This window comes from Salmonella sp. SA14318 (assembly GCF_029866905.1).
Taxonomy (GTDB): domain Bacteria; phylum Pseudomonadota; class Gammaproteobacteria; order Enterobacterales; family Enterobacteriaceae; genus Salmonella; species Salmonella enterica.
Genome location: NZ_CP123282.1, coordinates 2,127,390 through 2,184,683, shown reverse-complemented (window position 1 = coordinate 2,184,683; position 57,294 = coordinate 2,127,390). Strand labels below are relative to the sequence as shown.

Genomic DNA, 57,294 nt, shown 5'->3' with positions numbered 1-57,294 from the left:
GGCAGGTCAACACCTTTAATCCGCAAAAAGCGAGTAGCGGCCTCATCGTCGATACCCTGGCCGCCCAGTTATATGACCGTCTGTTGGATGTCGATCCCTATACTTATCGTTTAGTCCCAGAGCTGGCAGAAAGCTGGGAAGTGCTGGATAACGGGGCAACGTACCGTTTTCACCTGCGCCGCGACGTTTCCTTTCAAAAAACCGCCTGGTTTACGCCGACCCGAAAACTCAATGCTGATGATGTCGTCTTTACCTTTCAGCGGATTTTTGATCGTCGGCATCCGTGGCATAACATCAACGGCAGTAGCTTCCCCTACTTTGATAGCCTACAGTTCGCCGACAATGTAAAAAGCGTGCGTAAGCTGGACAATAACACCGTTGAGTTTCGCCTGACGCAGCCAGACGCCTCCTTTTTATGGCATCTGGCTACACACTACGCTTCCGTCATGTCCGCTGAGTACGCCGCGCAGCTTAGCCGAAAAGATCGTCAGGAACTGCTAGACCGCCAACCGGTCGGCACCGGGCCTTTCCAGCTTTCGGAGTACCGTGCCGGGCAGTTTATTCGTCTCCAGCGCCACGATGGGTTTTGGCGCGGCAAACCGCTGATGCCGCAAGTGGTGGTAGATTTAGGCTCCGGCGGTACCGGGCGTTTATCGAAATTACTGACCGGTGAATGCGATGTTCTGGCCTGGCCCGCCGCCAGCCAGCTAACTATTTTACGCGACGATCCGCGTTTACGTCTGACGTTGCGCCCGGGGATGAATATCGCCTATCTGGCCTTTAACACCGATAAGCCGCCGTTGAATAATCCCGCAGTGCGCCATGCGCTGGCCTTATCGATCAACAACCAGCGTCTGATGCAGTCGATTTATTACGGCACGGCGGAAACCGCAGCCTCCATTTTACCGAGAGCCTCATGGGCTTACGATAACGATGCCAAAATTACGGAGTACAATCCGGAAAAATCGCGCGAACAGCTAAAAGCGCTGGGCATTGAGAATCTTACGCTGCATCTCTGGGTGCCGACCAGTTCTCAGGCCTGGAACCCAAGTCCGCTAAAAACGGCGGAGCTTATTCAGGCGGATATGGCGCAGGTTGGCGTAAAAGTGGTCATTGTGCCGGTTGAAGGTCGTTTTCAGGAGGCGCGCCTGATGGATATGAATCACGATCTGACCTTATCCGGCTGGGCCACGGACAGCAACGATCCGGATAGCTTTTTCAGACCACTGTTAAGCTGTGCGGCCATCAATTCGCAAACCAATTTCGCCCACTGGTGTAACCCTGAATTTGACAGCGTGCTGCGTAAAGCACTGTCGTCGCAGCAGTTGGCTTCGCGCATAGAAGCATATGAGGAAGCGCAGAATATCCTGGAGAAAGAGCTGCCGATACTGCCGCTGGCATCATCACTACGCCTGCAGGCTTACCGCTACGATATTAAAGGGCTGGTGTTAAGCCCGTTCGGCAATGCGTCTTTTGCCGGCGTCTCCCGCGAAAAACACGAAGAGGTGAAAAAACCATGATTATCTTCACCCTGCGTCGGTTATTGCTGTTGCTGGTGACGCTATTCTTCCTGACCTTTATCGGCTTTAGCCTGAGCTATTTTACGCCGCACGCGCCGCTACAAGGCGCATCATTATGGAATGCCTGGGTTTTCTGGTTCAACGGTCTGCTGCACTGGGACTTTGGCGTGTCCAGCATTAACGGCCAGCTGATCTCCGAACAGCTTAAAGAGGTGTTTCCCGCCACGATGGAGCTGTGCATTCTCGCCTTTGGTTTTGCGCTGATGGTCGGCATCCCGGTCGGGATGCTGGCTGGCGTGACGCGTAGCAAATGGCCGGATCGTTTTATCAGCGCGCTGGCGCTATTAGGTTTCTCAATTCCGGTTTTCTGGCTGGCCCTTCTGCTCACACTGTTCTTTTCGCTCACGCTGGGGTGGCTGCCGGTATCCGGGCGATTTGACCTGCTTTATGAAGTTAAACCGGTTACCGGTTTCGCCATCATTGACGCCTGGATTTCAGATTCGCCGTGGCGCGATGAAATGGTGATGAGCGCCATACGGCATATGGTTTTACCGGTGCTCACGCTCTCCGTCGCGCCGACCACAGAAGTGATCCGCCTGATGCGAATCAGCACTATTGAGGTCTACGATCAGAACTACGTTAAAGCGGCGGCCACGCGCGGCTTGTCGCGCTTTACGATTTTACGCCGTCACGTGTTGCATAATGCGCTGCCGCCGGTCATTCCCCGTCTTGGCCTGCAGTTTTCAACCATGTTAACGCTGGCGATGATTACCGAAATGGTTTTCAGCTGGCCAGGACTGGGACGATGGTTAATTCACGCCATTCGTCAGCAGGACTATGCCGCTATTTCCGCTGGCGTGATGGTCATTGGGTCGCTGGTTATTGTGGTCAATGTGATTTCCGATATTTTGGGTGCTATGGCTAACCCTCTGAAACATAAGGAATGGTATGCCTTACGATAGCGTATACAGCGAAAAGCGCCCGCCAGGCACCCTGCGCACTGCCTGGCGTAAATTTTATAGCGACGCGCCTGCGATGGTGGGTCTGTATGGATGCGCCGGTCTGGCGTTGTTGTGTATTTTTGGCGGCTGGATCGCGCCCTATGGTATCGATCAGCAATTTTTGGGCTATCAGCTACTGCCGCCCTCCTGGTCACGCTATGGCGAAGTCTCCTTTTTTCTGGGGACTGACGATCTGGGGCGCGATGTGCTGAGCCGCCTGTTAAGCGGCGCGGCGCCCACGGTCGGCGGCGCGTTTATCGTAACGCTGGCGGCTACGCTATGTGGATTAGTCCTCGGCGTAGTGGCAGGCGCGACGCACGGTTTACGCTCTGCCGTACTGAACCATATTCTGGACACGCTGCTTTCCATCCCTTCGCTCTTGCTGGCGATTATCGTCGTGGCATTTGCCGGCCCACATCTGTCACACGCGATGTTTGCCGTCTGGCTGGCCCTGTTGCCGCGAATGGTACGTTCCGTCTATAGCATGGTGCATGATGAACTGGAAAAAGAGTACGTCATTGCCGCCCGTCTGGATGGCGCGACAACGCTGAATATTCTGTGGTTCGCCATTTTACCGAATATTACCGCCGGTCTGGTCACCGAAATTACCCGGGCGCTGTCGATGGCGATTCTGGACATCGCCGCGCTGGGATTTTTAGATCTCGGCGCGCAGCTTCCCTCTCCTGAATGGGGGGCCATGTTGGGGGATGCGCTGGAGCTAATCTATGTCGCGCCGTGGACCGTTATGCTACCCGGCGCGGCGATAACGCTCAGTGTTTTACTGGTAAACCTGCTCGGAGATGGGATTCGTCGTGCGATTATTGCGGGGGTGGAATAATGCCGTTACTGGATATCCGCAATCTCACCATTGAATTTAAAACCAGCGAAGGTTGGGTAAAAGCGGTCGATCGCGTCAGTATGACATTAAGCGAAGGCGAAATTCGCGGCCTGGTAGGTGAATCGGGTTCCGGAAAGAGCTTGATTGCTAAAGCTATTTGCGGCGTCGCGAAAGACAACTGGCGAGTCACTGCCGACCGTATGCGTTTTGATGATATCGATCTGCTGCGCCTCTCCTCTCGTGAACGGCGTAAGCTGGTCGGGCATAATGTGTCGATGATCTTCCAGGAGCCGCAGTCGTGCCTTGATCCTTCCGAACGCGTCGGCCGCCAGCTAATGCAAAATATTCCCGCCTGGACCTATAAAGGCCGCTGGTGGCAGCGTTTAGGCTGGCGTAAACGGCGTGCAATTGAATTACTGCACCGGGTGGGAATTAAAGATCATAAAGACGCGATGCGCAGTTTTCCCTATGAACTGACCGATGGCGAGTGTCAGAAAGTCATGATCGCTATCGCGCTGGCGAATCAACCGCGACTCCTGATCGCTGATGAACCCACCAACTCAATGGAACCGACGACGCAGGCGCAAATTTTTCGCCTGTTGACCCGACTGAATCAAAACAGTAATACCACCATTCTGTTGATTAGCCACGACCTGCAAATGCTGAGTCAGTGGGCTGACAAAATCAACGTCTTATACTGCGGCCAGACGGTAGAAACCGCGCCAAGTAAAGATCTGGTGACGACGCCACATCATCCTTATACGCAGGCGCTTATCCGCGCGATTCCGGATTTTGGCAGCGCGATGCCGCATAAAAGCCGTCTGAATACGCTGCCGGGCGCGATCCCGCTACTGGAGCAGTTACCGATAGGTTGTCGTCTGGGGCCGCGCTGCCCTTACGCGCAACGAGAATGTATTATCACGCCACGCTTAACCGGCGCGAAAAATCATCTCTATGCCTGTCATTTTCCGCTGAATATGGAGAGAGAGTGATATGGTGGAAACTCTGCTTGAAGTGCGCAACCTGAGTAAAACCTTTCGCTACCGGACAGGATGGTTTCGCCGCCAGACCGTCGACGCCGTGAAACCATTAAGCTTTACGCTTCGTGAGCGTCAGACTCTGGCCATTATCGGCGAAAACGGTTCCGGCAAATCCACGCTGGCAAAGATGCTGGCCGGCATGATTGAACCCACCAGCGGCGAGCTTCTTATTGACGATCATCCCCTGCATTACGGCGACTATTCGTTTCGAAGCCAACGTATTCGAATGATTTTTCAGGACCCCTCAACGTCACTGAATCCACGTCAACGTATTTCGCAGATCCTTGACTTCCCCCTGCGCCTTAATACCGATCTGGAGCCGGAACAGCGGCGCAAACAGATTGTCGAGACGATGCGTATGGTGGGGCTATTGCCCGATCACGTGAGCTACTACCCGCATATGCTGGCGCCGGGGCAGAAACAGCGTCTGGGCCTGGCCCGCGCGCTGATTTTACGCCCTAAAGTCATTATCGCGGACGAAGCGCTGGCTTCGCTTGATATGTCCATGCGCTCGCAGCTCATCAATCTGATGCTTGAATTGCAGGAAAAGCAAGGCATCTCCTATATCTATGTCACGCAGCATATCGGCATGATGAAACATATTAGCGATCAGGTATTAGTGATGCATCAGGGGGAAGTGGTTGAACGCGGCAGCACCGCCGATGTGCTCGCCTCTCCGCTACATGAGCTTACCCGCCGTTTAATCGCAGGCCATTTTGGCGAGGCGCTGACCGCTGACGCATGGCGAAAGGATCGCTAAGCGACACAAATACCCTCAGTTCGATTCTCTGAGGGTGTTCATGCGACTGCCCAACAGCAATGTTTCAACCTCTTCTAACGCAACGGAAGGAAATAACGTGCCCTGGGTTGCCCAAATGCCTGCCGTTTTTAACGCCGGCAAATAGCGTGTGTTTTCCTGACCACCCACCACGATCTTGTCACAATAACGCCGGATATGTTTGACAAGCAGCGGAAACGTCATTTTTTCAATTTGTGAGACAAAAAAGCTGCGATCAAGTTTTACACCGCTAAAACACCCGCAAACTAATGGCGCAGCGGTTGCGTTCCCTACGCCCAGGTCGCCCAGCCATAATGGATTAGGTTGCTTATGAAGCGCGTGTATTAAAGGATCGACTAAGGCGTTATCTTGACATGAAAAATGTTCAGCGACCTGCAGCTCCACAAATAGCATGGCGTGTAGTAACGCGCGAATATCTTTGTCCTGAAGGACAAGCTGCGCCATACCCCGATCGATATTTACGATACAGAACAGGCCGTGGCGTAGAAACCAGCCATGTTTAGCCGCGATTGTCCGCAACAGATCAAGCAGAAAACGGCGCTTCTGCGAATTGTCCCATGACGAGATAACAAACTCAGGGTGTAGCGGACGAGCGGGCGACGATGCAAAATGGGTAGTGATTTCGACACCCAGTAAATCCCCCTCCATTGCCCTTATCGGCTCTGCCATAAAAAAATAGCGCATGTGACCACTCCACTTGATCTTAACTCCCTGATAATGCGCTTTTAACGCAAATCAATCAATAAAAACGATCAATATATAAAAAATGATCGAAAAAAACAATATATGTTAACTTCATGATAACTTGCTAATTTTATGTTTTGAGAATGTTCTTCTATTGCTATAAGGAAATTTACATACTACGCCGAACAACGCTAATATGACGGCATGAGACCATCCGTAAAGCCATGTTTTTCTTGTCAGGCAGAGGGGAAAAATCAAGGCGAGTTAATGGTGTTGCACCATCGCGTGGCATTTCACCCACTATGGCAGCGCGGCATCGCCAACCCTAATGGCGAGTTGCATCTCCGCTACAGGCTGTCCAGATCCCCCGAACGACCTTTAAACGAATAGCAACTCTCAATAATTGATCGGTAAATCTGTAGCGAATGAGCCCCCGGCGATTCGCAGAAAAGAACGGAACTAAATGCTATTTTTTTAATTCATTCTTTAATACCTTAGCCACAAGAGTCCCTTCCTCAGGCGCGGCTAGTTTAAAACGTCTTCCTGGCGCAGGTGTCTGTTCTTCCTCTCCGATTAACGCATCAAGATCCGCAATAAGTGACTTATAATATTCAATATCTTCAGTATTTTCTTCGGTCTCGGCCCGCTTTAATTTTATCAGGTGATGGGCCTTAATTTGCTCTTCCAGTTGCCTGGTTGCAAGAGAAACGCTTCGCTGTTGCCGGGATTCTTGTGACAACACGATTTGATCGCCATCCACAAAGAAAAGAACCCCTTCTTTAATCAGAATATTACCTAAGATATTTATATCATGCATATAAACCCCCCGGGATTTAAGAAGCGCCTCCGCCATTCGATAGTTATCTTCATCTTCAACATCTAACTCCCGACCTTGAATATATTTTGAAACTAAAACCGTAACGTCTTTACCATTAATATTCATGATGGCCGAACGAGAAAAATTCTTGTCGTCATTGGCCATATTCAAATACTTACTGACACGATCAGGATGACAATTACGATGCTCCGGAGAGTTAACATCCACTTTTATTCCCCGCTCATTAATTGGAATCTTAACAACAAATTCTTCATTTAACAGATAGACTGTCCCATAACTTCCGCTACCTATTTTATTTTTTTCAATATCACGCATGCGAATATTTTTCTGAAACTCCGGCGAATTAATAAACGCCTCTATTGCCGCTGGTTGTGATGTATCCGTCTGATCAATAGCGCCGCTCTCATCACCAGACGCCGTGGCGGGCGTGGTCAGGAAGTCTATCAAACGTTGCTCAAAAGCCTCATAGATCCCATTACTACCAGCTTCGCTCGGCGTCAGGTGATTATTACCCAAAGCGGCAAGCGTAATTTCCCCGGTATTATAATTAAACATCGTTTCTTTTAAAAAATCGACGCAACGCTCAGAACACTCCGTCTCGGTCACTAATACTCCATCGTAAAACAGTTTTAGTAGTAACGTATTTTCTTGATACGCTAATACCTCTACAGTGTATTTATCTATTGTTTCAGGTCTGGAGGCATCAATAAGTTTAATATATCCAAGAAGGGGGCGCCATCGTGTACAGTCTTCATCTCGCCTCGAAAATGGTCGTAGCGAGAAAGGCTTCGTAATATCTGGACGCTCGTTTTTTTGGCACAGTAGATTATATATCTCTCTATAATCAGAAATTAAACTTCGACTGGTAAATATATTCCTGAAAAAATCTATGAATTTCTCATACGTTGAAAAAACATGCTCTCTTTTATTATCGATGATATCTCTTAAATACTTTTCTGATATCTGACAACTATGATTTCCGATATGAAATGTAAACGGCATATGTCTCATCCTCTGAAAATTTATTATAATACACATGCAAACATATAAAAACCTGATTTGTAACTACTGTAATCACCTGATTTCCAAAATTTTTCATATTCAGTATTACTCTGCATCAATAAATAGAGAAAACCTACAGCGCCTAAAAAAGAAATTATTTTTGTTAAGCATTTGCTGGTTAAAATTACATGTCTATACCCAAAATAATTCGAGTTGCTTAAAGGCGGCAAGGGAGTGAGTCCCCGGGAGCATAGATAACTATGTGACTGGGGTGAGCGAGCGTAGCCAACACATAAGCAACTTGAAGTATGAAGGGTATATAACATCGCTAATAGGTGAGGTAAACCATTCGGATGAATATTCTGGCTTCCTACAGAACCTTTATTTGTCTGGTGGAAGGCGCATCGCTATCGTACTTGCTATCCGTCCCGGTGTCTCTGGTTGGATGAGGCGAACCTTACACCAGCTGGTATACTGCACCGTAGGGCCCTGTCCCATTAGACTCTTTGATTTGCCAGTTTGGCCCTGGGGAGTGCTCAAAATCCTCAGGGACTTCGTTACCGTGTGGTTTTAGAACGTCACCTGCCGGAGATAGCGGCGGAAAAATAGCGTGACACACGGGGCCAGGAGTGGGATATAATTTCAGACTAATTTCGAATAATGTTGAAAAGTTGCTGTTAACCATTGTTCGTAAAAGCAAAAAATAAGCAATGACTATAAGGATTAAAGCTATGGGTTTTCTTTCCGGTAAGCGCATTCTGGTCACTGGCGTGGCCAGTAAACTGTCCATCGCCTACGGTATCGCACAGGCGATGCACCGCGAAGGAGCTGAACTGGCGTTCACCTACCAGAACGACAAACTGAAAGGCCGCGTAGAAGAATTTGCTGCCCAGCTGGGTTCCAGCATCGTTTTACCGTGTGATGTCGCTGAAGATGCCAGCATTGACGCTATGTTTGCAGAGCTGGGTAACATTTGGCCGAAATTTGACGGTTTCGTACACTCGATTGGTTTCGCGCCTGGCGATCAGCTGGACGGCGATTATGTTAATGCGGTTACCCGCGAAGGCTTTAAAATCGCTCACGATATTAGCTCTTACAGCTTTGTTGCCATGGCGAAAGCCTGCCGCACCATGCTGAATCCGGGTTCTGCGCTGTTGACCTTGTCTTATCTGGGAGCGGAGCGCGCCATCCCGAACTACAATGTCATGGGTCTGGCGAAAGCCTCTCTGGAAGCCAACGTGCGTTATATGGCAAACGCTATGGGACCGGAAGGGGTTCGCGTCAACGCCATCTCTGCGGGCCCGATCCGCACGCTGGCGGCGTCCGGTATTAAAGACTTCCGTAAAATGCTGGCGCATTGTGAAGCCGTTACGCCAATTCGTCGCACCGTGACCATTGAAGATGTGGGTAACTCAGCGGCGTTTCTGTGTTCCGATCTCTCGGCAGGCATTTCTGGCGAAGTCGTCCATGTTGACGGCGGGTTCAGCATTGCGGCAATGAATGAACTGGAACTGAAGTAAGCGCATTAAGTTTATTAGCGGGCGGCACGGCTGTGCTGCCCCATTCCCCTCACTCACCACTCATCTCGTTATATAGCGTTCTGATATTTGTTATCACCTAACAATCTTTCATCCCTTTCCCGCATACGCCAGGATAATCCAGCATAAACGATCCGACGCCGAATCATTATCGATCGCCATTTCATCCTCGGGAAACCCTATGGAACAATGCCGAAAAGCGGGTAAAAGCCACTGGTATCATGAAACACAATCCACTATGTCGTCACAACCCCCGCTTTCGCTGATGCCGGAAGCCGCGTATGTTAACGATCGTTTTTTACTGGATTTAACGGTATCAGAAACCGCGTTGACGCCTTTTGAGTCATGGTTAAAGCCCGCTCGCCAGTTGGCGGATGTCTTATTTCCCCGCACGGTTCTCAACGACCGGCTTCATACGTTTAGCACCTATGAACGTATGAGCACCGCGCTGACCGCCGCTCAGGTATTTGGGGTTCAGCGTTTGTGCCGCTATTATGCCGCGCGTCTGGCGCCGCTACCTGGCCCTGACGCCTCAAGAGAGAGCAATCAACGGCTGGCGCAAATTACGCAATACGCTCGTCAGCTTGCCGGCTCCCCCTCCGTTATCAATACACGGGCCCGCGAACAGCTTGCAGAGGTGGGATTAACCGCCCGGGATACCGTACTCATCAATCAGATCATTGGGTTTATCGGTTTTCAGGCGCGGGTAGCGGCGATATTTCAGGCGTTTTGCCGTCTGCCCGTGCGCGAACTGCCCGGCCAGGAGATGCAGCGCTTTGCCAGGGCCGCGCGGTTTCAAAACCCCCAGACGATATGGCGGCCCGCCGCCAGTCTGGTAGAATATCCTCCCGCCCATACCAAAGTTCGGCGGCAATATTCGTCTTCACAATGCCAAATGATGGCGCCGGTACTCATCCGCGATCCGTCTTCATTCGCGTTACTCGAACGCATACTGACCAGCACATTACACACCGCGTCGCCCCCTTCTTTACTTCCACTTATCACGCTCCTCACATCACGTATCAACGGCAGCGCCGCCTGCTTTAACGAACAGGCAACCCAACCTGGCGCGTGGCGCCGCGCTGTTATCACGTTACGCCAGGAAGACGACGATATCGCTCGTTGGGAGCTTGAGCCTGCGCTGACACAGGCGATACAATGGCTCACCAGAGCGCCCGATCGCTTTAGCGCCGCGCATTTTTTCCCGCTACTCACCAGGGGAGTTTCATCGGAGCAGGCCATTAATATGTTAGGCTGGTGCGGCGTGTGCGGATGGTTAAATCGTTTAAAAATCGCGTTGGGCGAAACCTATTAACTCATCCATTACTGAAAGAGCGCTTGCTGCGCCAGGCAGAATCGCGTAAAACTGTCAGCCGCTCTTTTGGCTACGAAAATAGACGAATATGTTTCAGGACAACCCGCTGCTAGCGCAGCTTAAACAGCAACTGCATTCCCAGACGCCGCGCGCTGAAGGGGTCGTAAAAGCCACGGAAAAAGGCTTTGGCTTCCTTGAGGTTGACGCGCAAAAAAGCTATTTCATTCCTCCGCCGCAGATGAAAAAAGTGATGCATGGCGATCGTATCGTCGCGGTCATCCACACGGAAAAAGAACGTGAGTCTGCCGAGCCGGAAGAACTGATCGAACCGTTCCTGACGCGTTTTGTGGGAAAAGTTCAGGGTAAAAATGACCGCCTGTCCATCGTGCCGGATCATCCGTTGCTGAAAGACGCGATTCCCTGCCGCGCCGCGCGCGGCGTTCAGCATGAGTTCAAAGAAGGTGACTGGGCGGTTGCCGAAATGCGCCGCCATCCGCTTAAAGGCGACCGTTCGTTTTACGCCGATTTAACGCAGTACATCACCTTTGCCGACGATCACTTTGTTCCCTGGTGGGTTACGCTTGCTCGCCACAACCTGGAAAAAGAAGCGCCGAACGGCGTAGCGACGGAGATGCTGGACGAAGGGCTGGAGCGCCAGGATCTTACCGCGCTGAATTTCGTCACTATCGATAGCGCCAGCACTGAAGATATGGATGACGCGCTTTATGCTGAGGAATTAGCGGACGGCAGACTCCAGCTTACGGTGGCTATCGCCGATCCTACCGCCTGGATTGCCGAAGGCAGTAAGCTGGATAACGCCGCGAAAATTCGCGCCTTCACCAACTACCTGCCGGGCTTCAATATTCCTATGCTGCCGCGTGAGCTGTCTGACGATCTGTGCTCACTGCGCGCCAACGAAGTGCGTCCGGCGCTCGCCTGTCGCATGATAATCGCCGCGGACGGCACCATTGACGATGATATCGCCTTTTTTGCGGCCACCATCGAATCGAAGGCCAAGCTGGCGTACGACAATGTCTCCGACTGGCTGGAAAATAACGGCACCTGGCAGCCGGATAACGAAGGCATTGCCCAGCAGATTCGTCTGTTGCACCGTATTTGTCTAAACCGCAGTGAGTGGCGTCATCATCATGCGTTAGTCTTTAAAGACCGCCCGGATTACCGCTTTGTGCTTGGCGAAAAAGGCGAAGTACTGGATATTGTGGCGGAACCGCGCCGTATCGCTAACCGTATCGTAGAAGAATCGATGATCGCCGCTAACCTTTGCGCCGCGCGCGTACTGCGCGATAAGCTCGGTTTCGGTATTTACAACGTACATACGGGCTTCGATCCCGCAAATGCCGACGCGCTGGCCGCGCTGCTGAAAACGCATGGTCTGCATGTCGATGCCGAAGAGGTGCTGACGCTGGAAGGCTTCTGTAAACTGCGTCGCGAACTGGATGCGCAGCCCTCCGGTTTCCTTGACAGCCGCATTCGTCGCTTCCAGTCTTTTGCGGAAATCAGCACCGAGCCGGGACCGCATTTCGGTCTTGGTCTTGAGGCTTACGCCACCTGGACCTCTCCCATCCGTAAGTATGGCGATATGATTAACCATCGCCTGCTGAAAGCGGTCATCAAGGGGGAAGCTATTGCGCGTCCGCAGGAAGATATCACCCAGCAAATGGCGGAACGCCGTCGCCTGAACCGTATGGCGGAGCGCGATGTCGGCGACTGGTTATATGCACGCTTCCTTAACGATAAGGCGGGGACAAATACCCGTTTCGCGGCAGAAATTATTGACGTCAGCCGCGGTGGTATGCGTGTGCGACTGGTCGATAACGGCGCTATCGCCTTTATCCCTGCCCCGTTCCTGCACGCCGTTCGCGATGAACTGGTATGCAGCCAGGAAAACGGTACGGTACAGATTAAAGGTGAGACGGTTTATAAAGTGACGGATGTCATTGATGTCACTATTGCGGAAGTTCGCATGGAAACCCGCAGCATTATTGCCCGACCGGCAGCGTAACCACGCTTAGCTCGCTCAACGGCCTTTGCTGAGAAGGCAAAGGCCGTTTCTTTTCTTCTTCTCCCTTCCGTCATGCTCTAAGTTTAATCTTATTCAAGCGCCCCATTTCTTGTTATTTTTAGCTGGCGACTATGCTTTTTCCAGAATCTGGATTACATATGAATACATAGATAAAACAATACGTTCAGCCATAATTACCCTTATTTATAACATGGCTAACCTTTCTTTTCGGGCACCTGGCGCTTAAATGGGATGGTACGCATGATGAAACAAATTCAGGAACAAACGGCGCTAAATCCCCTTCACTCTCACTGGCGTCTGGCTGATGACCGCAACGTGCTGTATCTCTCCCCGACAGGTGAAACGGATACAGAAAAAACGGTCGAGCTATCGCCGGAACAAGCCGGGCGTATCCGGGAAATAACGGCGATTACGTCCAGTCTGCTGATAACGTTGTTGATAGAAAAACAGGTTACCGCTGTGCACCTGGTAGGCCGTAAGATTAATAACCGTGAATGGGCTGGCAGCCTGGCAACCTGGCCTGATACGCCTGCCGTCGCGCCAACGCAGGCGCAGGAGCTCTCTTTTGCCGAGCAAATCGTATCAGAAGCCAACTCAGTCATTGCGATACTGGATAGTCGGGGAAAAATCTGTCGATTTAATCGGTTATGCGAAGAGTACACGGGCTTAAAAGAGCGAGATGTAATTGGTCAAAGCGTCTTTAAATTATTTATGAGTCGCCGGGAGGCGGTTGCCTCCCGGCACTACATTGAGAATTTTTTTCGCAATGGCAATGCCTATGAAATCGAACGCTGGATAAAGACCCGTAAAGGCCAACGCCTGTTCTTATTTCGTAATAAATTCGTCCATAACGGTAGCGGAAAAAACGAAATTTTCCTGATCTGCGCAGGCACGGATATCACCGAAGAAAGGCGGGCTCAGGAGCGTTTACGCATACTGGCGAATACAGACACCGTCACCGGCCTGCCCAATCGCAATGCTATTCATGAATTTATTAATCATGCTATTGCCTCGGCTGGCGAGTCGCAAGTGGGTATCGTTTATCTCGATCTGGATAACTTCAAGAAAATTAATGACGCCTATGGGCATATGTTTGGCGATCAGCTCTTACAGGCCGTTTCGCTGGCGCTGTTGAGTTGTCTGGAGGAAGATCAATTGCTGGCCAGACTGGGGGGAGATGAATTCATTGTCCTCGCTGCCCATACGTCTCAGGCCGCGCTGGAAGCAGTAGCCTCACGAATCCTTACCCGTCTGCGGCAACCGTTTCGTATTGGACTCATTGAAGTTTACACGGGATGCGCCATTGGCATTTCGTTGGCCCCCCGGCACGGACAGGACAGCGAAAGTCTCATTCGCACTGCCGACACCGCAATGTATAACGCCAAAGAAGGCGGCCGCGGTCAGTTCTGCGTTTTTTCGCCGGAAATGAATCAGCGCGTATTTGACTATCACTGGCTGGATACAAACCTGCGAAAAGCGCTGGAAAACGACCAGTTACTTATTCACTATCAGCCCAAAATTACCTGGCGCGGTGAAGTACGTAGCCTGGAAGCGCTGGTACGCTGGCAATCGCCGGAACGCGGATTAATTCCGCCGCTGGAGTTCATCTCATACGCCGAAGAGTCAGGACTCATCGTCCCGCTGGGCCGCTGGGTGATTCTGGATGTGGTTCGCCAGATTGCGAGATGGCGCGATAAGGGGATTAACTTGCGCGTAGCCGTTAACTTTTCGGCGCGACAACTGGCCGACCAGACGCTTTTTACTGCGCTTAAACAGGCTTTGTACGATCTGAATTTTGAGTATTGCCCGATCGATGTCGAGCTAACGGAAAGCTGCCTGATCGAAAACGACACGCTGGCGCTATCGGTTATCCAGCAATTTAGTCAGCTCGGCGCTCAGATTCATCTGGATGATTTTGGCACCGGGTATTCTTCGCTTTCCCAACTCGCACGGTTCCCTATTGATGCCGTTAAACTGGATCAGGCTTTCGTCAGAGATATCCATAAGCAACCGCTGTCGCAATCTCTGGTTCGGGCGATTGTCGCGGTGGCTCAGGCGCTAAATTTACAAGTGATTGCCGAAGGCGTAGAAAATGCTAAAGAAGATGCCTTCCTGACAAAAAACGGTGTCAATGAACGACAGGGCTTTTTATTCGCCAAACCTATGCCCGCCGTTTCTTTTGAACGCTGGTACAAACGTTATCAGACGAAAAAAATGCGTTAATGGCGGCGATAATAGGGAGAACAGCCTGTGCAGACAGGCGTAACCCTATTTTTCCCTTCTCTTTTCAGATTAATTTCTGCATCATGAATTGAAACCTTTTCTGACATTAAGGATGACAAACATGTCTGATATCGAAGCACAACGAATTGCCGCACGCATTGATACCGTGCTGGATATCCTTGTTGCTGGCGATTACCACTCGGCCATCAATAACCTTGAAATATTGAGAGCAGAGCTGTTAGATCAGGTTAAAGACGGTATCTCGCCATCCCAGGCTCCCGGGTCGCCCTGGGAAATCTGATAGCGATTATTTGTCCGGGATGGCCGTTAGCCCTTCCCGGCTCTCTGACTGTCTGTTGACTCCTCTTAACGTATAAAATTAATACTATGAACTCCCGACAACAATCAATTTTGCAAATGGTGGTTGATAAAGGCCAGATGAGCGTTGCTGAACTGGCGAAAATTACCGGCGTATCTGAAGTCACGATTCGTCAGGATCTGAATACCCTGGAAAAACAGAGCTATTTACGCCGTGCGCACGGTTTCGCCGTTTCGCTTGAGAGCGATGACGTAGAGACTCGCATGATGACGAACTACACGCTAAAACGCCGACTGGCGGAGTTCGCCGCCTCGCTGGTCAGTCCAGGGGAATCCGTTTTTATTGAAAATGGCAGTAGCAATGCGCTATTGGCCCGGACGCTGGCGGAACAAAAAGATGTCACGATCATCACCGTGAGCAGTTATATCGCGCATCTGCTCAAAGAAACCCCTTGCGAAGTCATTCTCCTCGGTGGAATCTATCAGAAAAAAAGTGAAAGCATGGTAGGGCCGTTGACGCGACAGTTTATCCATCAAGTGCATTTCAGCAAAGCATTTATCGGTATTGATGGCTGGCAGGCTGATACCGGCTTTACCGGACGCGATATGATGCGATCGGATGTGGTTAACGCTGTTCTGGAAAAAGGCTCAGAAGCGATTGTCCTCACCGACAGCTCCAAATTTGGCTGTGTGCATCCCTATCCCCTGGGCCCGCTCTCTCGCTTCCATCGTGTCATTACGGATTCCAAAATTTCCGCGAGCGATCAAATGCAGTTAGAGCATGCAGGGCTGCTAGTCAATGTTATTGGCTCATCCGTTTAAAATATTTCCCGATGGTTTGCCCTATGGCAAATCATCCTCTCTCTAAGACTTTTCTGACATCCCAATTAAGACTATTTACCTGTTGTAACGAGCGTAACGTCGTAAAATTAATATTAGCGAAATAACAGGAAGTGACTATCACCTGCGTGATATACCCCTGCGCAATCAGGTTTTACGGAAAATCTCTTAACAGGTTTTATTTTAACTATAGTTATAGTGAGCTTAATTCCGTGAATCGTTAATTCAGGAGAGAGTATTATGTTTATGACGAGCAAAAAAATGGCCGCTGCTGTGCTGGCAATCACCGTAGCAATGTCTCTGAGCGCCTGCTCAAACTGGTCCAAGCGCGATCGCAACACGGCTATTGGCGCAGGTGCGGGGGCGTTAGGCGGCGCAGTGTTAACGGACGGCAGTACATTAGGCACCCTGGGCGGCGCGGCAGTCGGCGGCGTGATTGGTCACCAGGTTGGAAAATAATCCAGACGTTTAAATATTGAACGGCTCAAAATAATACGTTTATTCTTTTCAGGTCTGGATTACAAAAATAGACAAAGTTGACTTTTACGCCACGGTAATTTACAACCGTGGCGTTTTCATTAGCCGCCAGCTAATTTTACTTTCATTCCTTTAGCTTCCAGCAATGATTTTATCAAGTCGCGTTTATCACCCTGAATTTCAATAATCCCTTCTTTTACTGCCCCGCCACAGCCGCATTTTTTCTTCAGTTCAGCCGCCAGTTTGGTTAATTCCGCATCATTCATCTCGATACCGGTAATCAAACATACGCCTTTACCCTTACGGCCACTGGTTTGACGCTGAATGCGAACGATACCATCCCCTTTGGGACGAACCGGCGCCGTTTTAGGTTCTTCAATGCGCCCCGTCTGTGTTGAATAAACCAGACGACTATTGGAATCGCTCATTATGCCTCCCGTTTCAGTGACGCGTTAATATCCTTCAGCGTTTGCGCCGGATCTACCGATTGCGTAACCGGGCGGCCAATCACCATATAGTCGACGCCGGCGGATAATGCCTGTTCGGGCGTCATAATGCGTCGCTGGTCGCCTGCCTCGCTGCCTGCGGGCCGAATGCCCGGCGTCACCAGCTTAAATGCAGCGCCAAAGACCTGTTTAAATCTGACCGCTTCCTGAGCGGAACAGACCACGCCATCCAGCCCGCATTGCTGCGTCAGGCGCGCCAGCCGCTCCGCATGTTCCGCCGGTGACAACGTCACGCCCAGATCGCGCAGATCGCTGGTTTCCATACTGGTCAACACGGTCACGGCAATGAGCAACGGCGCATCTTTACCGAATGGCGCCAGCGCGTCGCGCGCTGCTGCCATCATTCTCGCCCCGCCAGACGCGTGAACGTTTACCATCCAGACGCCCAGGTCTGCCGCTGCAGCGACTGCCCGAGCCGTGGTGTTGGGAATATCATGAAATTTTAGATCAAGAAAGACATCAAACCCACGTTGCTGGAGATCCCGAACGAGCTGTGGACCAAACAGCGTGAACATCTCTTTGCCCACTTTTAAGCGACAATCGCGAGGATCGATTTTATCGACAAACGCCAGGGCTTTATCGCGTTCATGGTAATCCAACGCCACAACGACAGGCGATTCAGTAATAGCGCAGGAAGAAGATGAAGCAGTAAACGTCATGACCAGACCTTCTTGATGATGGGCACCGGAAGTGGCGCAAATTGGATAAACGGCGTGCATTCTACCTGCGGCGCAGGGAAATTAACAGGTTCGATTGACAACCTGATAAGCCCTGGCCGCTGATGCCAGCGTCGTTTCTTGTCTTATGTCATTAAGTATGTTGTAACTAAAGTGAGGCTTTTTTTATATACTACTGCCCATCAAGTCCGCGAATAGGTTTAATGGTCGACCATGCCCGGCAGGACGGACAGTGCCAGTACAAGGTATAGGCGGTAAAACCGCATTTCTGACAACGATACCGCGGTTTACTGCGCACCTGCTCGCCAACCATATCACGCAGTACCATCAGGCTTTCTTTCGCTCGCCCTTCTTCCGCCTCATTGAGATGGTAATCCATCAGCTTATGGAACACCCGCATGGTAGGATGTCGCTGTAGCTGACGCGTGATATAGACTTGAGCTGCGTCACTACCTTCACGCGCTTCCAGAATATCGGCAAGCATTAACTCAGCGCCAGCACCGGTATTCTCCTCTACGGCGCGGCGTAAAAACTCCGCCCACTCGGCATTTTTACCGAGCTGTTGATAACAGGTTTGCAGCATCTCCAGCGTTTCGCTGACCAGCTCTTTATCCTGAACGATCACACGTTGCAAGCTTTCGACCGCTTTGGCGTAATCCCCTCTCGCCATATAAACGCGCCCCATCATGATAGACACCCGGGCGCTATTTTTATCTGCGGCGGCACCTTTTTTCAGCAACGCCATCGCGCGATCCATGTCGTCGTTGCCCATCTGCTGTAACGCTAACTCACAGTAAAAATGGGCGATTTCGATACGCTGTTTATCTTTGCCCAGTTTCACCAGCCGTTCTGCTACTTCGATCGCCTTTTGCCAGTCGCTGGTTAGCTGATAGATTTGCAAGAGCTGCTGTAACGCGCCTACGCGAAATTCCGTTTCGTCGGTAAGTTGGTTAAACATATCTTCCGCGCGGTCATATAAACCGGCGGCCATATAGTCGCGCCCCAGTTGCTGAACAGCCAGTAAACGCTGTTCATAGGTCAATGAAGCGCTTTCCATGAGCGTTTGATGAATACGAATGGCGCGATCGACTTCGCCGCGAGAGCGAAACAAATTACCGAGAGTGAGATGAGCCTCAACGGTGCCGGTATCCTCTTTAAGCATATCGAGGAACAGATCCACCGCTTTATCTTGTTGGTTACTCAGCAGGAAGTTAACCCCTGCGACATAATCGCGCGACAGGCGGTTAGCTTCATCCTGTTTTGTTTGTTGCGCACTTCTGCGACCCATATACCACCCATAGGCAGCGGCTACAGGCAACAGCAGAAATAACAACTCCAACATAAATGATTATTCCTTTACAACCGACGAATCGGCAGGGACCGCAACGTCGGTTGCTGGCGAGAGCTTGTTTTCCAGTCGTTTAATTTTACGTTCAGCACGGGCAAGGGAAACGCGGACCCGCAGCCAGAACAGGCCGCAAATCAGCCAGCCAATCGCAAAACCGACGGCGAACAACACAGCAAGCAACGTGGAGATACGATACTCCCCTTGCGCCAGCAGGTAGTTAAACGTCACCTGTTGATCATTCTGCGCGCCCAGCGTCACCGAAATAACAAAAATCGCCAATACCAGTAAGAAAATGAGTAAATATTTCACATTACTTCCCGTTATGTGGTTTGCGCGAATAAATCGTGTCCAACTTACCGCATCCAGCCTTCTAAATTACCATTTTCCCGCCTCGCGCGAAATGGAAATGCGCCCGCCATCAGATGATTTAAGGGCAATAGTCAGAAAATCAACCGTTGTCAGCTTTCCTGCTCGCGTTCAGCAATTTCTTGCGCTTCTTCACGAGGCGGCATAAGCGGCCCGCAAATTCGCTGCGCCAGCCAGGTCGCCAGGGTAACTAATAGCCAGGAGATAAGCGTGGCGACCACTAAATCTCGCGGCCAGTGCATTCCCAGAAGCAAACGGCTGCCCATTACGCCGGTCGCCCAAACTAACAAAAACGCGATGGTGAAAGTCCGTCTGCGCGGCCATAACAGACCCACGGCCAAAAGCGCCCAGCTCGCTGCAAACATGGTGTGTCCGGAGGGAAACGCAAAGCCCGTCTCTTTTTGCCAGTGCTGACGCAGGAAAACGGGGATGTTCTGTTGCCCGGCCAACTGCTCTTTCACTAAATGTCCGCGTTCTGTACGCTTTAAAGTGTAGAACTCATCGACGGGAATATGGTGCGTTTTTTCAAGCCAGACCACAAATGGCCGCGGCTCCTGTACGCGCTCCTTTACCCATGACTTCACGCCCTGCCCGACGATAATCGCCCCGCCGAGAATCGCAAACAGCATAATGGCGGCGCGCAGGCGAAATCGCAGGCACCATAAGAACCATCCACAAAGAATCACATGCGTGATAACGCCCCAGGGTTTGGTCACGGTTTCCGTTATCCAGAATAGCGTTTTTAGCCACCAGACCTGATGTCCTGGCTGCCACTGCCAGCCTGATACCCATACGGCAAGCGGCATGATAAGCAACAGGGCGGCTCCTGCCGCGGTGCGCTTCGCAATTGAAAGCATGGATGCTCCTTTTATAAGTAAGTATCACAATCATAACTGAAAATTCTCGCCGGACTGGAAAATTGACAAATTTGTGCCATTCCTGAGCAATTACGTGGTAGTGATTAGGTGATGTCCGCCGCCTTATGGCAAAATAGCGGGATACAAGCCAACAGGCGACGACACCGCAGGCGTCAGCATAATCTGGAGAAATACATGCAGCTTAAACGTGTGGCAGAAGCCAAACTGCCAACCCCATTGGGTGACTTTCTGATGGTGGGATTTGAAGAACTGGCAACCGGACACGACCATGCCGCGCTGGTTTTTGGCGATATTTCAGGTAAAACGCCGGTACTGGCTCGCGTTCATTCCGAATGTCTTACCGGGGACGCGCTTTTTAGTCTGCGCTGTGATTGTGGTTTTCAACTGGAAGCCGCGCTGACGCATATTGCGGAAGAAGGACGCGGTATTCTGATTTACCACCGTCAGGAAGGCCGCAATATCGGCCTGCTTAATAAAATTCGCGCTTATGCGTTACAGGATCAAGGCTATGACACGGTGGAGGCCAATCATCAGCTCGGCTTTGCCGCCGATGAGCGTGATTTCACCCTGTGCGCGGATATGTTCAAATTACTGGGCGTGGATGAAGTTCGCCTGCTGACCAATAATCCGAAGAAAGTCGAAATACTGACCGAGGCGGGAATTAATATCGTCGAACGCGTTCCGCTCATTGTGGGTCGTAATCCAAATAATGAGCATTATCTCGATACTAAAGCGGCCAAAATGGGCCACCTGCTAAGCAAGTAAGCCACCGGTATTAAAGCGCGGGCCTGCCTGTTTACGGCAGGCCCGATAAACGGCTTTAGTTCAGCATATTTCTAATGACATAGTGCAATATGCCGTCATTCTGGTAGTAAGTCAGCTCGGTGGCGGTATCAATGCGACAGCGGCAAGACACCGTTTCTTTGCTGCCGTCCGCTCTCGTTAACATAACCGGAATGGTCGCGCCAGGGCGCAGATTTTGCAGATCCGCGATATCAATCACCTCTTCCCCGGTCAGTCCCAGCGTTTTACGCGTTACGCCCTGTGGAAACTCCAGCGGCAGGATCCCCATCCCAATCAGGTTTGAGCGGTGGATACGTTCGAACGACTCGGCGATCACCACGCGAATACCTAACAGCCGCGGACCTTTTGCCGCCCAGTCACGGCTCGATCCCGACCCATACTCTTTCCCGGCAATTACCGCCAGCGGCGTTTTTTCCTGCTGGTAGAGCATCGCGGCATCATAAATCGACATCGCTTCCGTACCCGGCAAATGCCGCGTCATCCCACCTTCGACGCCGGGCAGCATTTCGTTGCGAATACGAATATTGGCGAACGTACCGCGCATCATCACTTCATGGTTGCCGCGCCGTGATCCATAGGAGTTAAAATCCTTCCGCTCAACGCCGTGGTTTTGCAGATAGCGTCCGGCGGGACTGTCCGGCTTGATACTGCCGGCCGGAGAAATATGGTCGGTCGTTACCGAATCCCCCAGCATCGCCAGGATACGCGCGCCGTGGATATCTTTGACTGGCGCAGGCTGGGCCTGCATTTCATCAAAGAAAGGCGACAGGCGAATATAGGTTGAATCCGACTGCCAGCCGTAGGTATCGGACGATTCAACCTGAATCGATTTCCATTCTTCCGTGCCCTCAAACACTTCCGCATACTCTTTACGGAACATATCCGATGATACCAGTTCAACGGCGCGGGCAATTTCCTGCGCTGAAGGCCAGATATCCTTCAGATATACCGGATCGCCTTTACGATCGTACCCCAGCGGGTCTGTCGCGAGGTTAATATTCATGTTTCCGGACAGCGCATACGCGACCACCAGCGGCGGCGACGCCAGCCAGTTCGTTTTCACCAGCGGATGGATACGCCCTTCAAAATTTCGGTTACCGGAAAGCACGGCCCCTACCGTCAGATCGCCTTTTTTAATCGCGGTCTCAATAGGCTCAGGCAACGGACCGGAGTTCCCGATACAGGTCGTACAGCCATAACCGACCAGGTTAAAACCGAGCTCATCCAGATAAGGCGTAAGTTTGGCCTGCGCCAGATAGTCAGATACCACTTTTGACCCCGGCGCCAGAGAAGCCTTGACCCACGGTTTACGCTTCAACCCCAGCGTTACTGCTTTTTTCGCCAGTAATCCCGCCGCCATCAGCACGCTGGGATTCGAGGTATTCGTACAGGAGGTGATGGCGGCAATGACGACAGCGCCATCCGGAAGCTGATATGGCTGTCCGTTCATCGTATAGTCAACCGGCTGGCGATCTTTTTGCGCGGTATTCAGCTCCAGCTCGGCGCTGGCGGCAAAGGCTTTCGGCACATCGCCTAACGCCACGCGATCCTGCGGGCGTTTCGGCCCGGCCAGACTGGCCTCGACATCGCCCATATCCAGTTCCAGCGTACTGGTAAATACCGGTTCGTCTCCGGGATTACGCCACATTCCCTGCGCCTTCGCGTAGGCTTCAACCAGCTCGACCAGATCGTCGCTACGTCCGCTTAATCGCATATATTCCAGGGTGATGGCGTCAATGGGGAAAAAACCACAGGTGGCGCCATATTCCGGCGACATATTAGCGATGGTCGCGCGATCCGCCAACGGCAGCGAATCCAGACCATCACCATAAAATTCAACAAATTTACCCACGACGCCATGCTTACGCAGCATTTGCGTGACGGTGAGCACCAGGTCAGTGGCAGTGATCCCCTCCCGAAGCTTACCGGTTAACTTAAAGCCGACGACATCCGGGATAAGCATCGACACGGGCTGACCAAGCATCGCCGCTTCCGCTTCAATACCACCCACACCCCACCCCAATACGCCCAGACCATTAATCATGGTCGTATGGGAGTCAGTCCCCACCAGCGAGTCCGGGTAAGCAATCCACTCCCCGTCCTGTAATTCGCTCCAGACGGCTTTACCCAGGTATTCCAGGTTAACCTGATGGCAAATGCCGGTTCCGGGCGGCACCACGCTGAAACGACTGAATGCCTGCTTTCCCCATTTCAGGAACATATAACGCTCATGGTTACGTTCCATTTCCAGCCGCACGTTTTCTTCAAACGCATCGTCATCGCCGAAATGATCGACCGTCACAGAGTGGTCAATAACCAGATCAACCGGCGATAACGGGTTTACTTTCGACGTATCGCCGCCGAGGCGTTTAACGGCTTCACGCATCGCCGCCAGGTCGACAACGGCAGGCACGCCGGTAAAGTCCTGCATCAGGACACGGGCGGGCCGCCAGGCAATTTCACGATCGGCATGGGCATTTTTAAGCCAACCGGCCAGCGCCTGAATATCTTCATCAGTCACAGATTCGCCGTCCTGCCAGCGCAACAGGTTTTCCAGTAACACTTTAAGTGATTTGGGCAAACGGGCGATATCGCCCAGGGATTTGGCAGCCAGCGGCAGACTGTAGTAATGATACGTTTTATCTTTGGCCTGCAATGTATCCTTACTGGCTTCTCGTAGGGTTGACGACATAGCTCCTCCTTAAATGACAGGGTTGCGTTACCCTGATTCTCCACAGGGTTGTATTAAAGATAACACAAACAAAATGTAACGTTTTGATAACAACCCAAATTGCTAAAAGAGGAGAAACCTAACAGGCGAGGAGCGAAGATGAAAAAGCCCGATAAATAGCGCATTATCGGGCTTTGACGAGATTAGACGGCAATCCAGATTAACTCGGCCCAGAACAGTAGCGATAATATAAACGCGCCAGTCCATGACCAATACTTTATATTTGACGTTAACATAGGCGACACCAACTGTGTTTAATCAATACTGAGAGGCGCTCAGCACACGGTTGCTGCGGTGTAATAAGACAGCGTTAATAAAACAGTAACGCCAATAAAAAGACGGATATTATTTTTGTGACACCTCATCAGCAAAAGCATCAATAAATGCCCGCTGCTGCGGTGTGAGCGTCCAGTGGTGCGGAACTGACCGGAAAACGGTCGTATCCGGGGTGTTATCATCGTCACAAGATTGAATCGGGGGCGCGACCACGCGCTCGCATTCCGACGTAATGCTCACTTAGCCCCACCAATGCCAGATAACAAGCGCTACCACTACCCAGAACAACGCAGAACCCACAAAAACCGCCAACCATGCTTTACGTTTGAGCTCAGGGTCGCGGCGCGGTTCCTGGTTTTCAGAAGGCATTACTAACCTCATGCTATCGGTATCACTTATCATTTCAGCACCAAACAATCGGTACAATTAATCATCAGATGAGACAAATCCTAAATAAACTTTAGTCAAAAATCCAGTCAATTTACGAATCGTTGCCAGTGAATAAATCAATCTTTTGACTCAAGATAACTATTTGGAAAAAGAAACTGGCGGGACGGGTAATTCAACACTATTTTGCTGATCATTACCCGTAATACTTCGAGGGATATTGCAAAAGGCGGCTTTGTCTGCCATGCCACTACGGCGCAAACCGACGATGCTATTACTTTTCAGGCAGCTTTATATCCTGAAACATCGCTTCAATTTCTTCATTAGAACGCAACGCCACCGCCGTATCCACCACATCACGCGTCAGATGCGGCGCAAAACGCTGGATAAAATCATACATATAGCTGCGTAAAAAAGTACTACGGCGAAAACCAATTTTTGTGGTGCTGTGGCTAAAAATATCGTGCGCGTCAATCCGCACTAAATCAGGATCGGCAAGCGGATCGACCGCCATGCTGGCAATGACGCCAACGCCCAGCCCCAACCTGACATAGGTTTTAATCACATCCGCATCGGTTGCAGTAAAGACGATCCGCGGCGTTAATCCTGCGCGATTAAAAGCGGTATCCAGTTCGGAACGCCCGGTAAAGCCGAAGGTATACGTCACCAGCGGATACTGCGCCAGCGCTTCAATCGTTACGGAAGACATTGCCGCCAATGGATGATCCGGCGTCACCACTATCGAACGGTTCCAGTGATAGCATGGCAACATCACCAGATCGTCATATAAATGCAGCGCTTCCGTGGCAATCGCGAAATCGGCGTTCCCTTTCGATACCGCTTCCGCAATCTGCGTTGGCGACCCCTGGTGCATATGCAGCGAAACGCGCGGATAACGCTCGATGAAGCCTTTAATCACGCCTGGCAATGCGTAACGCGCCTGAGTATGAGTAGTGGCAATATAGAGCGAGCCTTTATCCGGCCAGGTGTGCTCGCCGGCGACCGACTTAATGGCATCGACTTTGGAAAGCACCTCACGCGCAATACGAATAATCTCCTGACCTGCGGGCGTCACCTGAGTCAGATGCTTACCGCTGCGGGCGAAAATCTGGATGCCAAGCTCATCTTCCAGCATCCTAACCTGCTTGCTGATCCCCGGCTGGGAAGTATACAACCCCTCAGCGGTAGAGGAGACGTTAAGGTTATGATTAACCACTTCAACAATGTAACGAAGCTGCTGCAATTTCATAATACATCATCCAGATTAGCGCCATCAGGCCATCGTTTATCTGCAGACATCATTGGGCTGCTAATACGATTTAATAATAAAAAAGGTGTTAACTATAACCACTATATCATTTATATCTGAACTGTATAGCCAGCGCGATAAAATAATAAGCCCGCTATACCCAAAATAATTCGAGTGATTAAAGGCAACAAGCGAGTGAGTTCCCAGGAGCATAGATAACCAGGTGACTGGGGTGAGCGACAAATCTGCCGGGAGCAGATTTGAACGTCGCGTGCGACGGCCCGTCAGGGCGAGGCCCATAGATGGGCCGAGTAATCCGTAGCCAACACATAAGCCACTTGAAATATGAAGGGGATATAAAAAAGGGCCGCTTACGCGGCCCGCTTGACTACAGTGGCGACAGGCAGGGGTTATTTCTTACCTTCAGCCCACTTGCCGTCGACGAAGAACGCTGACCATCCCGTCGCCTTCCCGTCTTTTTCCGCCGCAACGTACTGCTGTTTTGTTTTGCGGCTAAAGCGAACAACGGTTTTATTGCCTTCCGGATCCTGCTGCGGCGCATCCGCCAGATAACGCAGTTTTTCCGGCAGGCGATCGCGGAACCGGTAAAGCTCCTCGACTAATGGCGCGCGCGTTTCGCGTGATTTCGGGAACGTATTGGCCGCCAGGAATATCCCTGCGGCGCCATCGCGCAGCACAAAGTACGCGTCCGATTTTTCACACGGCAGTTCCGGCAATGGAACAGGATCTTCCTTCGGCGGCGCAACTTCGCCGTTACGCAAGATCTTACGGGTATTTTTACATTCGTCGTTAGTACAGGCCATGTACTTACCAAAACGCCCCATTTTCAGGTGCATTTCGGAACCACATTTCTCACACTCAACGATCGGGCCGTCATACCCTTTGATGCGGAACTCGCCTTCTTCAATCTCGTAGCCGTCACAGGTCGGGTTATTACCACACACATGCAATTTACGCTTCGGATCGATCAGATAGCTGTCCATCGCCGTACCGCACTTCTGACAGCGACGCTTGGCGCGCAGGGCGTTGGTTTCGGCGTCGTCGCCTTCCAGCACGTTCAGAACTTCATTTTCCGGCACCAGGTTAATGGTCGTTTTACAACGCTCTTTCGGCGAAAGCGCATAACCTGAACAACCAAGGAAAACGCCCGTACTGGCAGTACGAATTCCCATTTTACGGCCACAGGTTGGACAGTTGATGCTGGTCAGCACCATCTGGTTAGGACGCATCCCCCCTTCTTCCGGATCTTTCTCGGCTTTATCGAGCTGCTGAGTAAAATCGCTGAAGAAGTTATCCAGTACCGCTTTCCACTCGGCCTGGTGATTTGCAACCTGATCCAGACTATCTTCCATCTGCGCGGTAAAATCGTAGTTCATCAATTCGCGGAAGTTTTCTTCCAGCCGATCGGTGACGATTTCACCCATTTTTTCCGCATAGAAACGACGGTTTTCAACGCGAACATAGCCGCGATCCTGAATGGTCGAGATAATCGACGCATAGGTAGACGGACGACCAATACCGCGCTTCTCAAGCTCTTTAACCAGAGAAGCCTCGCTAAAACGGGCTGGCGGTTTAGTAAAGTGCTGAGCAGGCGTCAATTCAAGTAGCGTCAGCGCATCGCCCTTATTCACGGCAGGCAATGTGCGATCTTCATCGCCTTTACGCAGCGCCGGCATCACTTTTGTCCAGCCGTCAAAGCGCAAAATACGCCCACGCGCTTTCAGGCGGAACTCGCCTGCGCCAACGGTAAGCGTAGTGGAGTCATATTGTGCTGGCGTCATCTGACAGGCGACAAACTGACGCCAAATTAGCTGATACAACTTCTGCGCGTCAGCCTCCATGTCTTTCAGCGACTCCGCCATGACAGCAACGTCGGAAGGACGGATCGCTTCGTGCGCTTCCTGAGAGTTTTCTTTGCTGGCGTACTGGTTCGGGTTATCCGGCAGGTATTTCTTGCCGAAATTATCGCCAATATAACCGCGCACCATGTTGACCGCATCCTGACTCAGGTTGGTGGAGTCTGTACGCATATAGGTGATGTAGCCCGCCTCATACAGACGCTGCGCCATCATCATGGTTTTCTTCACGCCAAAGCCCAGCCGGGTGCTGGCCGCCTGTTGTAGCGTGGAGGTGATAAACGGCGCGCCAGGTTTGCTGCTGGTCGGTTTGTCTTCACGCTCCAGTACGCTATAGCGCGCTTTTTCCAGCAAACTGACGGCGGCAAGCGTCTGCTCGCGATTTACCGGCCGGAATGGCTTGTCGTTCTGATGCGTCACCTGTAGCGGTAGCGCCTCGCCAGACGGCGTCGTCGTATTAGCGTCAATTTCCCAGAACTCTTCCGGAACAAACGCTTTAATCTCGCGCTCGCGCTCAACGACCAGACGGACCGCGACAGACTGAACGCGACCTGCCGACAAACCACGGGCGATCTTTTTCCACAGCAGCGGCGAGACCATATAGCCTACCACGCGGTCCATAAAGCGGCGTGCTTGCTGGGCGTTGACCCTGTTAATATTCAGCTCGCCCGGCTGTTCAAACGCCTGGCGAATGGCATTTTTGGTTATTTCGTTAAAGACTACGCGACTGTAGCGCGCGTCATCGCCGCCGATCACTTCCCGCAGGTGCCATGCAATGGCTTCCCCTTCGCGGTCAAGGTCGGTTGCGAGATAGATGTGGTCGGCTTTTTCCGCCAACTGTTTCAGTTCAGAGACGACCTTCTCTTTACCGGGCAGCACTTCATAGTGCGCATCCCAGTTGTGCCACGGGTCAACCCCCATACGGTTGACGAGAGCGCCACGTTCATCCTTTTTGGGCTTTTTAGCCGTTTTGGTGGAGGTAGAGTCGGCGCTCTTTTTAGCTGCTGAGCCACTGGTCGGCAAATCACGGATATGACCCACGCTGGATTTCACCACGTAGTCATTACCCAGATACTTGTTGATCGTTTTGGCTTTTGCCGGGGACTCAACGATGACAAGAGCTTTACCCATATTCACCTTTACCTAAGTTGATTCTTCCAGGAATGCGTCGCACGTTGATTCACCTTCCACTGGCGACGAGACAACGATATATGGTCTCTGCGTCTGCGGATATCAACCCCTTGTACTGGCTTTGTGTACGAAATGTAACCCTCAGGTGACTGAGTTAACAGGCTTTTTTGCACACACGCGCTATAGCACGACGGAATTTTGGTCGAATGTCAAGCAATTCTGTTGCCAGATTGACGAAAGCGTCACACTGTACCTGATAAAATTCGATACGCAACTTTATTAGCATGCAAAAACAAATCTTGCCAGTGAACGCAACATGACAAATCCATCAATTTCCTGTGAGAATATTTGCCCATCAGAAGTGCTCAGCGTAGACTAATCTCCTTGTTTAAGGAGTAAAAAATGCATAAAGAGACGCAACCTATCGATCGCGAAACACTGTTGCTTGAAGCCAACAAAATTATTCGGGAACATGAAGACACGATGGCAGGTATTGTCGCCACCGGCGTAACGCAGAGAAATGGCGTGCTGGTTTTCAGCGGCGATTACTTTTTAGACGAGCAAGGGTTACCGACCCCTAAAAGCACCGCGGTGTTTAACATGTTTAAACACCTGGCGCATGTGCTGTCTGAGAAGTATCACCTGGTGGATTAATCCATGCCGGATGGCGCTGAATGCCATCCGGCAATAGCGGTTTACATCAACGGTTTTTGTCCACGCTGCCACCAGCGCAGCAGCAGCCGATCCGCGCTTTCCGCCGCGCTGCCGGTAACACGATCGATCAGTTTTTTACGCTGCATATAGCGCACATTCAGCACCTCACGCCCTTCCATCAGGCCGAGGATAACCTCATCGCTGGTGTTAATCTCATCAACCAGTCCTTTCTCCAGCGCCTGCTGACCGTACCAGTGTTCGCCCGTGGCGACCTGTTCAATGTCCAGAGCCGGACGCATCCGCTGCACAAACTCTTTGAACAGATGGTGCGTTTCGTTGAGATCTTCACGAAACTTCTGCCGCCCTTCTTCCGTATTCTCGCCTAACAAGGTCAGGGTACGTTTGTACTGCCCTGCGGTATGCAGTTCAATATCAATGTCTTTACTTTTGAGAAAGCGGTTAAAGTTCGGGATTTGCGCGACAACACCAATTGACCCCACAATAGCGAACGGCGCCGCGATAATTTTTTCCGCCACGCAGGCCATCATGTAGCCTCCGCTTGCCGCGACTTTATCCACCGTCACGGTCAGCGGAATATTTTTATCGCGCAGGCGCTGCAATTGCGATGCCGCCAGGCCATAGCCATGCACAACGCCACCGGGGCTTTCCAGACGCACAACCGCCCGATCGCCGGGTTTCGCCACTGCCAGCACCGCCGTGACCTCTTCGCGTAACGCATTAACTTCGTGAGCATCCATACTGCCTTTGAAATCTATCACCCATACACGCGGTTTGTCCGATGTCGCAATGTCCCCCAGCTTCGCTTTTGCTTTGGCGGCTTTCGCCTCCTGCTTATGCTTTTTTTTCTGCGCTTTATGCCACAGTTTTTGCTGATGGCCATCCATCAACGCCGCAGCAAGGTCATCCTTCATCTCCTGATACTGCTCGCTCAAATTGGTCACGCGCAGCTCGCCGCGCTGACGTTTGCGTTGCGTAGCATTCACGATCAGCAGCACAATGACGGCAATGGCCACCACAACGGTGACGATTTTTGCCAAAAATAAGCCATATTCAGACAACAATTCCACGACTCCCACCTTGATTAAATAACGCGACTTGCGCTCAGTGTACAACAGGCATCGAAGTCAGTCTCTCTTCATCCGTATGCCTGTTGAGGAAGAAAAAGTATGACAAGACGTTCATTTTACGGCGTTATCGCCCCTGTCTGATTGAAAAAAAAGGCGCTTTCAGGCATAAACCCGAAAAGTTAACGCGAAGATAAGACAACCTGGCAGGACGGTGCACCACACCGTTGAGGAGTAGCCATGCATTACCAACCGAAACAAGATCTATTGCAAAACCGCATTATTCTGGTCACTGGCGCCAGCGATGGCATTGGGCGGGAAGCCGCGCTCACGTATGCGCGTTACGGCGCAACGGTGATTCTGCTGGGACGCAACGAAGAGAAACTGCGTCGGGTCGCGCAGCACATTGCTGACGAGCAACATGTTCAACCACAGTGGTTTACGCTCGATCTGCTGACCTGCACCGCTGAAGAGTGCCGGCAAGTGGCCGACCGCATCGCCGCGCACTATCCCCGCCTGGATGGCGTCCTGCACAATGCCGGGTTACTGGGGGAAATCGGTCCAATGAGCGAACAAGATCCGCAGATCTGGCAGGATGTCATGCAGGTAAACGTTAACGCCACCTTTATGCTCACCCAGGCGCTGTTACCGTTATTGCTGAAGTCCGATGCCGGCTCGCTGGTCTTTACGTCATCAAGCGTTGGCCGTCAGGGACGCGCCAACTGGGGCGCCTATGCCACCTCGAAGTTTGCTACTGAAGGAATGATGCAGGTGCTGGCGGACGAATACCAGAATCGTTCTCTGCGTGTTAACTGCATTAACCCGGGCGGCACGCGCACCAGTATGCGCGCCAGCGCCTTTCCGACGGAAGATCCACAGAAATTAAAAACGCCTGCCGATATTATGCCGCTTTACCTGTGGCTTATGGGCGACGACAGTCGCCGTAAAACCGGTATGACCTTTGACGCCCAACCGGGCCGTAAACCAGGAATCGCCCAATGAGTGATGAACGTTATCAGCAGCGCCAGCAGAAGGTAAAAGATCGGGTTGACGCCCGTGTCGCCCAGGCACAGGAAGAGCGCGGTATTATTATCGTGTTTACTGGCAATGGTAAGGGCAAAACCACGGCGGCTTTCGGGACTGCCGCCCGCGCCGTAGGACACGGTAAAAACGTAGGCGTGGTGCAATTTATTAAGGGCACCTGGCCCAACGGCGAGCGTAATCTGCTGGAACCGCATGGCGTCGAATTTCAGGTGATGGCAACGGGATTTACCTGGGAGACGCAAAATCGCGAGGCAGACACCGCAGCATGTATGGCCGTTTGGCAGTATGGGAAACGGATGCTGGCCGATCCGCTGCTTGATATGGTGGTCCTGGATGAGCTGACCTATATGGTGGCGTATGACTATTTGCCGCTGGAAGAGGTCATAAGCGCGCTAAACGCGCGCCCTGGTCACCAGACGGTGATTATTACAGGGCGCGGCTGTCACCGGGATATTCTTGATCTTGCGGATACCGTCAGCGAACTGCGTCCGGTTAAACATGCTTTCGACGTGGGCGTAAAAGCCCAGATGGGAATTGATTATTAACCGTAGGCCGGATTAAGGCGTTTGCGCCGCCATCCGGCACAAACCCTCTTGTCTGATGACTCTCGGCCTATAAACCACGGTAGAGATTACCCGTTGTTATTACGCCCACCGGAGCGGCGTCCGCCAGCTATCTGGCTGTGGCGTTTTACCGCCCGACGGATCTGGTTCGCTTTCATACGACGACGGTCTTTTTCGACGGCAACCTTCGACGAGGTTTCCGGCGGGAGCTCTACCAGACCACGCAGATAGTTCGTTTGCGCGAGGTCGAGCTCAGTCCAGCCGCCGCGCGGCAGGCCTTTCGGCAGCGGGATATCGCCGTAACGAACGCGGATCAGACGGCTGACCTGAACGCCTACCGCTTCCCACAGTCGGCGAACTTCGCGGTTGCGCCCTTCCGTCAGCGTCACGTTATACCACTGGTTAATGCCTTCGCCGCCGCTGAATTTAATGGTCTTAAATGCCGCCGGACCATCTTCCAACTGTACGCCACGGCTTAAATCACGCAGTTTCGATTCATCCACCTGACCGAACACGCGCACGGCATATTCACGTTCAACTTCACGGCTAGGGTGCATCAGGCGGTTCGCCAGTTCACCGTCGGTGGTAAATAACAATAGCCCGCAGGTGTTGACATCCAGACGTCCTACCGCAATCCACCGCGCGCCGCGCAATTTCGGTAAGCGATCAAAAACGGTTGGCCGCCCTTCAGGGTCATTGCGGGTACACAGTTCACCTTCTGGTTTGTAATAGGCCAGAACGCGGCAAATTTGTTCCGCCGACTCTTTCACCGAAATCAAGTGACCGTCGATACGGATTTTCAAACCGGGAGTGACTTCAACACGATCGCCAAGCGTGGCGATTTTACCGTCAACGCTGACACGTCCCGCTTCAATAATGGATTCGATTTCACGGCGAGAGCCGTGGCCAGCGCGCGCCAGCACTTTTTGTAACTTTTCGCTCATAGAGCTTCCTTCAGGTGTCGCCTTCACAGGCGTCGAACAGGAGAATGAACGGCGCGTTACCGCGCCATTTTAAGGCCGCGTAGTATACAGGCTTACGCCCTTATAAGAAAGGTGTAACGTCGCCGACGCCTTCGCGCAGCACCACCGGGGAGTCATTGGTCAAATCGATTACCGTGGTAGGCTGTTGACCGAGGTAACCGCCGTGGATGATCAGATCCACCTGCTTCTCCAGCCGATCTTTAATCTCCTCCGGGTCCGACTCGGTAAAATCGCTGCCAGGCAGCATCAACGACGTCGAGAGCATTGGTTCGCCCAGCGTATCCAACAACGCCAGCGCAATCGGGTTTGACGGTACGCGCAGGCCGATAGTTTTACGCTTTTCCTGCAACAGACGGCGCGGCACCTCTTTTGTCCCCTTCAGGATAAAGGTGTAGTTACCCGGCGTATTGTTTTTCATCAGACGAAACGCCACGTTGTCGACGTAGGAGTAGGTCGACAACTCGGACAAATCGCGGCACATCAGCGTGAAGTTGTGGCCGTCCGGCAGATGACGGATGCGGCAAATGCGCTCCATTGCGCCTTTGTCTTCAATTTTACAACCCAGGGCATAGCCGGAATCGGTTGGATAAACAATAACACCGCCTTTACGCACAATGTCGACGGCCTGATTAATCAGCCGTTGCTGTGGGTTATCCGGATGGATATAAAAAAACTGGCTCATACTTCCCTCACTGTGATATTTGCGGCTGTTCCCATGTCTGCCATACGCCTTCAACGCCAGCGGGCAGCCAGAGTTTACGCCCCAACTCAATCCACGGGCAGGGCTGATGGAAATCAGATCCAAGCGATGCCCATAAATGATGCTGACGCGCAAGCGTCGCCAGTTGGGTGCGTTCATTGGGCGATTGTTGGCACTGCGCCACTTCCATCGCGTCGCCGTGATGGTCGGCAAAATGCGCCACTAATCTTTTCAGCCACTTAGCGCTAAGATCGTAGCGTCCCGGATGGGCCAACACCGCCTTACCGCCAGAATGATGAATGACATCAATAGCTTGTTCTATTGTACACCACTGCGGCGGAACGTAACCGGTTTTCCCACGCGCGAGATATTTTTTAAAAACATCCGCCATGGTTGCGGCTTTGCCGCACTCCACCAGAAAGCGGGCGAAGTGGCCGCGCGTCACCGCGCCGCCATTGGCCAGTCTCAATGCCCCTTCCCACGCGCCGGGAATATGGGCTTTTTCCAGACGCTCCGCAATGAGCCGACCACGCGCCTGACGCCGCTGTGTCTGCTGCGCCAGAAAATCGCGCATTGCCGGGTGCGCAATATCAATATTCAGACCCACAATGTGAATCTCATGATTCTCCCAGACCGTTGAAATCTCCACGCCGGGAATAAGATTCAGGGCCAGCCCGGAACGTGAAATTTCTTCTCTTGCCGCAGGACTCGCGGCTGTGGTGTCATGATCGGTAATCGCCAGCGTGCCGACTCGCATCTCTACCGCACGGTGTACTAATGTTTCTGGCGTCAACAGTCCATCGGACGCCGTGGTATGACTGTGCAGATCGTAAATCACTGCGTAATTCGTGTCGCTCAAGGCGGCTCCCATAGAGATAAAGGTATGTCATGTACATCATAACGGTTCCGGCAAATATACTGAAATAGGTGTTGACATTATTCCATCGAACTAGTTAACTAGTACGAAAGTTCACATGAAGAGGGTATCTAAAATGGCAGCGACATTTGCATTACACGGTTGGTGGCGCACTTCCTGATAGCGGGCGGTGTATGAACAGCTGTAATCAGCCAAACGATACCCGGCCCGCCTGTTAAGCGGGCTTTTTTTTGAACAAAATAATGAGAATAACCATGCAAACACCAAAACCCACGCTCGAACTGTTGACCTGCGATGCCGCCTACCGGGAAAACCCAACGGCGCTTTTTCACCAGGTCTGCGGCGATCGCCCGGCAACGCTGCTGCTGGAATCCGCGGATATCGACAGTAAAGACGATTTAAAAAGCCTGCTGCTGGTAGATAGCGCGCTGCGCATTACCGCTTTAGGTGACACTGTCACTATTCAGGCGTTATCTGATAATGGCGCCTCGTTATTGCCGCTACTGGATACCGCCCTGCCCGCTGGCGTGGAGAACGAAGTCCTGCCTGCCGGTCGCGTTCTACGCTTCCCGCCCGTCAGCCCATTATTAGATGAAGACGCCCGTTTATGCTCTCTGTCGGTATTTGATGCGTTCCGCCTGTTACAGGGGGTGGTGAACATACCGACGCAAGAGCGGGAGGCTATGTTTTTCGGCGGTCTGTTTGCCTACGACCTGGTCGCTGGCTTTGAAGCGCTGCCACACCTTGAGGCTGGCAATAACTGCCCGGACTACTGCTTTTATTTAGCGGAAACGCTGATGGTGATAGATCATCAGAAAAAAAGCACCCGTATTCAGGCCAGTCTGTTCACCGCCAGCGACCGGGAAAAACAGCGTCTGAACGCCCGCCTGGCGTACCTTAGCCAACAGTTAACCCAGCCTGCGCCGCCGTTGCCGGTGACGCCGGTGCCGGACATGCGCTGCGAATGTAATCAGAGCGATGACGCGTTCGGCGCGGTGGTACGCCAGTTGCAAAAAGCCATCCGCGCGGGGGAGATATTTCAGGTGGTGCCGTCGCGCCGCTTTTCACTGCCCTGCCCGTCGCCGTTGGCTGCCTACTACGTGCTGAAAAAGAGCAACCCCAGCCCGTATATGTTCTTTATGCAGGATAATGATTTCACGCTTTTCGGCGCGTCGCCGGAAAGCTCGCTGAAATATGACGCCGCCAGTCGTCAGATTGAGATTTACCCCATCGCGGGTACCCGTCCACGCGGTCGCCGCGCCGATGGTACGCTGGACAGAGATCTCGACAGCCGTATTGAGCTGGATATGCGTACCGACCATAAAGAGCTTTCCGAACATCTGATGCTGGTCGATCTGGCGCGCAATGACCTGGCGCGCATCTGTACGCCGGGCAGTCGCTACGTTGCCGATCTGACCAAAGTTGACCGCTATTCGTACGTGATGCATCTGGTTTCCCGGGTAGTGGGCGAACTGCGTCACGATCTCGACGCGCTGCACGCCTATCGCGCCTGCATGAACATGGGCACCCTGAGCGGCGCGCCGAAAGTACGCGCCATGCAGTTGATTGCCGATGCGGAAGGACAGCGCCGCGGCAGCTATGGCGGCGCGGTCGGTTACTTCACCGCCCACGGCGATCTGGACACCTGTATTGTTATCCGCTCCGCGCTGGTGGAGAACGGTATCGCCACCGTACAGGCGGGCGCCGGAATCGTGCTGGACTCTGTTCCGCAGTCTGAAGCCGATGAAACCCGTAATAAAGCGCGCGCCGTATTGCGTGCTATCGCCACCGCGCATCATGCACAGGAGACCTTCTGATGGCTGATATTCTGCTGCTCGATAACATCGACTCGTTTACCTGGAACCTGGCAGATCAGCTACGGACCAACGGTCATAACGTGGTGATTTACCGTAACCATATTCCGGCACAGACGCTTATCGATCGCCTGGCGACAATGAAAAATCCAGTGCTAATGCTCTCCCCCGGTCCGGGCGTTCCCAGCGAGGCAGGCTGTATGCCGGAGCTGCTGACCCGACTACGCGGCAAGTTACCGATCATCGGCATTTGTCTGGGGCATCAGGCGATTGTCGAAGCTTACGGCGGTTATGTCGGTCAGGCGGGAGAAATCCTGCATGGCAAAGCCTCCAGCATTGAGCATGACGGTCAGGCGATGTTCGCCGGGCTGGCGAATCCGCTACCGGTCGCGCGTTATCATTCGCTGGTCGGCAGTAATGTTCCTGCCGGGCTGACCATTAATGCCCATTTCAACGGCATGGTGATGGCGGTACGTCATGATGCGGATCGCGTTTGCGGTTTTCAATTTCATCCTGAGTCCATCCTGACGACACAGGGCGCGCGTCTACTGGAGCAAACATTAGCCTGGGCGCAGCAAAAGCTGGAACCAACAAACACCCTACAGCCGATTCTGGAGAAACTCTATCAGGCGCAAACTCTGACGCAACAAGAGAGCCATCAGTTGTTTTCGGCGGTCGTCCGCGGCGAACTTAAGCCTGAACAGCTCGCCGCCGCGCTGGTGAGCATGAAAATTCGCGGCGAGCATCCCAATGAAATTGCCGGCGCCGCCACTGCGTTGCTGGAAAATGCCGCCCCGTTCCCGCGCCCGGACTATCTGTTTGCGGATATCGTTGGTACCGGCGGCGATGGCAGTAACAGTATCAATATCTCTACCGCCAGCGCCTTTGTCGCAGCGGCCTGTGGACTGAAAGTGGCGAAACACGGCAACCGTAGCGTGTCCAGCAAATCGGGGTCATCCGATCTGCTGGCGGCGTTCGGTATTAATCTGGATATGAACGCCGATAAATCACGTCAGGCGTTAGATGAACTGGGCGTCTGTTTCCTGTTCGCGCCGAAATATCACACCGGATTCCGTCACGCGATGCCGGTTCGCCAACAGTTAAAAACGCGAACCCTGTTCAACGTACTCGGCCCGCTGATCAACCCGGCGCATCCGCCGCTGGCATTGATTGGCGTCTATAGCCCGGAACTGGTGCTGCCGATTGCGGAAACCTTACGGGTACTGGGCTATCAGCGCGCGGCGGTGGTACATAGCGGCGGCATGGATGAGGTTTCGCTCCATGCACCGACGATTGTCGCGGAGCTGCATGACGGCGAAATTAAAAGCTATCAACTTACGGCGGAGGATTTTGGCCTGACGCCTTACCATCAGGATCAGTTGGCTGGCGGCACGCCGGAAGAAAACCGTGACATTCTGACGCGGTTATTACAAGGTAAAGGCGATGCCGCGCATGAGGCCGCCGTCGCCGCCAACGTGGCGATGCTGATGCGTCTGCATGGTCAGGAAGATCTCAAAGCCAACGCGCAAACCGTGCTTGATGTTCTGCGCAACGGCACCGCATATGACAGAGTCACCGCACTGGCGGCAAGAGGGTAAATAATGCAAACCGTTTTAGCGAAAATCGTCGCAGACAAGGCGATTTGGGTAGAAGCCCGCAAACAGCAACAGCCGCTGGCCAGCTTTCAAAATGAGATCCAGCCAAGTACACGCCATTTTTATGATGCGCTCCAGGGCGCGCGTACCGCCTTTATTCTGGAGTGTAAGAAAGCATCGCCATCAAAAGGCGTGATTCGCGACGATTTCGATCCGGCGCGTATTGCCAGTATTTATAAACATTACGCCTCGGCGATCTCGGTGCTCACCGACGAAAAATATTTTCAGGGGAGCTTCGATTTTCTGCCGGTCGTTAGCCAAAGCGCGCCGCAGCCGATTCTGTGTAAGGATTTTATTATCGATCCCTATCAGATCTACCTTGCCCGTTACTATCAGGCCGATGCCTGTTTACTGATGCTCTCGGTTCTGGATGACGAACAGTATCGCCAACTCTCCGCCGTCGCGCACAGTCTGAAAATGGGCGTGCTCACGGAGGTCAGTAATGACGAAGAACGGGAGCGCGCGATAGCGTTAGGCGCAAAAGTGGTAGGTATCAACAATCGCGATCTGCGCGATCTGTCGATTGATTTGAATCGCACCCGCCAGCTGGCGCCAAAACTGGGCCACGGCGTGACTGTCATCAGCGAGTCCGGGATTAACACCTATGGTCAGGTACGCGAACTGAGCCACTTCGCCAACGGTTTTTTAATTGGCTCGGCGTTAATGGCGCATGACGATCTTAACGCCGCCGTCCGTCGCGTGCTGCTTGGCGAAAATAAAGTCTGCGGCCTGACCCGCGCCCAGGACGCTAAAGCGGCCTGTGACGCTGGCGCAATATATGGCGGGTTGATTTTTGTGCCCTCATCTCCACGCGCGGTGAGCGTTGAGCAGGCGCGAGAAGTGATAAGCGGCGCGCCATTGCAGTATGTCGGCGTTTTCCAGAACGCTGATATCGCCGATGTTTGCCAGAAAGCCGCCGTCCTGTCGCTTTCTGCCGTACAGCTACATGGCAGCGAAGACCAGGCGTATGTCAACGCGCTGCGCGAGGCGTTGCCGCGCAATGTGCAAATCTGGAAGGCGCTGAGCGTTAGCGATGCCCTTCCCGCACGCGATTATCACCATGTCGATAAATACATTTTCGACAATGGGCAAGGCGGCAGCGGGCAGCGCTTCGACTGGTCACTGCTACAGGGGCAACCGCTGGATAATGTGTTACTGGCGGGCGGGCTGGCGGCCGATAACTGCGTCCAGGCGGCGCAAGTCGGCTGTGCCGGTCTCGATTTTAATTCAGGTGTGGAGTCACAGCCGGGCATCAAAGATGCTCGTCTTCTGGCCTCGGTTTTTCAGACACTGCGCGCATATTAAGGAAAAAACATGACAACACTTCTCAACCCCTACTTTGGTGAATTCGGCGGCATGTATGTGCCGCAGATCCTGATGCCTGCGCTGAACCAGCTTGAAGAGGCCTTCGTCAGCGCGCAAAAAGATCCTGAATTTCAGGCGCAATTCGCCGATCTGCTAAAAAACTACGCGGGACGCCCCACCGCGCTGACGAAATGCCAGAACATTACCGCCGGTACGCGTACCACGTTGTATTTAAAGCGCGAAGATTTACTGCACGGCGGCGCACACAAAACCAATCAGGTACTGGGTCAGGCGCTGCTGGCCAAACGGATGGGTAAAAGCGAGATTATCGCTGAAACCGGCGCCGGTCAGCACGGCGTCGCCTCTGCGCTCGCCAGCGCCCTGCTGGGTCTGAAATGCCGTATCTATATGGGCGCCAAAGACGTTGAGCGCCAGTCGCCGAACGTCTTCCGTATGCGTCTGATGGGCGCGGAGGTCATCCCGGTTCATAGCGGCTCCGCTACGCTAAAAGATGCCTGTAACGAGGCGCTGCGCGACTGGTCCGGTAGTTACGAAACCGCGCACTATATGCTCGGCACGGCGGCAGGACCGCATCCCTATCCCACCATCGTTCGCGAGTTCCAGCGCATGATTGGCGAAGAGACGAAAGCGCAAATCCTCGACAAAGAGGGCCGTCTGCCAGATGCCGTTATCGCTTGCGTCGGTGGCGGCTCAAACGCTATCGGGATGTTTGCGGATTTTATTAATGATACCGACGTCGGGCTAATAGGCGTTGAACCTGGCGGTCACGGTATTGAAACCGGCGAGCATGGCGCGCCGCTTAAACATGGTCGCGTTGGCATCTATTTCGGGATGAAAGCGCCGATGATGCAAACAGCGGACGGGCAAATTGAAGAGTCCTATTCCATTTCCGCCGGGCTCGATTTCCCATCCGTTGGGCCGCAACATGCGTACCTGAATAGCATCGGACGCGCGGATTATGTCTCCATTACCGATGATGAGGCGCTGGAAGCCTTCAAAACGTTGTGCCGCCATGAGGGAATTATCCCGGCGCTGGAATCCTCCCACGCGTTGGCGCACGCTCTGAAAATGATGCGCGAGCAGCCGGAAAAAGAGCAACTGCTGGTGGTCAATCTCTCTGGCCGCGGTGATAAAGACATCTTTACCGTACACGATATCCTGAAAGCGCGAGGGGAAATCTGATGGAACGCTACGAAAATTTATTTGCCCAACTCAACGATCGCCGGGAAGGCGCTTTTGTCCCCTTCGTGACTCTGGGCGACCCTGGCATTGAACAGTCACTGAAAATTATCGACACACTGATTGACGCTGGCGCCGACGCTCTGGAACTGGGTGTTCCCTTCTCCGATCCGCTGGCCGATGGCCCTACCATCCAGAATGCGAACTTACGCGCCTTCGCCGCTGGCGTCACGCCAGCTCAGTGTTTTGAAATGCTGGCGCTGATTCGTGAAAAACACCCGACCATTCCGATTGGCCTGCTAATGTACGCGAATCTGGTGTTCAATAACGGCATAGATGCGTTCTATGCCCGCTGTGAACAGGTTGGCGTAGATTCCGTGCTGGTCGCAGATGTCCCGGTTGAAGAATCGGCCCCCTTCCGCCAGGCGGCGTTACGGCATAATATCGCGCCGATCTTCATCTGCCCGCCAAATGCGGATGACGATCTTCTGCGCCAGGTCGCATCTTACGGCCGCGGTTACACCTACCTGCTTTCGCGTTCGGGCGTCACCGGCGCGGAAAACCGTGGCGCATTGCCGTTGCATCATCTCATTGAGAAGCTTAAAGAGTACCATGCCGCGCCTGCGTTACAGGGCTTCGGTATCTCCTCGCCGGAACAGGTGTCTGCGGCCGTGCGTGCCGGGGCGGCTGGCGCTATCTCCGGCTCAGCCATTGTCAAGATTATCGAGAAAAACCTCGCGTCTCCCGAACAGATGTTGGCGGAGCTCAGGTCCTTTGTCTCAGCGATGAAAGCCGCCAGCCGCGCATAACGGGTTAAGCCGTCAGCATAACGCTGGCGGCTTAATGAGTGGCTGGCGCCGAACCAGAATCACGATTCAGACGTACATCATCAATCTTTTTGGTGTTATTCCCCGTCCAGCTTTCAAAAAGTCTGAAGTCAATTTTTGCTAAGAAAACTCCTAATCACGCCGAAAAATTTAGCGTTTTCACGTCAATTTCCCCCGCCTTTATGTAAAGAAATGTCAACAAACAATGCATTAACGTTTCCAGGGCCGCAGATAGTGACTCTTGTTATTAATAACAATGCAAAGCATTTTCTGTTAAATCGCTTATTCTAAAAGAAAATATAGAATATATTATCTCTAAACCATTTTTTGTGCGTTATTTACGCGGTAAATCACAACTATTTCCGTCAATTTGACTAATCGGTTTAACCAACTAATTTTAATAGGGTGTCGACACGGTTAAAACCGATTTTTTCAGCAAGCAACGAGACAGGAGAAATAATATGGCCGAACATCGTGGTGGTTCAGGAAATTTCGCCGAGAATCGTGAAAAAGCATCTGAAGCGGGCCGCAAAGGCGGTCAGCATAGCGGCGGGAATTTCAAAAACGATCCGCAACGAGCTTCTGAAGCCGGTAAAAAAGGTGGTCAGAATAGTCACGGCGGACGTAAATCCGATAATTCCTGATTTACTGTAATGTAAATATAACACATGCTTTTATCAAGCAATCTGCGAGTCTTCTGGCTCGCAGTATTTTGCCCAGGAGAATTAGATTTATGAATATTAAAACCGTTGAAGACCTTTTTATCCATCTACTTTCAGATACCTATAGTGCAGAAAAACAATTAACCAAGGCTCTTTCTAAACTAGCCAGAGCCACGTCCAATGAAAAATTAAGCCAGGCCTTTCAATCTCATCTTGAAGAAACCCAGGGTCAGATTGAACGTATTGATCAGATCGTCGAATCTGAATCTGGCATTAAACTGAAAAGAATGAAATGCGTCGCTATGGAAGGGCTGATCGAAGAAGCCAATGAAGTCATCGAAAGTACGGAGAAAAACGAAGTACGCGATGCAGCGCTTATCGCCGCGGCGCAAAAAGTTGAGCATTACGAAATCGCCAGCTACGGCACGCTAGCCACTCTGGCCGAGCAGCTTGGCTATAGTAAAGCATTAAAACTGCTCAAAGAAACCCTCGACGAGGAAAAACAAACTGATTTAAAACTTACCGATTTAGCAGTCAGCAATGTTAATAAAAGTGCTGAACGCAAATCGAAATAATATTTTTAATTATCAGCTTGCATGATTCCGATTTTATTATCGGAGCAGATTATCACGCATTGAGGAATTTAAAATGAATTATACTGAACATTATCATGACTGGCTTCGTGACGCCCATGCCATGGAAAAACAGGCAGAATCGATGCTTGAATCTATGGCCAGCCGTATTGAAAATTATCCTGATATAAAAGCCAGAATTGAACAACATATTAGTGAAACCAAACATCAAATTACCATGCTCGAGGAAGTGTTGGACCGTAATGGCATTTCCCGTTCGGTGTTGAAAGACTCCATGAGTAAAATGGCAGCAATGGGGCAATCTATCGGTGGCATGTTCCCTTCCGATGAAATTGTCAAAGGCTCAATTAGCGGTTATGTTTTCGAACAGTTCGAAATTGCTTGTTATACCTCTCTGCTGGCAGCGGCAAAAAAAGCTGGCGACACTGCCTCAATTCCGACGATTGAAGCCATTCTGAAAGAAGAAATGCAAATGGCTGACTGGCTTATCAAACATATTCCGCAGACAACGGAACAATTTTTACTGCGATCTGAAGCAGATGGCGTTGAAGCCAAAAAATAAATAATAAGCAGGAGGCAATATGTTTCGACACGTAAAACAACTTCAATATACTGTGCGAGTGAGCGAACCTAATCCTGGATTAGCGAACCTGCTGCTGGAACAGTTTGGCGGCCCGCAGGGCGAACTGGCGGCCGCCTGCCGCTACTTCACGCAAGGTTTAAGCGATGATGATGCCGGTCGTAGAGAGATGTTAATGGACATCGCCACTGAGGAGCTGAGTCATCTGGAAATTATCGGCTCACTGGTAGGAATGCTTAATAAAGGCGCTAAAGGCGAGCTGGCGGAAGGCACCGAAAGCGAAGCGGAACTTTATCGCTCGTTGACGCAGAATGGTAATGACAGCCATATCACCTCTCTGCTGTATGGCGGCGGCCCGGCGTTGACAAACTCCGGCGGCGTACCGTGGACCGCGGCTTATATTGATACTATCGGCGAAGTCACAGCCGATCTACGCTCAAACATCGCGGCAGAGGCGCGAGCGAAGATCATTTATGAACGCCTGATTAATCTGACCGACGATCCTGGCGTAAAAGACACGCTCAGTTTCTTAATGACCCGTGAAGTCGCGCACCAGCTCTCTTTTGAAAAGGCGCTGTATTCGATTCGTAACAACTTCCCGCCGGGTAAATTACCGCCGGTAGAACAGTATACCGACGTGTACTACAACATGTCGCAAGGCGACGATCCGCGAGGTAGCTGGAATAGCGATGAGAACTTCAACTATGTCGCAGAACCGATGCCTGCTGTTGATGGCGGCGATGGCCTGGCGACAGTGAAATTGCCGCGCGAGCAGATGGCGCTGCTCAAAGCGATGGCAGAAAGAACGAAATCGGACCCCACCGTTGATCCTCTCACTGGCGCAGAACTAGGCTGCGGCGAACCGAAAGAAGACAAGTGAGTTCCGACAAGTAAAATCCGTGTGTCATGTCCTTTTTTGACCCCGCCTGGCGGGGTCTTTTTTCGTCACAACATCATGCGATTAGAAACGATAGCCTGCCGAGAACATAAATACCCATGGGTCCAGACGCACGCTGTCATGCTGCTGCACGCCGCCCATTTTATAATTGGCGGTAGTATCAATATCCATGTACCAGACAGAGGCGCCAATTAACCAGTCGCGGTTAATCAGGTAATCTACCCCAACTTGCCCTGCCGCGCCCCAGGAATCCTTAAAGCTCAGATCGGACAGCCCGGTCTTTTTACCATTATCGTTAAAGTCGTTATCGAAGAAGGTGGTGTAGTTCACCCCCACGCCGACATAAGGACGCACTTTGCTGCTGGAATCGCCGAAGTACCACTGCGCCATTAACGTTGGCGGTAACAGGTGGACCGTGGCGATATCGCCCGTCGCGCCCGTACCCACCTTATGGCGGAACGGCGTAGCCGCCAGCAATTCAACCCCGATATTGTCCGTCGCCATGTAAGTGAATGTCAGGCCGAGTTGCGTGTTATTACTCACATCAAACCCGTTTAAATGCCCCAGCGTACCACCCGCCCCTTCTGTAGGTCTGACGGTTGCCGGACCTGCACGCATAAAGAATTCTCCGGCTTCGTGCGCGAACGCGCTGCCTGAGAGAAGAGTTGTTAACGCCAGTGCCGCCACTGTAAATTTTTTCATACCCGCTCCATCGTTATGGTTATAAAAGCGTGATGAATATACCCACAATGAAGTAATAAGTGATCTAACACAGATCACATTTGTTCTTATAATTTAACATTTATTGATCCAGATTAATTTAGAACTTGCATTGAAAATCCTGGTTATAGGAATTCAGATCAATTTTGACATATTCACGCTATGCAAATATTTGTCTGCTCTGTTGCCCTGGCGATAAAGGCTGGCTAAGGTAATCAATGTCCCGCAATGGCGCGTGGCGTTAAGATTCGCGAACACTGCGGGACAGATTAATTTCCGTTGTAATCTATTGATACGTGAGTTTTTGCAGGTGAATCATGAGCGTTCTTAACCCATGCATGACATGCGGTGCCTGTTGTGCCTATTTTCGTGTCTCCTTTTATTGGGCTGAAGGCGACGATGCCAGCGGATGCGTTCCGGCGTCATTAACCGAGCCCGTTACCCCTTTTTTACGTTGTATGGCCGGTACCAACCAAAAACAGCCGCACTGTAAAGCGCTAATTGGCACGCCGGGTGAAAACGTCAGTTGCGCTATTTATGAAAACCGCCCTTCAACCTGTCGCGAATTTTCGATATCGGGCGAAGGAGGCGAAGTGAATGAGGCGTGCAATCGCGCCCGCGCGCGATACGGATTACCGCCGCTTTACAAAGATATGCTTTTCCATACAACTGCTGATGCTGCCACTGTAGAGTTATCCAGGGTACAATTGCCCGCAAATTAACACCTGCAAAACTCAAGGAGAGTGCATGTCTATCACGGCGAAGTCCGTTTACCGTGACGCCGGAAATTTTTTCCGAAATCAATTTATTACTATCTTGCTGGTTTCGTTGCTGTGCGCATTTATCACGGTGGTCTTAGGTCATGCCTTTTCACCCAGCGATGCGCAAATCGCGCAACTCAGTGAAGGAGAACATCTGGCAGGCAGCGCTGGCCTGTTTGAGCTGGTACAAAATATGACGCCGGAGCAGCAGCAGATCCTGTTGCGCGCCTCTGCCGCCTCGACGTTTTCCGGGCTTATCGGCAATGCTATTCTGGCCGGCGGTATCATCCTGATGATTCAGTTAGTTTCAGCGGGACATCGGGTTAGCGCGCTGCGCGCTATCGGCGCCAGCGCCCCTGCATTGCCTAAACTGTTTATTCTTATTTTTCTGACTACCCTGTTAGTGCAAATCGGTATAATGCTGATTGTCGTTCCGGGGATTATTATGGCCATTGTGCTGGCGCTTGCGCCAGTGATGTTGGTTGAAGAGAAAATGGGCGTGTTTGCCGCAATGCGCAGCAGTATGCGTTTAGCCTGGGCTAACATGAGACTGGTCGCGCCTGCGGTGATAGGCTGGTTACTGGCTAAAACATTGCTATTGCTGTTCGCGCCCAGCTTCGCTGTACTGACCCCAAATGTAGGCGCTGTACTGGCGAATACGTTGAGCAATCTGATTTCCGCAGTATTGCTTATCTACTTATTCCGCCTGTATATGTTGATTCGCCAATAATCCGCAATGCGCCGTTACGCGGCGCATTCGACGCTCGTTGATGATGGAATCGAAGAATGAAGCAGTTTCTGGATTTTTTACCGCTGGTTGTCTTTTTTGCGTTTTATAAACTTTATGACATCTATGCGGCGACCTCCGCACTGATTGTCGCGACGGCAATCGTGCTGATTTATAGCTGGGTGCGCTATCGGAAAATAGAGAAGATGGCGCTGATTACCTTTGTTCTGGTTGCCGTCTTCGGCGGTCTGACGCTCTTCTTCCATAACGATGAATTTATTAAATGGAAGGTGACGGTTATTTATGCGCTGTTCGCCGGCGCGCTGTTAATAAGCCAGTGGGTGATGAAAAAACCGTTAATCCAACGTATGTTAGGTAAAGAACTGGCGTTGCCGCAGCAGGTCTGGTCAAAGCTGAACCTGGCGTGGGCGCTGTTTTTTATTGCGTGCGGTCTGGCTAACATTTATATCGCCTTCTGGTTGCCGCAAAATATCTGGGTCAACTTTAAGGTCTTTGGACTCACGGCGCTGACGCTCATTTTTACCCTGCTGAGCGGCGTCTATATCTACCGGCATCTGCCACAGGAAGATAAATCATAACCCTCCCGTGACTTATCATCGCCAGACTGCGAACGCCTGGCGATATTTTCTCCGCCTTTACGCCCTGCGCTTTCCCGTCAGTACCTTTATTCCCACTATTCTCCACACAAAATTCATAGTAGCATCGCGGCTGTAATTTTTTCTGATAGTCGGTTTTACAATGACAACAATGGATAATACTCCTCAGGGCGAGCTGGTTTTACGTACATTGGCCATGCCTGCCGATACCAATGCGAACGGCGATATTTTTGGCGGCTGGCTGATGTCGCAAATGGATATTGGCGGCGCGATACTGGCCAAAGAGATCGCGCACGGTCGGGTTGTAACCGTACGCGTGGAAGGAATGACATTTCTGCGCCCCGTCGCGGTTGGCGATGTCGTATGCTGCTACGCGCGCTGCGTTAAACGCGGTACGACGTCTATTAGCATCAATATTGAAGTCTGGGTGAAAAAAGTCGCGTCAGAACCGATTGGACAGCGCTACAAGGCCACCGAGGCGCTGTTTATTTATGTTGCCGTCGATCCGGACGGTAAACCTCGCCCGCTCCCGGTTCAGGGTTAAGTATACCCGCTTACGCCGCCAGCAGGTGATGGTATATTCCTACTGGCGGCGCCAGAGATTACTCAATCTGCGCCGTACCGTTCAGACGGAAGATAATATTGACCACCAGCCCGGAACCCGGCTTGCCTGCTTCATAGCGCCATTTGCGCATCGCATTCTTAACTTCACGCTCAAACATATTGGCTGGCTGCGCGGACAGAATCTGTACATTTTCCACTCGCCCAGCAGAGGTCACGTCAAACTTCACCTTTACGCGGCCTTCAATACGTAACGCCTGTGCTCGCGCCGGATACTGCGGCTGGTTACGGCTCAGAGCGCGAGGTCCAGTGGGCACGCTCACCGCCGGCTTGCTGGTCGCCGACGCGGTGCTGCTTGTTGGCCGCGCCGGGGCGCTATTTTCAAACGGTGAGGCAGGACGCGGCGCGGCCGGTTTGACTTCGCGCTTCGGCTGCTCTTCAACCTTTTTCACCGGTTCCGGTTTCGGTTTCGGCTTGGGTTTTGGCTTAGGTTTGGGTTTCTCAATCACCACGGGCGCTTCTTTAGGCGGTTCAGGGATCGGCTCTGGCTCCGGTTCGGGTTCAACCACCGGCTCCGGCGGCGGCTGAACCGCCTGGGGCGGCTCCAGGTCGGCGGGTGAAACCATTGTCACCGTGATAGGCTGCGCTGGCGCAGGCAATTCAATAACCTGATGTACCGAGGTATAGAGCAAACCTGCCACTACAGCACCATGAATGCCTACGGAAAGGAGTGTCGGCCAGGGAAAGCGACGAGGTAAATCAAGGGTCATTGAAGTCATAATCGTTTCAGTTGAAAAACCAGAGCTGAATTTTAAATGCAAATAGCAATCATATTCAATAAGGCATTGCCGATAGCGGCATTTAAAAGATGATATCGCACAAAAACACCACACAAAATGTGCATGTTTAACAAAGTCGGTATCTTTACATTGCAGTTAAATGCCCTTTCCAATAACGTAATCAGCAACTTTTACCGATTAAGGAGCTCTACCCGTGCTGTATGTTATTTACGCTCAGGATAATGCCAACTCGCTTGAAAAACGCCTCTCGGTACGGCCCGCGCATCTGGCGCGCCTGCAACTTCTGCATGATGAAGGGCGATTATTAACTGCCGGGCCGATGCCCGCAGTGGACAGTAACGATCCTGGGGTAGCCGGATTTACCGGGTCAACGGTGATTGCTGAATTTGAATCTTTAGAAGCGGCGCAATCCTGGGCTGATGCGGACCCCTACGTCGCAGCGGGCGTCTATGCGCAGGTTTCGGTCAAACCGTATAAGAAGATCTTTTGAAAAGGATGGCCTGTTGGGCACCGCATACGGTGCCCTTTCTGGCTCACACACCGTGAATCGCAAAGAGTAATGAATTACGCTGACGATTAAAGATGCATTTCCTGATGGTATGGATACGCATATTACGGCGTGATTGCCCTTCAAGCCAACGCGCTTTACGGCGGCTCGCCTGACGTAGCATTCGCCAGCGCCCCACTTCCGTTCTACTACGCTTCATGTTTACGACTCTCACTGTAACAGAAGCGCCATTATACCCCCTCGCCGGATGCAGACCAGCGCTTTTCCCGTGTTTTTATTTGCCATGTGAATCCTGACGCGTAAACTCTTAACAACACGCTTTCTAAAGGATTTTTAAAGTTATGACAACCTTCTACACCGTGGTGAGTTGGCTGGTCATTTTGGGATACTGGGTTCTCATTGCCGGCGTCACATTACGTATTCTAATGAAACGGCGCGCAGTTCCCTCCGCAATGGCCTGGTTGTTAATCATCTATATCCTTCCGCTGGTCGGGATCATCGCCTATTTGTCCGTGGGCGAATTGCATTTAGGCAAACGTCGCGCCGAGCGTGCCCGTGCCATGTGGCCGTCTACCGCCAAATGGTTGAATGACCTCAAAGCCTGCAAACACATTTTCGCGCAAGAAAACAGTAGCGTCGCATCGTCCTTGTTTAAGCTGTGCGAACGACGTCAGGGGATTGCGGGCGTCAAAGGCAACCAGTTGCAATTACTTACCGACTCCGATGATGTCATGCAGGCGCTTATTCGCGATATCCAACTGGCGCGGCATAATATCGAAATGGTGTTTTACATCTGGCAGCCAGGCGGCATGGCGGATCAGGTCGCTGAATCGTTAATGGCCGCCGCCCGCCGCGGCATTCACTGCCGGCTTATGCTGGATTCCGCGGGTAGCGTCGCTTTCTTCCGCAGCCCCTGGGCGGCCATGATGCGTAACGCTGGCATTGAAGTCGTAGAGGCGCTGAAGGTGAATCTGATGCGCGTCTTTTTACGCCGTATGGATCTTCGCCAGCACCGTAAAATGGTGATGATTGACAATTACATCGCCTATACCGGCAGTATGAATATGGTGGACCCGCGTTTTTTCAAACAGGATGCCGGCGTTGGACAATGGGTCGATTTGATGGCGCGGATGGAGGGTCCCGTGGCGACAGCAATGGGGATTGTTTACTCCTGCGATTGGGAAATCGAGACGGGTAAACGCATTCTGCCTCCCCCGCCGGACGTGAATATTATGCCGTTTGAGCAGGCCAGCGGGCATACCATTCATACCATTGCTTCCGGTCCTGGTTTTCCGGAAGACCTCATTCACCAGGCACTATTAACCGCCACCTATGCTGCGCGCGAATATTTAATTATGACCACGCCATATTTCGTCCCCAGCGACGATCTGCTGCACGCCATTTGTACCGCTGCGCAGCGCGGCGTGGATGTCAGTATTATCCTGCCCCGTAAAAACGATTCACTGCTCGTCGGCTGGGCCAGTCGCGCCTTTTTTAGTGAGTTACTGGCGGCGGGCGTGAAAATCTATCAGTTCGAAGGCGGGCTGTTACATACTAAAAGCGTGCTGGTCGATGGTGAACTGAGCCTGGTCGGTACCGTGAATCTCGACATGCGTAGCCTGTGGCTTAATTTCGAGATTACGCTGGTCATTGATGATACGGGTTTCGGCGCCGATCTGGCTGCGGTACAGGACGATTATATTTCGCGCTCCCGCCTGTTAGATGCGCGTTTGTGGGTAAAACGTCCGTTATGGCAGCGTATTACCGAGCGATTGTTTTACTTCTTTAGTCCATTGCTGTAAAACGTGACCAACATGAGTAAACAGGTAGTCACTATGGAAATGGATCTGAACAATCGCCTGACTGAAGACGAAACGCTTGAGCAGGCTTACGATATTTTTCTTGAGCTGGCGGCGGATAATCTTGATCCGGCTGATATCATTCTGTTCAATTTGCAATTCGAGGAGCGCGGCGGCGCGGAGTTGTTTGATCCCGCTGAAGACTGGCAAGAGCACGTCGATTTTGACCTGAATCCAGACTTTTTTGCCGAGGTGGTGATTGGCCTGGCGGATACCGAAGACGGCGAAATTAACGACATTTTCGCCCGCGTTCTGCTGTGCCGGGAAAAGGACCACAAGCTGTGCCATATTCTCTGGCGCGAATAAGCGGTTCAGGCCGGATGGCGTCTGATTGCGCCCTCCGGCAAGCCTGTTTAATCCGGTAGCTTACTGCCGCATCGGTTACAATATTGCGCGCTATGTTCATGCTGACTTTGCTGGCACTGCGGACATTTTCGCTGCCAGTGACGTTTTTGAAACGCGCTGCTCATGTGCGTGGTAATCAGTCCTGTAGGAATCGCAATCACCGAATAACCAATCAAAATAAGCACCGACGCGACAATACGTCCCAGCGGCGTATGCGGCGTAATATCACCGTACCCCACGGTTGTGACTGTCACTATCGCCCAATACACCGAGGCATTAAGCGTCGTGAAGCCATATTTCGGTCCTTCAATAAGATACATCAGGGCACCAAAAATAATCATCACGATCGCAATAAATGAATAGAACAGAATAAGCTGATGACGCGCGCTAATAATGGCGCTCCAGAATACCCGCAGGGATGGCATAAAGCGTAGCAGTTTAAGGATACGCAGCACGCGAATCGCTCGCATAGCGCGCCAGGCAAACATATAGTTCAGGCTAATTTCCGGCCATAGCCACATGACGTACAGCGGCAAAATCGTCACCAGATCAATAAATCCCCAGAAACTAAAAATGTATTTTGCCGGTTCGGGCCAGCTAAACAGTCTGAGCAAGTATTCACCGGTAAATATCAGGGTAACGCAGAGCTCCAGCCAGACAAAAATATGCCATTCATCAAATGTCAGGTGATATTCCGTTCCTACGCCTGATTCAACAAAAATGACCAGTACGCTAAGCAGCGCAAACAGCGCGCATAACCCTTCAAAACGGCGACCTGAGCGCGTAGTCAAATCGAACAGATTATGATAAAGACGACGGCGAACCGACGACAAAAAAAGTGACACGGTAACCTCACCTAAAAGAAGGGCTGACGAATTGTCAGCCCTTGCGATTATAACGGGTCTACTTTAAGGCAGGAAACGGCATGGCGAAAACTCCCTTCCAGCACCGGTCGCGTTTGCGCGCATTCTGGCCCGGCTAGCGGACAGCGTGTACGGAACACGCAGCCGGAAGGCGGGTTAATGGGCGAAGGTAATTCGCCCTCCAGCAATTGTATCTTCTTATTTCGCTCCAGATCGGGATCGGGAATCGGTACCGCCGACATCAGCGCTTTGGTATAAGGATGCAGTGGATTATGGTACACCTCATCATAGGTGCCCAATTCTACCGCATGACCGAGATACATCACCAGGACACGATCGGATATGTGCTTTACGACCGCCAGATCGTGCGCAATAAAAATCAACGACAGCCCCATCTCTCGCTGTAACTGCTGGAGCAAATTCACCACCTGCGCCTGAATAGAAACGTCCAGCGCCGACACCGGCTCATCGCAAATAATAAGCTTAGGTTCCAGGATCAACGCCCGGGCGATACCGATGCGCTGGCACTGCCCCCCGGAAAATTCATGGGGATAACGGTTGATGAGATTCGGCAGCAGCCCCACTTTCAGCATCATGGCTTTCACGCGGTCACGCACGTCCTGGCGCGAAAGTTTAGGATGATAAGTGCGCAGCGGTTCAGCGATAATTTCGCCAATCGTCATTCGCGGGTTGAGTGACGCCAGCGGGTCCTGGAAAATCATCTGGATATCGCTGCGCACTTCGCGCCACTCATCCGCTTTCATGCCCAGCAGATCTTTTCCCAGCCAGGCAACTTTACCGTCTGTCGCCTTCACCAGACCAATAATGGCGCGCGCAAACGTCGACTTGCCGCAGCCGGATTCGCCCACCACGCCCAGCGTTTCGCCTTCATACAGGCGTAGCGTAACGCCGTCCACCGCTTTCAGGGTTTTCGGCGGTTGCCAGAACCACTGCTTCCCTTCTTTGATATCAAAATGTACTTTCAGATCGGCGATTTCGAGGAGAACTTTACGTTGTTCAATCACAGCATTCATAGCAGTTCCTCCACCGGTTTAAAACAGGCGCGCAAGCGACCAGGACTGAACGCTTCAAGTGGCGGCGCATTATTGCAGATCTCCATCGCATGAGGACAACGCGGCTGGAATGGACACCCTTTAGGCAAACGCAATAAATTGGGAGGATTGCCCGGAATCGTCAGCATTTCCGCCCCCTCGCTATCCAGACGCGGCACCGCATTAAGCAGGCCTATCGAATACGGATGAACGGGCTGATAAAAGACATCGCGCGCCTTACCGTATTCCATGGTACGCCCGGCATACATTACCAGGACCTTATCGCAAATACCCGCGACCACGCCCAGATCGTGGGTAATCATGATAATGGCGGTATTAAATTCGCGCTTTAGCTCATTAAGCAAGGTCATAATCTGCGCCTGCACGGTAACATCAAGCGCGGTGGTAGGCTCATCGGCAATAAGCAGTTTCGGCCTGCACAACAGCGCCATCGCAATCATCACACGTTGACGCATTCCGCCGGAAAATTCGTGCGGGTACATTTTCATCCGTTTGCGCGCTTCCGGCATTTTTACGGCATCCAGCATTCTGACGGACTCTTCAAAAGCTTCCGCTTTGCTCATCCCTTTATGCAGCATCAGGACTTCCATTAACTGCTCCCCAACGCGCATATAAGGATTTAGCGAGGTCATCGGGTCCTGAAAAATCATCGAAATCTGTTCTGCGCGCAGCGTATTCAGTTCGCGCTCAGGTAGATTAAGAATTTCACGTCCGTTAAAGGTCGCGGAACCGCCGATTCGACCATTCGTCGCCAGCAGTCCCATTAATGCGAACGCCGTTTGCGATTTCCCCGATCCAGACTCGCCAACAATACCTAACGTTTCTCCAGCGCGAAGCGTAAAGTTCAGATCGTTGACCGCCGTCACATCGCCATCAGGCGTAGCGAACGTAACACGAAGATCGTTTACCTCCAGCAGTACATTCGCCGGTTGCGGCGCCTGAGTTGCGGTTTCTGATAAGCTCATGGCTGTACTCCTTAACGATCTTTCGGGTCGAGGGCATCACGCAGGCCATCGCCAATAAAGTTAAAACAGAATAACGTCACCACGAGAAAGCCAGCCGGAAACAGCAGCAGCCACGGTGAGACTTCCATTGAATTTGCGCCATCGCTCAACAACGCTCCCCAACTGCTTAACGGTTCCTGCGTCCCAAGCCCCAGGAAACTGAGGAAAGACTCAAACAGAATCATGCTGGGCACCAGCAACGATGCATACACTACCACTACGCCCAGGACGTTAGGCACAATATGGCGGATCACAATGCTGGCGGTCGACACACCTCCCACCTGCGCGGCTTCGATGAACTCTTTACGTTTAAGACTTAGGGTTTGGCCACGCACGATACGCGCCATATCAAGCCAGGAGACCATGCCGATGGCGACGAAAATCAACAGAATGTTCTGCCCAAAAAACGTCACCAGCAAAATCACAAAGAACATAAACGGGAACGAGTTGAGGATCTCCAACAACCGCATCATCACAGAATCAATTTTGCCGCCCAGATAGCCGGACAGCGAGCCATACAGCGTTCCGACAATGACCGCCACCAGCGCGGCGGCAATCCCGACCATCAATGAGATACGCCCGCCGATGGCAACGCGCACCAACAGATCGCGCCCGGAAGAATCAGTGCCGAAATAGTGGCCGGACGCCATATCCGGCGCGCTGGACATCATGCCCCAGTCGGTATCGAAATAGGTAAATTGCGACAGCATAGGCGCTACTGTCACGAACAGGGCTATCAGAAACAGGACAATAAGACTGGCCACCGCCGCACGGTTATGCATAAAGCGCCGACGGGCATCTTGCCAAAGGCTGCGACCTTCCACCTCCAGCTTTTCACTGAAATTTTCCAGCGTCTCGCTGTTTTTCTTACTTAACATCATCGCGAGCTCCAGTATCAATAGCGAATTTTCGGGTCGATAACGGCATAGAGCACATCGACAATGGCGTTAAACAATATGGTCAGCGCCCCGACTAAAATGGTCAAACTTAACACCAGCGAGTAATCGCGGTTGAGCGCGCCATTAACGAAAAGCTGCCCAATGCCCGGTAAGCCATAAATCGTTTCAATCACCATTGAGCCGGTAATAATGCCGACAAAGGCTGGCCCCATATAGGATAAAACCGGCAGCAGCGCAGGTTTTAGCGCATGGCGGAAGATGATTCTGCGCATCGGTAATCCTTTTGCCCGCGCGGTACGAATAAAGTTCGAATGCAGAACTTCAATCATTGAGCCGCGCGTAATACGAGCGATGCTGGCAATATAGGCCAGTGAAAGCGCGACCATCGGCAGGATCATAAATTTTAACGCCCCGCCGTTCCAGCCGCCGCCAGGCAGCCATTGCAAGGTTATCGCAAAGACCATCACCAGCAGCGGCGCCACCACAAAACTGGGGATAACGACGCCGGTCATGGCAAATCCCATCACCGTATAATCCCATCGCGTATTTTGCTTTAGCGCGGCAATCACGCCAGCGCTGACACCAATAATGACCGCCAGCAAAAAAGCGGCGGCGCCAAGTTTCGCCGAAACGGGGAAGCTGGCGGCAACCAGATCGTTGACCGTGTAATCTTTGTATTTAAACGATGGTCCAAAATCGCCATGCGCCAGCTGCTTCAGGTAGCTGAAGTACTGCGTCATGATGGGATCGTTCAGATGATATTTTGCTTCAATATTGGCCAGCACTTCCGGCGGCAATGCGCGCTCGCCGGTAAAAGGACTCCCCGGCGCGAGGCGCATCATAAAGAAAGAGATGGTAATAAGAATAAACAGCGTCGGAATCGCTTCCAGACAGCGGCGTAAAATAAATTTCAACATTGCCCGTACCTTCTGGCCTGTGCCTTTACTTCCCGGACGTGACAAAAGATCCGCCAGGGAAAGTTATAGTGCGATGAAAAAAGACACCATGGGACAACCGCAGTTGTCCCATGTCTTGCCATTAATGTTTGATAATATATAAGTTTTTCACATAAATATTATCCAGCGGGTCTTTACCGGTATACCCGCCCACCCAAGGTTTCACCAGGCGCGCGTTAACGTAGTAATACACCGGCACAATAGCCGAGTCTTTATCTAACTGCTGCTCCGCTTTAGCGTAGAGTTCGCTGCGCTGCGTATCGTCCGCCACTTTCAGCGTGTCGGCAATCAGCTTATCAAACACCGGGCTCTTATAATGCGCGGTGTTATTTGAACTGTCGGACAACATGGTATTCAGGAACGAAGTCGGTTCATTATAATCTGCGCACCACCCGGCTCTGGCGACATCAAAGGTGCCCTGATGACGGGTATCCAGGAAGGTTTTCCATTCCTGATTCTCCAGATTCACATTGACGCCCAGATTTTTCTTCCAGATAGACGCCACGGCAATGGCCAGTTTTTTATGCAGATCGGAGGTGTTATACAGCAGGTCGAATGTTAAGGGCTTATCCGCCGTAAAGCCGGCTTCAGCCAACAATTTCTTCGCTTCTTCATTACGCTGTTGCTGGGACCATTTGAACCACTCAGGCTCTACCAGTTTTGCGCCATCGGTATACGGCGGCGTGTAGCTATAAGCGGGTAAATCGCCCTGATTTTTAACCTTATTAACAATAATGTCGCGATCTAACGCCAGTTTCAGCGCGGTACGCACGCGGACATCGTTAAACGGCGCTTTTTGATTATTAATTTCGTAATAATAGGTACACAAATAAGGGTCTACGCGGACTTCATTCGGGATCTCTTTCTTCAGTTTCTGGAATAATTCGATCGGCATATTGTTATAAGTCATATCGATCTCGCCGCTGCGGTAGCGGTTGACATCCGTCACCTCCGAAGAGATAGGCAAATAAGTTACCTGATTGATGACGGTTTTGGCGTTATCCCAGTATTGCGGGTTACGCTCCAGCACGATACGTTCGTTCACCACCCAGTTTTTTAACTTATAAGCGCCGTTAGTGACAATATTGGCCGGTTGCGTCCATTTATCGCCAAATTTTTCGACCGCTGATTTCGGTACAGGAGACACTGAAGGGTGGACCAACAATTTGTAGAAATAAGGCACCGGCTCACTTAAGGTCACTTCAAAGGTGTGATCATCAAGCGCTTTTACCCCCAGATCGGTGGCGGGTTTTTTACCGGCGATAATGTCATCGATATTAGCGATATGACCGTATTGCAGATAGCTGGCGTACGGCGATGCCGTATTAGGATCGGCCAGGCGTTGCCAACTATAAACGAAATCATGGGCGGTGACGGGCGTACCATCTGACCATTTCGCATTTTCACGTAGATGGAATGTCCAGACTTTAAAATCTTTATTTTCCCATTTTTCC

At 51.9% G+C, this 57,294-nt stretch carries 58 protein-coding genes, 2 pseudogenes and 1 other annotated feature (2 of these 61 running past the window's edge); of the genes and pseudogenes, 35 read left to right on the top strand and 25 right to left on the bottom strand.

Annotation, left to right across the window (positions count from 1 at the left end):
* The 5 genes in view from sapA to sapF are tightly spaced (at most 1 nt apart) and all read left to right on the top strand, a layout consistent with a single transcriptional unit that may run on beyond the window.
* Positions 1-1,520: the 3' portion of a peptide ABC transporter substrate-binding protein SapA gene (gene sapA / locus QEN32_RS10455; protein WP_001522791.1), read on the top strand. 130 nt of this gene lie to the left of the window's left edge; the window shows 1,520 of its 1,650 coding nt (coding positions 131-1,650); its start codon lies beyond the left edge, outside the window; it ends in the stop codon at positions 1,518-1,520.
* Positions 1,517-2,482 (top strand): peptide ABC transporter permease SapB, encoded by a 966-nt coding sequence (sapB, locus tag QEN32_RS10450; protein ID WP_000583298.1) that lies wholly within the window; start codon positions 1,517-1,519, stop codon positions 2,480-2,482. The genes sapA and sapB overlap by 4 nt, the downstream gene beginning before the upstream one ends.
* Positions 2,469-3,359 (top strand): peptide ABC transporter permease SapC, encoded by an 891-nt coding sequence (gene sapC / locus QEN32_RS10445; RefSeq protein ID WP_001146150.1) that lies wholly within the window; start codon positions 2,469-2,471, stop codon positions 3,357-3,359. Before sapB ends, sapC begins: the two co-directional genes overlap by 14 nt.
* The gene (gene sapD / locus QEN32_RS10440; RefSeq protein ID WP_001128869.1) at positions 3,359-4,351 is read left to right on the top strand and encodes a peptide ABC transporter ATP-binding protein SapD; all 993 of its coding nucleotides are present in this window, start codon (positions 3,359-3,361) and stop codon (positions 4,349-4,351) included. The genes sapC and sapD overlap by 1 nt, the downstream gene beginning before the upstream one ends.
* Before the next feature lies 1 nt (position 4,352).
* Complete coding sequence (sapF, locus tag QEN32_RS10435) at positions 4,353-5,159, top strand: peptide ABC transporter ATP-binding protein SapF (protein WP_000230462.1); 807 nt, start codon at positions 4,353-4,355, stop codon at positions 5,157-5,159.
* A gap of 15 nt (positions 5,160-5,174) precedes the next feature.
* On the opposite strand, the gene QEN32_RS10430 is transcribed toward sapF, so the two are convergent.
* Together QEN32_RS10430 and steC are read right to left on the bottom strand one after the other, a co-directional pair.
* The gene (locus QEN32_RS10430) at positions 5,175-5,882 is read right to left on the bottom strand and encodes an EAL domain-containing protein (protein ID WP_001268407.1); all 708 of its coding nucleotides are present in this window, start codon (positions 5,880-5,882) and stop codon (positions 5,175-5,177) included.
* Positions 5,883-6,348: 466 nt separating this feature from the next.
* Positions 6,349-7,722 carry an SPI-2 type III secretion system effector kinase SteC gene (gene steC, locus QEN32_RS10425; protein ID WP_001116904.1) on the bottom strand — a complete coding sequence of 458 codons (1,374 nt, stop codon included), beginning with the start codon at positions 7,720-7,722 and terminating at the stop codon, positions 6,349-6,351.
* Between the two features lie 34 nt (positions 7,723-7,756).
* On the opposite strand from steC, the gene QEN32_RS10420 reads away from it, so the two are divergent.
* From QEN32_RS10420 to osmB, 9 genes and pseudogenes are all read left to right on the top strand, one after another.
* Positions 7,757-7,960, top strand: coding sequence for a hypothetical protein (locus QEN32_RS10420; protein WP_006724801.1), 204 nt, complete (start codon positions 7,757-7,759; stop codon positions 7,958-7,960).
* Positions 7,961-8,041: 81 nt separating this feature from the next.
* Positions 8,042-8,336: pseudogene (locus QEN32_RS10415) on the top strand (hypothetical protein).
* 117 nt (positions 8,337-8,453) lie between these two features.
* A complete protein-coding gene (gene fabI / locus QEN32_RS10410; RefSeq protein WP_000506497.1) occupies positions 8,454-9,242 on the top strand; it encodes an enoyl-ACP reductase FabI in 789 nt (262 codons plus the stop codon).
* 199 nt (positions 9,243-9,441) lie between these two features.
* Positions 9,442-10,419, top strand: a pseudogene (locus QEN32_RS10405) (CMD domain-containing protein); the annotation flags it as partial.
* Between the two features lie 244 nt (positions 10,420-10,663).
* Entirely contained in the window at positions 10,664-12,598 is a 1,935-nt protein-coding gene (locus QEN32_RS10400; RefSeq protein WP_000485040.1) for an exoribonuclease II, read from the top strand.
* A gap of 261 nt (positions 12,599-12,859) precedes the next feature.
* Complete coding sequence (gene pdeR, locus QEN32_RS10395; protein ID WP_023228721.1) at positions 12,860-14,842, top strand: cyclic di-GMP phosphodiesterase; 1,983 nt, start codon at positions 12,860-12,862, stop codon at positions 14,840-14,842.
* Positions 14,843-14,963: 121 nt separating this feature from the next.
* The gene (locus QEN32_RS10390; protein ID WP_001279854.1) at positions 14,964-15,143 is read left to right on the top strand and encodes a hypothetical protein; all 180 of its coding nucleotides are present in this window, start codon (positions 14,964-14,966) and stop codon (positions 15,141-15,143) included.
* Positions 15,144-15,229: 86 nt separating this feature from the next.
* Entirely contained in the window at positions 15,230-15,982 is a 753-nt protein-coding gene (locus QEN32_RS10385) for a DNA-binding transcriptional regulator YciT (RefSeq protein ID WP_001088593.1), read from the top strand.
* A gap of 258 nt (positions 15,983-16,240) precedes the next feature.
* Entirely contained in the window at positions 16,241-16,459 is a 219-nt protein-coding gene (osmB, locus tag QEN32_RS10380; protein WP_000481166.1) for an osmotically-inducible lipoprotein OsmB, read from the top strand.
* Between the two features lie 119 nt (positions 16,460-16,578).
* Here osmB and yciH read toward each other — a convergent pair whose 3' ends face one another.
* The 5 genes from yciH to pgpB all read right to left on the bottom strand — a co-directional run bounded on the left by yciH (position 16,579) and on the right by pgpB (position 20,231).
* The gene (gene yciH, locus QEN32_RS10375; RefSeq protein WP_001285199.1) at positions 16,579-16,905 is read right to left on the bottom strand and encodes a stress response translation initiation inhibitor YciH; all 327 of its coding nucleotides are present in this window, start codon (positions 16,903-16,905) and stop codon (positions 16,579-16,581) included.
* Positions 16,905-17,642, bottom strand: coding sequence for an orotidine-5'-phosphate decarboxylase (pyrF, locus tag QEN32_RS10370; protein ID WP_001529407.1), 738 nt, complete (start codon positions 17,640-17,642; stop codon positions 16,905-16,907). Before pyrF ends, yciH begins: the two co-directional genes overlap by 1 nt.
* Before the next feature lie 190 nt (positions 17,643-17,832).
* A complete protein-coding gene (gene lapB / locus QEN32_RS10365) occupies positions 17,833-19,002 on the bottom strand; it encodes a lipopolysaccharide assembly protein LapB (protein ID WP_000891378.1) in 1,170 nt (389 codons plus the stop codon).
* 6 nt (positions 19,003-19,008) lie between these two features.
* The gene (locus tag QEN32_RS10360) at positions 19,009-19,317 is read right to left on the bottom strand and encodes a LapA family protein (RefSeq protein WP_000876301.1); all 309 of its coding nucleotides are present in this window, start codon (positions 19,315-19,317) and stop codon (positions 19,009-19,011) included.
* A gap of 149 nt (positions 19,318-19,466) precedes the next feature.
* Complete coding sequence (gene pgpB / locus QEN32_RS10355; protein WP_000948636.1) at positions 19,467-20,231, bottom strand: phosphatidylglycerophosphatase B; 765 nt, start codon at positions 20,229-20,231, stop codon at positions 19,467-19,469.
* A gap of 195 nt (positions 20,232-20,426) precedes the next feature.
* Between pgpB and ribA the strand changes: the two genes are divergently transcribed.
* Positions 20,427-21,017, top strand: coding sequence for a GTP cyclohydrolase II (ribA, locus tag QEN32_RS10350; RefSeq protein ID WP_001176284.1), 591 nt, complete (start codon positions 20,427-20,429; stop codon positions 21,015-21,017).
* Between the two features lie 55 nt (positions 21,018-21,072).
* Here the strand turns inward: ribA and acnA are convergent, their stop codons facing one another.
* From acnA to topA, 5 genes are all read right to left on the bottom strand, one after another.
* On the bottom strand, positions 21,073-23,748 hold the full coding sequence (acnA, locus tag QEN32_RS10345; RefSeq protein WP_265322085.1) for an aconitate hydratase AcnA: 2,676 nt from the start codon (positions 23,746-23,748) through the stop codon (positions 21,073-21,075).
* Positions 23,749-23,930: 182 nt separating this feature from the next.
* Complete coding sequence (gene ymiC / locus QEN32_RS10340) at positions 23,931-24,023, bottom strand: small membrane protein YmiC (RefSeq protein ID WP_223148964.1); 93 nt, start codon at positions 24,021-24,023, stop codon at positions 23,931-23,933.
* A 280-nt stretch (positions 24,024-24,303) separates the two neighbouring features.
* Positions 24,304-24,444 (bottom strand): YmiA family putative membrane protein, encoded by a 141-nt coding sequence (locus tag QEN32_RS10335; RefSeq protein WP_213083417.1) that lies wholly within the window; start codon positions 24,442-24,444, stop codon positions 24,304-24,306.
* Positions 24,445-24,724: 280 nt separating this feature from the next.
* Entirely contained in the window at positions 24,725-25,699 is a 975-nt protein-coding gene (gene cysB, locus QEN32_RS10330; protein WP_023232099.1) for an HTH-type transcriptional regulator CysB, read from the bottom strand.
* 410 nt (positions 25,700-26,109) lie between these two features.
* Complete coding sequence (topA, locus tag QEN32_RS10325; RefSeq protein WP_265322084.1) at positions 26,110-28,707, bottom strand: type I DNA topoisomerase; 2,598 nt, start codon at positions 28,705-28,707, stop codon at positions 26,110-26,112.
* A gap of 402 nt (positions 28,708-29,109) precedes the next feature.
* Between topA and QEN32_RS10320 the strand changes: the two genes are divergently transcribed.
* The gene (locus QEN32_RS10320) at positions 29,110-29,361 is read left to right on the top strand and encodes a YciN family protein (protein ID WP_000548616.1); all 252 of its coding nucleotides are present in this window, start codon (positions 29,110-29,112) and stop codon (positions 29,359-29,361) included.
* 41 nt (positions 29,362-29,402) lie between these two features.
* Here QEN32_RS10320 and sohB read toward each other — a convergent pair whose 3' ends face one another.
* Positions 29,403-30,449 carry a protease SohB gene (gene sohB / locus QEN32_RS10315; RefSeq protein WP_000422082.1) on the bottom strand — a complete coding sequence of 349 codons (1,047 nt, stop codon included), beginning with the start codon at positions 30,447-30,449 and terminating at the stop codon, positions 29,403-29,405.
* 237 nt (positions 30,450-30,686) lie between these two features.
* On the opposite strand from sohB, the gene QEN32_RS10310 reads away from it, so the two are divergent.
* Both QEN32_RS10310 and cobO read left to right on the top strand, forming a co-directional pair.
* A complete protein-coding gene (locus QEN32_RS10310; RefSeq protein ID WP_000559310.1) occupies positions 30,687-31,448 on the top strand; it encodes a YciK family oxidoreductase in 762 nt (253 codons plus the stop codon).
* A complete protein-coding gene (cobO, locus tag QEN32_RS10305; RefSeq protein ID WP_265322082.1) occupies positions 31,445-32,035 on the top strand; it encodes a cob(I)yrinic acid a,c-diamide adenosyltransferase in 591 nt (196 codons plus the stop codon). The genes QEN32_RS10310 and cobO overlap by 4 nt, the downstream gene beginning before the upstream one ends.
* A gap of 86 nt (positions 32,036-32,121) precedes the next feature.
* Here the strand turns inward: cobO and rluB are convergent, their stop codons facing one another.
* The 3 genes from rluB to rnm form a co-directional block, all read right to left on the bottom strand.
* On the bottom strand, positions 32,122-32,997 hold the full coding sequence (gene rluB / locus QEN32_RS10300) for a 23S rRNA pseudouridine(2605) synthase RluB (protein WP_001291233.1): 876 nt from the start codon (positions 32,995-32,997) through the stop codon (positions 32,122-32,124).
* 100 nt (positions 32,998-33,097) lie between these two features.
* Positions 33,098-33,718, bottom strand: coding sequence for an L-threonylcarbamoyladenylate synthase (locus QEN32_RS10295; protein WP_000077250.1), 621 nt, complete (start codon positions 33,716-33,718; stop codon positions 33,098-33,100).
* Between the two features lie 7 nt (positions 33,719-33,725).
* A complete protein-coding gene (gene rnm, locus QEN32_RS10290) occupies positions 33,726-34,607 on the bottom strand; it encodes an RNase AM (RefSeq protein WP_280144452.1) in 882 nt (293 codons plus the stop codon).
* Between the two features lie 121 nt (positions 34,608-34,728).
* Here rnm and trpL point away from each other — a divergent pair, with 121 nt between their 5' ends.
* From trpL to QEN32_RS10240, 10 genes are all read left to right on the top strand, one after another.
* Positions 34,729-34,773 carry a trp operon leader peptide gene (gene trpL, locus QEN32_RS10285; protein WP_010989026.1) on the top strand — a complete coding sequence of 15 codons (45 nt, stop codon included), beginning with the start codon at positions 34,729-34,731 and terminating at the stop codon, positions 34,771-34,773.
* Positions 34,750-34,845: a sequence feature (Trp leader region), on the top strand. (Overlaps the previous gene by 24 nt.)
* 22 nt (positions 34,846-34,867) lie before the next feature.
* Positions 34,868-36,430 (top strand): anthranilate synthase component 1, encoded by a 1,563-nt coding sequence (locus QEN32_RS10280; RefSeq protein WP_001194386.1) that lies wholly within the window; start codon positions 34,868-34,870, stop codon positions 36,428-36,430.
* Positions 36,430-38,025, top strand: coding sequence for a bifunctional anthranilate synthase glutamate amidotransferase component TrpG/anthranilate phosphoribosyltransferase TrpD (gene trpD, locus QEN32_RS10275; protein ID WP_000763489.1), 1,596 nt, complete (start codon positions 36,430-36,432; stop codon positions 38,023-38,025). The genes QEN32_RS10280 and trpD overlap by 1 nt, the downstream gene beginning before the upstream one ends.
* Positions 38,026-38,028: 3 nt before the next feature.
* Entirely contained in the window at positions 38,029-39,387 is a 1,359-nt protein-coding gene (trpCF, locus tag QEN32_RS10270) for a bifunctional indole-3-glycerol-phosphate synthase TrpC/phosphoribosylanthranilate isomerase TrpF (protein ID WP_023993307.1), read from the top strand.
* Between the two features lie 9 nt (positions 39,388-39,396).
* Positions 39,397-40,590 carry a tryptophan synthase subunit beta gene (gene trpB, locus QEN32_RS10265; RefSeq protein WP_000209483.1) on the top strand — a complete coding sequence of 398 codons (1,194 nt, stop codon included), beginning with the start codon at positions 39,397-39,399 and terminating at the stop codon, positions 40,588-40,590.
* Positions 40,590-41,396: a tryptophan synthase subunit alpha gene (gene trpA / locus QEN32_RS10260; protein WP_000443029.1), complete on the top strand. Its 807-nt coding sequence runs from the start codon at positions 40,590-40,592 to the stop codon at positions 41,394-41,396. Before trpB ends, trpA begins: the two co-directional genes overlap by 1 nt.
* 479 nt (positions 41,397-41,875) lie before the next feature.
* Positions 41,876-42,058: a general stress protein gene (locus QEN32_RS10255; protein ID WP_000807657.1), complete on the top strand. Its 183-nt coding sequence runs from the start codon at positions 41,876-41,878 to the stop codon at positions 42,056-42,058.
* An 89-nt stretch (positions 42,059-42,147) separates the two neighbouring features.
* Positions 42,148-42,651: a ferritin-like domain-containing protein gene (locus QEN32_RS10250; RefSeq protein WP_001022826.1), complete on the top strand. Its 504-nt coding sequence runs from the start codon at positions 42,148-42,150 to the stop codon at positions 42,649-42,651.
* 73 nt (positions 42,652-42,724) lie between these two features.
* The gene (locus tag QEN32_RS10245) at positions 42,725-43,231 is read left to right on the top strand and encodes a ferritin-like domain-containing protein (RefSeq protein ID WP_001109977.1); all 507 of its coding nucleotides are present in this window, start codon (positions 42,725-42,727) and stop codon (positions 43,229-43,231) included.
* A gap of 19 nt (positions 43,232-43,250) precedes the next feature.
* The gene (locus QEN32_RS10240; protein WP_000488354.1) at positions 43,251-44,129 is read left to right on the top strand and encodes a manganese catalase family protein; all 879 of its coding nucleotides are present in this window, start codon (positions 43,251-43,253) and stop codon (positions 44,127-44,129) included.
* An 81-nt stretch (positions 44,130-44,210) separates the two neighbouring features.
* Here QEN32_RS10240 and ompW read toward each other — a convergent pair whose 3' ends face one another.
* Positions 44,211-44,849, bottom strand: coding sequence for an outer membrane protein OmpW (gene ompW / locus QEN32_RS10235; protein WP_000714798.1), 639 nt, complete (start codon positions 44,847-44,849; stop codon positions 44,211-44,213).
* A 335-nt stretch (positions 44,850-45,184) separates the two neighbouring features.
* On the opposite strand from ompW, the gene QEN32_RS10230 reads away from it, so the two are divergent.
* The 4 genes from QEN32_RS10230 to yciA all read left to right on the top strand — a co-directional run bounded on the left by QEN32_RS10230 (position 45,185) and on the right by yciA (position 47,516).
* Positions 45,185-45,589: a YkgJ family cysteine cluster protein gene (locus tag QEN32_RS10230; protein ID WP_000114954.1), complete on the top strand. Its 405-nt coding sequence runs from the start codon at positions 45,185-45,187 to the stop codon at positions 45,587-45,589.
* A 25-nt stretch (positions 45,590-45,614) separates the two neighbouring features.
* On the top strand, positions 45,615-46,358 hold the full coding sequence (locus tag QEN32_RS10225) for a YciC family protein (protein WP_000028507.1): 744 nt from the start codon (positions 45,615-45,617) through the stop codon (positions 46,356-46,358).
* 56 nt (positions 46,359-46,414) lie between these two features.
* Positions 46,415-46,954: a septation protein A gene (locus tag QEN32_RS10220; protein ID WP_000808682.1), complete on the top strand. Its 540-nt coding sequence runs from the start codon at positions 46,415-46,417 to the stop codon at positions 46,952-46,954.
* 160 nt (positions 46,955-47,114) lie between these two features.
* Complete coding sequence (gene yciA, locus QEN32_RS10215) at positions 47,115-47,516, top strand: acyl-CoA thioester hydrolase YciA (protein WP_000210317.1); 402 nt, start codon at positions 47,115-47,117, stop codon at positions 47,514-47,516.
* Between the two features lie 58 nt (positions 47,517-47,574).
* On the opposite strand, the gene tonB is transcribed toward yciA, so the two are convergent.
* Positions 47,575-48,303 carry a TonB system transport protein TonB gene (gene tonB / locus QEN32_RS10210; protein WP_001525247.1) on the bottom strand — a complete coding sequence of 243 codons (729 nt, stop codon included), beginning with the start codon at positions 48,301-48,303 and terminating at the stop codon, positions 47,575-47,577.
* Between the two features lie 223 nt (positions 48,304-48,526).
* Between tonB and QEN32_RS10205 the strand changes: the two genes are divergently transcribed.
* A complete protein-coding gene (locus QEN32_RS10205; RefSeq protein ID WP_000967605.1) occupies positions 48,527-48,823 on the top strand; it encodes a YciI family protein in 297 nt (98 codons plus the stop codon).
* A gap of 43 nt (positions 48,824-48,866) precedes the next feature.
* Here QEN32_RS10205 and QEN32_RS10200 read toward each other — a convergent pair whose 3' ends face one another.
* Positions 48,867-49,040: a YciY family protein gene (locus tag QEN32_RS10200; RefSeq protein ID WP_001531561.1), complete on the bottom strand. Its 174-nt coding sequence runs from the start codon at positions 49,038-49,040 to the stop codon at positions 48,867-48,869.
* Positions 49,041-49,182: 142 nt separating this feature from the next.
* Here QEN32_RS10200 and cls point away from each other — a divergent pair, with 142 nt between their 5' ends.
* Together cls and QEN32_RS10190 are read left to right on the top strand one after the other, a co-directional pair.
* Entirely contained in the window at positions 49,183-50,643 is a 1,461-nt protein-coding gene (cls, locus tag QEN32_RS10195; protein WP_000206886.1) for a cardiolipin synthase, read from the top strand.
* 33 nt (positions 50,644-50,676) lie between these two features.
* Positions 50,677-51,006 carry an HI1450 family dsDNA-mimic protein gene (locus QEN32_RS10190; protein ID WP_000425070.1) on the top strand — a complete coding sequence of 110 codons (330 nt, stop codon included), beginning with the start codon at positions 50,677-50,679 and terminating at the stop codon, positions 51,004-51,006.
* A 47-nt stretch (positions 51,007-51,053) separates the two neighbouring features.
* Here QEN32_RS10190 and QEN32_RS10185 read toward each other — a convergent pair whose 3' ends face one another.
* The 6 genes from QEN32_RS10185 to oppA all read right to left on the bottom strand — a co-directional run.
* Positions 51,054-51,890, bottom strand: a complete 837-nt coding sequence (locus QEN32_RS10185; RefSeq protein WP_265322394.1) for an ion transporter — start codon at positions 51,888-51,890, stop codon at positions 51,054-51,056.
* A 47-nt stretch (positions 51,891-51,937) separates the two neighbouring features.
* A complete protein-coding gene (oppF, locus tag QEN32_RS10180; RefSeq protein ID WP_000994698.1) occupies positions 51,938-52,942 on the bottom strand; it encodes a murein tripeptide/oligopeptide ABC transporter ATP-binding protein OppF in 1,005 nt (334 codons plus the stop codon).
* Positions 52,939-53,946 (bottom strand): ABC transporter ATP-binding protein, encoded by a 1,008-nt coding sequence (locus QEN32_RS10175; protein WP_000058857.1) that lies wholly within the window; start codon positions 53,944-53,946, stop codon positions 52,939-52,941. The genes oppF and QEN32_RS10175 overlap by 4 nt, the downstream gene beginning before the upstream one ends.
* A gap of 11 nt (positions 53,947-53,957) precedes the next feature.
* Positions 53,958-54,866: an oligopeptide ABC transporter permease OppC gene (oppC, locus tag QEN32_RS10170; protein WP_000979653.1), complete on the bottom strand. Its 909-nt coding sequence runs from the start codon at positions 54,864-54,866 to the stop codon at positions 53,958-53,960.
* A gap of 14 nt (positions 54,867-54,880) precedes the next feature.
* Positions 54,881-55,801: an oligopeptide ABC transporter permease OppB gene (gene oppB / locus QEN32_RS10165; RefSeq protein WP_000911097.1), complete on the bottom strand. Its 921-nt coding sequence runs from the start codon at positions 55,799-55,801 to the stop codon at positions 54,881-54,883.
* Between the two features lie 121 nt (positions 55,802-55,922).
* Positions 55,923-57,294: the 3' portion of an oligopeptide ABC transporter substrate-binding protein OppA gene (gene oppA, locus QEN32_RS10160; RefSeq protein WP_265322393.1), read on the bottom strand. The gene runs 260 nt beyond the window's last position; the window shows 1,372 of its 1,632 coding nt (coding positions 261-1,632); the start codon falls outside the window, past its right edge; the stop codon is at positions 55,923-55,925.

Bases quoted from the DNA above. Each gene is read 5' to 3' on its own strand.
- sapB (WP_000583298.1), top strand. From the start codon at position 1,517: ATGATTATCTTCACCCTGCGTCGGTTATTGCTGTTGCTGGTGACGCTA.
- sapC (WP_001146150.1), top strand. From the start codon at position 2,469: ATGCCTTACGATAGCGTATACAGCGAAAAGCGCCCGCCAGGCACCCTG.
- sapD (WP_001128869.1), top strand. From the start codon at position 3,359: ATGCCGTTACTGGATATCCGCAATCTCACCATTGAATTTAAAACCAGC.
- sapF (WP_000230462.1), top strand. From the start codon at position 4,353: ATGGTGGAAACTCTGCTTGAAGTGCGCAACCTGAGTAAAACCTTTCGC.
- QEN32_RS10430 (WP_001268407.1), bottom strand. From the start codon at position 5,882: ATGCGCTATTTTTTTATGGCAGAGCCGATAAGGGCAATGGAGGGGGAT.
- steC (WP_001116904.1), bottom strand. From the start codon at position 7,722: ATGCCGTTTACATTTCATATCGGAAATCATAGTTGTCAGATATCAGAA.
- QEN32_RS10420 (WP_006724801.1), top strand. From the start codon at position 7,757: ATGCAAACATATAAAAACCTGATTTGTAACTACTGTAATCACCTGATT.
- fabI (WP_000506497.1), top strand. From the start codon at position 8,454: ATGGGTTTTCTTTCCGGTAAGCGCATTCTGGTCACTGGCGTGGCCAGT.
- QEN32_RS10400 (WP_000485040.1), top strand. From the start codon at position 10,664: ATGTTTCAGGACAACCCGCTGCTAGCGCAGCTTAAACAGCAACTGCAT.
- pdeR (WP_023228721.1), top strand. From the start codon at position 12,860: ATGATGAAACAAATTCAGGAACAAACGGCGCTAAATCCCCTTCACTCT.
- QEN32_RS10390 (WP_001279854.1), top strand. From the start codon at position 14,964: ATGTCTGATATCGAAGCACAACGAATTGCCGCACGCATTGATACCGTG.
- QEN32_RS10385 (WP_001088593.1), top strand. From the start codon at position 15,230: ATGAACTCCCGACAACAATCAATTTTGCAAATGGTGGTTGATAAAGGC.
- osmB (WP_000481166.1), top strand. From the start codon at position 16,241: ATGTTTATGACGAGCAAAAAAATGGCCGCTGCTGTGCTGGCAATCACC.
- yciH (WP_001285199.1), bottom strand. From the start codon at position 16,905: ATGAGCGATTCCAATAGTCGTCTGGTTTATTCAACACAGACGGGGCGC.
- pyrF (WP_001529407.1), bottom strand. From the start codon at position 17,642: ATGACGTTTACTGCTTCATCTTCTTCCTGCGCTATTACTGAATCGCCT.
- lapB (WP_000891378.1), bottom strand. From the start codon at position 19,002: ATGTTGGAGTTGTTATTTCTGCTGTTGCCTGTAGCCGCTGCCTATGGG.
- pgpB (WP_000948636.1), bottom strand. From the start codon at position 20,231: ATGCTTTCAATTGCGAAGCGCACCGCGGCAGGAGCCGCCCTGTTGCTT.
- ribA (WP_001176284.1), top strand. From the start codon at position 20,427: ATGCAGCTTAAACGTGTGGCAGAAGCCAAACTGCCAACCCCATTGGGT.
- acnA (WP_265322085.1), bottom strand. From the start codon at position 23,748: ATGTCGTCAACCCTACGAGAAGCCAGTAAGGATACATTGCAGGCCAAA.
- ymiC (WP_223148964.1), bottom strand. From the start codon at position 24,023: ATGTTAACGTCAAATATAAAGTATTGGTCATGGACTGGCGCGTTTATA.
- QEN32_RS10335 (WP_213083417.1), bottom strand. From the start codon at position 24,444: ATGAGGTTAGTAATGCCTTCTGAAAACCAGGAACCGCGCCGCGACCCT.
- cysB (WP_023232099.1), bottom strand. From the start codon at position 25,699: ATGAAATTGCAGCAGCTTCGTTACATTGTTGAAGTGGTTAATCATAAC.
- topA (WP_265322084.1), bottom strand. From the start codon at position 28,707: ATGGGTAAAGCTCTTGTCATCGTTGAGTCCCCGGCAAAAGCCAAAACG.
- QEN32_RS10320 (WP_000548616.1), top strand. From the start codon at position 29,110: ATGCATAAAGAGACGCAACCTATCGATCGCGAAACACTGTTGCTTGAA.
- QEN32_RS10310 (WP_000559310.1), top strand. From the start codon at position 30,687: ATGCATTACCAACCGAAACAAGATCTATTGCAAAACCGCATTATTCTG.
- cobO (WP_265322082.1), top strand. From the start codon at position 31,445: ATGAGTGATGAACGTTATCAGCAGCGCCAGCAGAAGGTAAAAGATCGG.
- rluB (WP_001291233.1), bottom strand. From the start codon at position 32,997: ATGAGCGAAAAGTTACAAAAAGTGCTGGCGCGCGCTGGCCACGGCTCT.
- QEN32_RS10295 (WP_000077250.1), bottom strand. From the start codon at position 33,718: ATGAGCCAGTTTTTTTATATCCATCCGGATAACCCACAGCAACGGCTG.
- rnm (WP_280144452.1), bottom strand. From the start codon at position 34,607: ATGGGAGCCGCCTTGAGCGACACGAATTACGCAGTGATTTACGATCTG.
- QEN32_RS10280 (WP_001194386.1), top strand. From the start codon at position 34,868: ATGCAAACACCAAAACCCACGCTCGAACTGTTGACCTGCGATGCCGCC.
- trpD (WP_000763489.1), top strand. From the start codon at position 36,430: ATGGCTGATATTCTGCTGCTCGATAACATCGACTCGTTTACCTGGAAC.
- trpCF (WP_023993307.1), top strand. From the start codon at position 38,029: ATGCAAACCGTTTTAGCGAAAATCGTCGCAGACAAGGCGATTTGGGTA.
- trpB (WP_000209483.1), top strand. From the start codon at position 39,397: ATGACAACACTTCTCAACCCCTACTTTGGTGAATTCGGCGGCATGTAT.
- trpA (WP_000443029.1), top strand. From the start codon at position 40,590: ATGGAACGCTACGAAAATTTATTTGCCCAACTCAACGATCGCCGGGAA.
- QEN32_RS10255 (WP_000807657.1), top strand. From the start codon at position 41,876: ATGGCCGAACATCGTGGTGGTTCAGGAAATTTCGCCGAGAATCGTGAA.
- QEN32_RS10250 (WP_001022826.1), top strand. From the start codon at position 42,148: ATGAATATTAAAACCGTTGAAGACCTTTTTATCCATCTACTTTCAGAT.
- QEN32_RS10245 (WP_001109977.1), top strand. From the start codon at position 42,725: ATGAATTATACTGAACATTATCATGACTGGCTTCGTGACGCCCATGCC.
- QEN32_RS10240 (WP_000488354.1), top strand. From the start codon at position 43,251: ATGTTTCGACACGTAAAACAACTTCAATATACTGTGCGAGTGAGCGAA.
- ompW (WP_000714798.1), bottom strand. From the start codon at position 44,849: ATGAAAAAATTTACAGTGGCGGCACTGGCGTTAACAACTCTTCTCTCA.
- QEN32_RS10230 (WP_000114954.1), top strand. From the start codon at position 45,185: ATGAGCGTTCTTAACCCATGCATGACATGCGGTGCCTGTTGTGCCTAT.
- QEN32_RS10225 (WP_000028507.1), top strand. From the start codon at position 45,615: ATGTCTATCACGGCGAAGTCCGTTTACCGTGACGCCGGAAATTTTTTC.
- QEN32_RS10220 (WP_000808682.1), top strand. From the start codon at position 46,415: ATGAAGCAGTTTCTGGATTTTTTACCGCTGGTTGTCTTTTTTGCGTTT.
- yciA (WP_000210317.1), top strand. From the start codon at position 47,115: ATGACAACAATGGATAATACTCCTCAGGGCGAGCTGGTTTTACGTACA.
- tonB (WP_001525247.1), bottom strand. From the start codon at position 48,303: ATGACCCTTGATTTACCTCGTCGCTTTCCCTGGCCGACACTCCTTTCC.
- QEN32_RS10200 (WP_001531561.1), bottom strand. From the start codon at position 49,040: ATGAAGCGTAGTAGAACGGAAGTGGGGCGCTGGCGAATGCTACGTCAG.
- cls (WP_000206886.1), top strand. From the start codon at position 49,183: ATGACAACCTTCTACACCGTGGTGAGTTGGCTGGTCATTTTGGGATAC.
- QEN32_RS10190 (WP_000425070.1), top strand. From the start codon at position 50,677: ATGGAAATGGATCTGAACAATCGCCTGACTGAAGACGAAACGCTTGAG.
- oppF (WP_000994698.1), bottom strand. From the start codon at position 52,942: ATGAATGCTGTGATTGAACAACGTAAAGTTCTCCTCGAAATCGCCGAT.
- QEN32_RS10175 (WP_000058857.1), bottom strand. From the start codon at position 53,946: ATGAGCTTATCAGAAACCGCAACTCAGGCGCCGCAACCGGCGAATGTA.
- oppC (WP_000979653.1), bottom strand. From the start codon at position 54,866: ATGATGTTAAGTAAGAAAAACAGCGAGACGCTGGAAAATTTCAGTGAA.
- oppB (WP_000911097.1), bottom strand. From the start codon at position 55,801: ATGTTGAAATTTATTTTACGCCGCTGTCTGGAAGCGATTCCGACGCTG.